The sequence below is a fragment of the Rossellomorea sp. YZS02 genome, from assembly GCF_033963925.1.
GTDB lineage: Bacteria > Bacillota > Bacilli > Bacillales > Bacillaceae_B > Rossellomorea.
Genome location: NZ_JAXBLY010000007.1, coordinates 115,343 through 173,013 on the forward strand (window position 1 = coordinate 115,343; position 57,671 = coordinate 173,013).

Below are 57,671 nucleotides of genomic sequence, written 5' to 3' on the forward strand. Positions count from 1 at the left end.
TGAATCAGGGGCATTGAATGAAGCGATCTCAGATATTTTTGGTACGTTGGTCGAATATGAGAATGGGTCTAATCCTGATTTCGAAATTGGGGAAGATATTTATACTCCAGGCACTTCCGGAGATGCTCTTCGCTCTATGAGCAACCCGGCGAAATATGGGGACCCTGATCATTATTCCAAACGTTACACAGGGACCTCAGACAACGGCGGGGTTCATACAAACAGCGGTATCATCAATAAGCAGGCATATTTATTGAGTGAAGGGGGTACTCATTATGGTGTGACCGTCCCGGGAATTGGACGTGAGAAACTTGGTGATATCTATTATCGCATGAATACGGTGTATCTGACTGCCTCCTCCACTTTCAGTCAAGCTAGAGCAGCAGCGGTACAATCAGCAGCGGATTTATATGGCGCCGCTTCTCCGGAAGTGAATGCTGTGAACCTTTCCTTTGACGCAGTCGGTATCAATTAAATATTTTCCAAGCAGAGATTCAATCAATAATGCTTCCATAAAAAAAGTCCTTGATCATTTTGATCAAGGACTTTACTGCTTTTATTTAGTGATTTGCTGCTTTATCCATTCCACCCGGCTTCTTGTGGACAGCCAGCTTATCAATTAATTTATTACTTTCAGTATTCAATCCTATTAGATTGACTTTCACACCATTCTGATGGTATTTGATCATAATTTTATCGATCGCGCCAACCGCTGAATCATCCCAGAGATGAGCATGAGTCAAATCTAATGTCACTTCTTTGATATCCTCTGTAAAATCAAAGCTTTCTACGAACTCGGTAACAGAAGCAAAGAATAATTGACCGGAAACCCGATATACCTTTTTGTGTGTTTCACCTGAAGCCATCGTCGTAATGTTGACTTTAGATATTTTAGAAGCAAAGAATACGGCACTTAAAATAATTCCTACCAGTACACCTTTGGACAAGTCATGTGTCATTAATACGGTTCCAACTGTTACTAACATAACGAGTGTATCGGTGAATGGGGTTTTGTGCAGGTTCTTTAAAGATGACCAATCAAATGTCCCGATCGATACCATGAACATGACACCAACCAGGGCAGCCATCGGAATCTGAACAAGGAAATCATTCAATACGAGTATCAGGACCATCAGGAATACCCCCGCGACTAGAGCGGAAAGTCTTCCTCTCCCCCCCGATTTCACGTTGATAACTGATTGTCCAATCATCGCACAGCCAGCCATCCCCCCAAAGAACCCGGAAACGATATTGGCAATCCCCTGGCCTCTTGCTTCTTTATTCTTATCACTTGTCGTATCCGTCATATCGTCTACGATAGAGGCAGTCAGAAGTGATTCTACCAAACCGACAATCGCGATCGATAATGAATAAGGGAAAATGATTTGCAAAGTTTCAAATGTGAAAGGAATGTCAGGGATCAGAAATAGTGGCAGAGTCTGGGTTAATTCACCCATATCCCCGACAGTCCGCACTCCACTCCCGGTCAGCACCGCGAAGACTGTCACGGCAATAATTGCAACCAGCGCAGAAGGCACAGCTTTGGTGAAGCGAGGCAAAATATAGATAATAGCAAGTGCCCCGGCAACCATGGCATACATCACCCAGGTTTCGCCAACGAAATGCGGTAATTGGGCAGAGAAAATCAGGATGGCTAAGGCGTTCACGAATCCTACCATGACAGAACGTGGCACAAATTTCATCAACCGCCCTAACTTGAGGACACCCATGATAATCTGGATCACACCTGTCAATATCGTTGCTGCAAGCAGATATTGTAACCCATGATCAGCCACAAGAGTCGTCATCAACAAAGCAGTTGCACCGGTTGCAGCAGAGATCATACCCGGACGTCCACCTACAAACGCAATGACTACAGCAATACAGAATGAAGCGTATAACCCGATCATCGGATCTACCCCTGCAATAATGGAAAAGGCAATGGCCTCAGGAATCAAAGCCATGGCAACGACCAACCCTGAAAGGATATCCCCTTTCACATTTCCAAACCATTCATATTTTATTTTTTCACTAATATTCATAATGCACCTCTTTCAATTATATTATGACTTTCAACTCTCATGAAAGTCGGGGCCGTTTAACACAAGGCACATTATATAATGGATGTTTGCATTTGTGAAACCTCAAAGAAAGCGCAAACATCAAATGTTTCCTTTCTATTACGTCAATTTACGCCTTATTTCTACCCTATTTCAATAACTTGTAAAAAATATCTTCAGTTCATTAGAGGAATATGGAGAATAAACTAGAACTAAATACTAAACGCTTTCATGAAATGAGGGAGATTGTAATGTTCAAAAATATTCTACTCGCAACAGACGGGTCCGAACATTCATTAAGGGCAGGAGAGAAGGCAATTGCTCTCGCTGCTTGCCATGAAGGCTCCAAGATCGATATCGTATATGTCATAGATGGGAAACAATCAAAAGAGGATGTTCTTAAGTCTTGGGGATTTGATGCAGGTGACAAGCGGAAGCAAAAGCTTCAAATTCTTGAACAAAAAGCGAAACATCAGGGGATACTCTATGAAATCATCTTCCTGCATGGGGAACCGGGACCGTCCATCGTTGAGTATGCGAATAAACATGAATTTGACGCAGTGGTCATTGGTAGCCGGGGATTGAACACCTTTCAGGAAATGGTACTTGGAAGTGTCAGCCATAAAGTGGCCAAAAGGGCAAAATGTCCCGTTATGATCGTAAAGTAGTAAAAAGACTTCCGTAAGGGAAGTCTTTTTTTAACCCTTGAACAAATAATCAAAGATCATCGGAACTCTTTCTCTCCATGCATTTTCGTTATGTACTGCCCCCTCAACAATTTCAAAACGGCAGTCCTGAACTTTATCCTTAAGTATTCTATAGACGTCCCTGCTTGAATCAATATAGGTCAAATCATCGATGCTTTCTGTATTTTCCTTTGTTCCAATATCCATGTAAAAACGTTCTACTGTTGATAGATCGCTTTCATTAATAAAGTCTTCGATTTCATTTTGATTGAACCAAAATGCAGTTGAAATAGAAGCGACTCTTCTGAAAATATGAGGGTATTTACATGCAGCATATGTAGTGATCAGTCCACCCATTGAACTACCTGCCATGCTGGTTTGTTCAGGATGGGTTCGATATTTTTCATCCATCATGGGCTTTAACTCATTTACAATGAATTCTATATATTCTTTACCCTCTCCACCAATCGACGTCCGATCGGTAGTAAATACATCCGTCATCGCCGTGCTTTTCCAGGGACCGTATTCATCCAGCCTGTTTAATCCTTCATTGCAGTCGATTCCCACCACGATGAGATCCAGCTTTTCTTTTTCAATATATTCACCAATTCTCCATGCCATCCCGTACCCTGCATCTTCATCAATGTAAAGATTTTGTCCATCATGCATATACAGTACCGGGTACCTTGCTGCCGTTTCATGATAATCTTCCGGTAAATAAACGCGAACGGTCCTTTTTCGATTCAAAGGGGTCATAGTGACTTCAAAATGCTCATACATCAGGTTGGTTCCTCCAAGGTTTTTTATGTTTAGTGTAGCATGAAAAGTGTTGGAAAGGCTTTAGTTGCTAGAGAAAATTTCATATATACTGAAGAGGTAAAAAGGTGCACATCCTTTAAGGAAATGCACCTTTACACTCAGCTTCATTCGCTTTCGCTTCTATTATAAGAACTCTCCGGCAGTGTATCCCAGAATGATGTATCCGCTTCTTCAATGGAACCATCAGCAATCGCCTTTGCCGTTGCGTCCAAACTTATCACTGCTTGCTTTATGAGATATCCATTGCTCTTTTGTCCAAGGACATAATCTTCTCTATAGTGATCGGCCATCCCCCTCATTTCAAATAGAAGTGTTGCAATCCCATATTCAACGGCAAGACCATTCCGGCTTATTGTAGGAGCTGAGCCGCCGATGTATTTTGACAGGGTACCGAATCCGCGGGCCTCAACTGTGTTGTACAGGACAGCACCAAGCTGCTTTGATTTTTCAACTACTTCCGGATCTACATTCTCATTGGTTGGGTATAAAATTGAACCTGAGACAAGTTCATCCGTATCACCAAGAGTGGTTTCTGCCCCTTGATGATGAAGATCAATCATATAGTCAGGCTTATATTTCTGAAGTACGTTTTCATGAAGGGCCTTCGTTTCTGGCTGATTTCGATCCACATGATCGCGATTCAAGTCCACTTCATTCGCATTGTATCTTGTATGAGTTCCTGCCACATAATCATCCAGTGAGAAATCAACGTCTCCTTCTGCGCCATCGACATTCAAGCGTGGAGCAACGAGTATGTTCACGTTCTCAAGCATTTCTTTCACTTCTTTAGAGTTCGAAGTAAGATGCTTGATGAATTGAAGTGCTCCTTCAGTCGTTAAGGCTTCATTCCCATGCTGCTGCGTCAAATAAAGAACAGTGGGGTTTTCTTCATTGTGTCCGAATTTCGCAAGATAAAGGTCTCTTCCTTTAACAGACTGACCGTAAACTTCTAAACTTAGAGCATCTGATTTCTGATCAAGATGTTGAAGCATGCTCACCATTTCTTCATAATTATGGAGACGCTCGTTCTTAATGGTCTCATTCCCCTTGTAATCCGGTCCATCTGCCAAAACGTTCACGCCTGGGGTCGAAAAGGCGATTCCTGAAGCTAAAAGAGCACTTGAAAGAGTTCCAATCATTAATTTCTTCTTCACTATGTATTCCTCCTCATATATTTCGTCTCCCTGATATACTTTGATGTAAAAGGTTTGAATCCCTTTTCAGTTCTTCAAAATGAAACATTCGAACTGACTTACGGAATAACGGGTGGATATTAATCCCTAGAATAAATCGAGAAATGCTGATTTTTGTCTAACTATTGAATCGAGACTATTTAATCAGGTGAATTCCTCAAAAAAAGAGAAGCCGTAATGATCAGCTCCTCATCAAACCTTATGTTCTCTTATTGACCAAAAACACGTCCTTTATCATTCACATAAACTGTCTTGACCAGTGTTCGATTGAATGTATTCTTCCCCTTTTTCCCTGTTATATCAATCGTCACATTATAGACGCCTTCTCCAAGTGACGGCAGTTTTAATAACCCTTTCTTTGGCTTAATTTTACTTTCTTTTATCTTACCATTCTTATAAAATTCAATTGTCATATCTTCTTGAATGCTCACATCACGATCCTTCTTCTTCAAACTGATTTGGCCCTGATCCATACTTACGCTCACAGCATCATTCATCATACTATCAAAAGAAACATTCAATAAATATTTATCCAGGCTTTGAGAGTCAGATTCAAGAGTCCATTCCCCCGGAGGCGGAGTTTTAATCGTAAGTGTATGATGATAGGCTCCGTTAAAATAATCACTTTCATCCTTACTTACATTAAAAGAAGAATAAATTTTATTCTCTGGATCTTTCAGAATCAAACGGGAGGAAGGATTGTTGCTCATCCAGTCAAAAGTGACCGAACTTGCACCCTCTTCCACTTGGATTTTCTCTTGAGTTTTCCCACTGTATTCCCCGCCCCTGAAATATGAGTCTGCCTCATTATTGAAGGATGCACGTTGAGTCAACGCTTTCGAGGAATTGATTGTTGTTTCGTTCAAGTAATCCTTAAATAAATTAAAGGTCGACGAACCTTCTTTAATGCTGTAGTGATTCCATCCCCCCACCTTCAATTCCGTTGCGTAAGGGAGTCTTGAGCTATTGACTGTAACCGCCCCATCATTACTTCCATATCCGGAGAGGTATAATCCCCCCCAATATAGGGAACTTCCAAAGCTTCCCCACTTCGTTCCACCAAACGTATAGAATGGAACCTTACTTACATTGGCATTCTGATCCGTTTCAGACCGAAAGTAGCTCATATATCCTGTTTGCAATGAGTAGGTGGCATCATTCTTGCTGCCAAGGATGCCGGCAAGCCAACCTGCCCAGCTGCTATATGCGAGATCTGCCAGCTGAGATCCGTAATGAGGCGTCGAGAGGGTGATGACCCTTGAAACGTACGGGTAGGCGCCATAGTGAACAAGGGCTGACTGAGTGTCGATGCCTCCTTTACTATGAGCCACGACCACCACTTTTTCTCCGTAATAATTGTATATGTCACGGATCTTCTGAGAGAGCAGTGCGCCGTTGTCCCACATATTCTTTGTTGGATACAAATCGATAAAAGCGGTTTCATAACCGTTTTGATAAGCGGTTTCATACATATTGTTTTCATTCCACCAAGTATTGGAAGAGCTGTTCAAACCGTGAACAAATAGAATCGGCTGCTTGGCTGGTGCCACATATGATGGACTCGTGCCAACATACCACTGACCCGGCACCCCTGAAGGGTCTTCAGTCCAGGAACCCGCCTGACTCCAGGATGGCAGTAATAGAAACAAAGCCAAAACGGTCATACTAATCTTTTTGATCATACCCTCTCTCCTTTTCCAATGTGATAAACATGTAAAGTATATCGGTGGGGATAAAAAGATATGACTCACATTTCTAAATTGTGTAAAAAGCACTAACAGGAGAAAAGTACATCACCCAACTTTCTCTTTCAATATAGAAGGAAACATGCTAAGTTCTATATACACAACCGATATCGAAAACCGATATTGATTTCCGATAAAAAAGGAGGGTCTTTATGGAAGAAAGAGTCTTGCGGAAATTATTCCTCGGATTCATTCAAATACACATTCTTCACCATGCGAAAGAAGAGCCTATATATGGCACATGGATGCTCGATGAACTGAAAGAACATGGGTACAGCATCAGTTCGGGTACATTATATCCCATCCTTCATTCGATGGAGCAGGATGGATTGCTACTGAAAGAAAACAAAAATGTCGAAGGTAAAATCAGAAAATATTATACAACCACTCCTAAAGGGAATGAGGTTTTGATTGAAGCCAGGAGCAAAGCATTTGAGCTTTTTAAAGAAATAAAATAAGTGGGTGAATGAGTATTGAACACAGCAAGTAGAATTAAAACATTAATAGAGATCCTTTTCATTTCAACGAAATTGGGTTTTACATCTTTTGGGGGGCCGGTTGCCCACCTTGGTTACTTCCATGAAGAGTATGTACGCAGGAGAAAGTGGATGGATGAAAAAAGCTATGCCGATCTCGTCGCATTATGTCAGTTTCTCCCGGGCCCTGCAAGCAGTCAGGTTGGGATGGGCATCGGTATTATGCGTGCCGGCATCCTTGGTGGAATGGTCTCCTTTTTGGGATTCACACTTCCCTCGGTCATTGCCCTGATCCTGTTTGCCATCCTTCTCGTCGGAAGTGACGTATCCAATATGGGATGGATACATGGTTTGAAGATTGTAGCAGTTGCAGTGGTGGCTCATGCGATTTTAGGGATGGCCGCTAAATTGACTCCGGACTTAAAGAGGAAGACCATCGCCCTCCTTGCTTTAGTGATTCTATTGATGTGGCAAACCGTCATTTCACAAGTTGTGGTGATTTGTCTATCTGCACTCATAGGGTTTCTACTATATAAGAACGAGTCAGCAGATGATGAAGTACGAATGGAGTTTCCGATTTCCCGAAAGACTGCGGTCATCTCCTTATCCGCCTTTTTATCATTACTGATCGTTCTTCCCTTTCTGAGAGAGATAAGTTCATTGGAATGGGTTGCGCTCTTCGATAGTTTCTATCGATCCGGAGCCTTGGTATTTGGCGGTGGCCATGTTGTTCTCCCTCTTCTTGAAAGGGAGTTTGTTCCGACAGGATGGTTAACAGAAGAACAGTTTCTTGCAGGCTATGGCGCAGCTCAGGCAGTCCCCGGCCCCTTATTTACATTCGCCGCCTATATTGGTGCGGTGATAAATGGCTGGAAAGGCGGATTACTGGCAACAGTCGCAATATTCCTTCCCGCCTTCCTTCTCATCACCGGTGCATTGCCCTTCTGGGACACCCTTAGACGGAATCCCAAGATCAAAGGGGCATTGATGGGAGTCAACGCTTCCGTGGTAGGAATTCTGATAGCCGCGTTTTACCATCCTATTTGGACTTCTTCCATCCTGGCACCGACTGATTTTGCTCTCGCAGCGATTTTATTCAGTATGTTGGTCTATTGGAAGCTTCCTCCATGGATTGTCGTCATTTCAGGTGCACTTGGCGGATTAATATTGGAGTTGATGTAACGTGCGCTGTGTTTCAATCATTTGGAATACACATGGTAGAGGCTAAAAGAAATAAAAGAACCGGGAACTTTCTCTAACGTGTTCGGTTTTGGAGTACAAAATAGTAATTAGAACACATTTTAGAGACACAATTCTCCATATGAATTGGTGTCTCTTTTTTTATTGGCCTTTAATTTATATTAGCACAATAATAGATCGTGAAATGATGTTCTTAAACTAACCAAGCAGGATAGTGAAAAAAGCAATAAGAGAAAAATTTGTAAAATGATATACTTTTAAACAGGGGGAGATAAAATGATTTTAGAAGATAAAAGGAGACCAGATATGGTTTTGGAGAAGGTTATAAAGAAGATCAATATTCAGAGTGAGTACAAGACTTTTGTAGAGGAGTATACAGCTAGCTTGCTTTCAGAGTTCAGTGGGAAGATTCACAGTATTTATATGTGTGGCTCAATTCCTAAAGGTACTGCTAAGCCATTTAAGTCTGATGCAGATTTTACAATAGTATGTGAAAGACCAGAAGATATAGATTATGATAGAGTATCTTGTCTGAAGGACCAGATTTTACAAAAATATCGATTCGTAACTAAGGTTGATACGGTTATTTGTTCACTTGATGATGTAAGAAGTAAGCCCAATGAATGGGGATTTTGGATCAAGATAATCTGTGTTTGTATACATGGTACTGATATTGGCGAAGAAGTACCGCCTATTCTTATTTCACCTGAGTTCATATTAGACTTGAATTCAGACACTCACGAGGCAGTGGATCGCGTTCGCGGTTTTCTATCTAATGCCAATGATGACACACTGAAATCTAGATATACCAAAGGTTACTCAAAGAAATTAATTCGTGCATTATACTCTTTGGTTTTAGAAGATACAGGGGTTTGGCAAGATGACATTACTAAGATGAAGAGTGCCATATCAGATTATTGCAATATTGATTCAGCTTTAGTTGACTATCTGTATTCGTGTTACTTGGATAGTAATGTAGATGTTGAAGAATTTCTGGTGATTGCAGAAGAAGCATATAGTTATATCGAGAAGGCTTTAACTGCATTGGCTGCTTTCAGAACTTCCTCCGCCTAACAGCGAATTGACGACATGAATTTAAATTTCTATGATGAATTGGATAAATTGACAGCCAAAACGTTATCCAATACCTTTACACAAGACAATTTAAACCAACACAATTTCTATTTTAACTTCAACATAAAATCCCATATATTAGAGAATATTTGTTAGTTAATATTTTTTAGTAATAGAAAAAACACAGTAAAATACTGTGCTTTTTCTGGTTTTAACTTACTTGTGTTTTGTGTTTTCTTTTATTTTGTATTATTTTTTGATAAAACGATAAGCCAAATAAGCTATATATAACGGGGTTGCGATGTAAATCAAATATGGGAATTCCTCGTACGTACCCTTAAAAATGACATATAGTAATGCTCCGATGAATATCGTCACGATTGTACCATACTTAGGCAACGGGACTTCCTTCAAACTCGGGATCCTGATTCTGCTTACCATTAAAAAACACATAGCCGTAAAAATGACCGTTGTTACGATATTCGGAATCCAGTCGCCGAATAATGTCAGAATGGCCAGGATTCCTCCCGCAGCTGTAATGGGGACGCCAACAAAGTAGTGCAGGGACGATTTTGGTGGGCTTGTATTGAATCTGGCAAGACGGTATGCCCCGAATAAAGGGAAAAGGCCGGCTACAATGAATCCTAATAATCCAAATTGAAAAAAGTATGTATAGTATACAAGAAATGATGGCGCAACACCAAAGGTCACAATATCAGCCAAAGAATCCAATTCCTTACCAAGAACGCTGTCTGCATGAAGCATTCTTGCAAGTCTTCCATCCATACTATCAAGCATCATGCCAATAATGATCAAGACCGCGGCATTTTTAAATTGTCCACTTGCTGCAAATCCAATGGATAAGAATCCACAGTATAAATTCCCCAGGGTTACCATATTGGGGATTTTTTTGGTTAGTTTCATTTTTCAGTCCTCACTCTGTCAAAGATTCTACTATTACTAGAATACCACTTTATTTATACTCATAAAGAAAATCGTGAAAAAAATCCAATGAATCCCCTAAAAAAGTACAATTCCAATTTACATTCGATTAAATTAGACATACTATAAACTAAGAAGACCATTACAAATGAGTACAAGAACAAAATTTCAACATATTTGGTGATTTGAACATGATTAGAAAAAAACTGCGGGAATTAAAGTGCCTCACATTAAAGTTACTTCGTCTAAAGGACAATGCACATAGTATCGCATTGGGATTCACAGTCGGTCTATTGATTAATTTTGTTCCATCCTTCGGCATCGGACCGGTCATCTCAACAGCATGCGCAAAAATATTCAAGGGTAACTCATTCGCTGGATTAGTTGGTGGTGTCTCTTTAATTTGGGCATTCCCCTTTTTCTTTTACCTGAACCTTGCAATGGGCCACCTCATCTTCCCATTGGATCCCACGAGTGATGTAGTAGGAGTGGGTCTGCAAATTGGGAAAGCCTTTTTTATCGGTATGCTAATCAATATCCCTATCTTCGGCACTCTGATCTACTTCATCATGAATTCTGCAGTGAAAAAATACAGGGTAACAATGCTTACATTTGTACAAAGGAAATGGAATGTGTGAAGATTTCTTTCTCCCTTTTAATTGAACATCAATTAAATAGTTGAAACCATTCCTCCCTCTTAACCGTATATTCTTATAGAAAACCTTTCGACAGATGACCATTTTTTCACTATTTCATCTTTCACTTTGTTATAATTTAACTACTATAAGTGGAGCATGAAATGAGAAAGAGGAGGATTGAAATGACTGGAACCATTGCAGTAATCATGATTTTTTCCATACCCATTCTCGGTATCATTACAGACCATTTCCAAAAACAATCTAAGTATAAACAGAAAATGATAGAAGATGAACTCGAGCTTGAAAAATTGAAACATGAGAACTTCATCATCGAGACTCAGAAAATGAGACTTGAATTAGAAAAAATGAACCTCGAAGATCCTAAAGAAAAAACCCATACTTCATTATAAAAACGCCACTATGGCGTTTTTATTTGTTATGGGTAAATCCAGGCTTTTTTTCAAATTCGTAAGTCATCCTATCAAATAACCGAAAATACTTCTTGACTTTAACGCTTAAAAGCGTTTAAGATATAAAGCATCGTAATCATACATATTTATTAAGCTACGATGGAATTGCAGTAGTGGACTCCTCCCTGTTATAGAGAGCTGGTGTTGCTGGAAGCTGGCACATAGGAGTTACATGAATTACGTTTCCGGAGCTTCCTGTTCCTCGTTTGAACAGGACGGTAATTGTCCGTTATCAATTTGAGTGGTAAGTATACAAGCTTACAATAAGGGTGGTACCGCGATTAATTTCGTCCCTGCTGAATTTTTCAGCAGGGATTTTTTGTATGATTTTACTTTTGTGCATAAAAGCGTTTAAGTGTTAAACAAATTTATTCTGAGGAGAAAATATTATGAAACAATCTATTCCAAGTCATTTACGTCCATTTGTTGCAAAACAGCATTACCATGCCTACACCCCAATCGACCATGCAGTATGGCGATATGTCATGCGACAGAATCATCACTTTCTTGAGGACACCGCCCATGAAGCATTTACGGAAGGATTAAAATCATCCGGAATCAATATAGAGGAAATCCCCAAGGTAAGTGACATGAACAGACATTTGGCCAAAATAGGCTGGGGTGCCGCAATTGTGGATGGATTAATTCCCGGTACAGCTTTCTTTGACTTCCAGGCACATGGAATTCTGCCGATTGCAACAGACATCCGTCAAAAATCAAATATCGAGTATACACCTGCCCCTGATATCTTGCATGAGGCGGCTGGCCATGCTCCGATCCTGTTCGATGAAACATACTCAACCTTTGTTAAACTGATTGGAAATATTGGAGCCAACGCTTTTGCAACGGAAGAAGAACATGAAGTATTTGAAGCAACCAGACATTTATCAATCGTGATGGAGGACCCCAATTCCGCAGACGAAGAGATCTGCGAGGCGAAAAGGTTGTTAGCAGAGAAGCAGGCTGCCGTAACCGGGCTCTCTGAAGCAGAGCAAGTTTCCCGCATCTTTTGGTGGACTGTCGAATTTGGTTTGATTGCTGGTTTGCATCAACCGAAGATTTTCGGCGCTGGTCTCCTTTCGTCAGTCGGTGAAAGCAAGCACTGTTTATCCGATTCCGTGTCCAAGCGTCCATTCTCCATCGAAGAAGCCATTCAAACAAGCTATGATGTCACCTCTATGCAAAAGCAATTATTTGTATGTGAAAGCTTCGAACAACTCATTAAAATGGTGGAGAAATTCGGAGAGACATTGGCTTTTCGCAAAGGTGGTACGAAAGCTATTGAGAAAGCCATTCGATCTAATCAAATCGCTCACATAGAATTCAATTCAGGGTTACAAGTAACAGGGGTCTTCAAAGAAGTGATGAAAGATGAGCTCGGTAAGGCAATTTACGTTAAGACAATCGGTCCAACCGCGCTTTCTGCCCAAAATGAGCAGCTGGTTCACCATGGAACGGATCGACATGCAGACGGATTCGGTGCTCCGATCGGAGTACTTCAAGGTGGAACCTCTCTTGAATATAAAACTGAAGCTGATTTAAAGAAGCTAGGGATAGAAGTAAATAAATTAATGCAAATCACCTTTGAAAGCGGTATTGAAGTTTCGGGACATGTGACGGACATGGTATTTCACCATGGACATATCATTCTCCTTACCATTGATGAGTGTTTGGTTACTTATAGGGATCGAGTTTTATTTCATCCTACATGGGGAGCATTTGATTTAGCCATCGGATCTGAAATCGTTTCTGCTCGACCATATGCCGCTGATTATGATGCTTTTTTCGACATTAAACCTTCGGGCGATGAAGATAAGGACAGAGAATCTCCATCTCTTACACCACTTGAGAATCTGTTTGCAGAAGTAAGAGAACTGAGGGAAGTCTCCTTCTCTATTGATCTCATTCATAGCGTAGTAGGTAAATTAAAAGTCGAATTTCCTGAAGAATGGCTTCTCAGACTTGAAATACTTGAACTTCTTGAAGAGTATGAACCGGAATCCCTTATAAAGCAGGAACTACTTAACGAATTGCTTGAATTAAAGAAACAAGATCGATTTGCACGTCTGATTGAAAACGGACTTGATGTGATCTACGATAGGAAAGGCGTCACGGCATGACGAAATTGAATGAGTCATACATTTCTCAAAAACTGAAGAACTTAGAAAAATGGCAGCTTAAAGAAGGAAAATGGATCGTAAGGAAATACCGTTTCAAGGAGTACCTTGAAGGGATAAGGTTTGTAAACCGATTGGCTGAACTAGCCGAGAAAGTGGATCATCATCCCTTTATTACAATTCAGTATAAGCTCATTATTGTAGAATTGACATCTTGGAATGAGAAGGGATTGACCGATGTAGATTTCGCTCTAGCAGAAAAGTATGATCAATTATTTGTTGAATTGAATTGAACATAAGATGCAGTCAATATGAAGACTGCATCTTCTTTATGAGCTAAACCAAATATTCTTCTGCCAGGGATGGATTTAAGTACCTTGCCATACCGGTCTTCAAATTTTTCAAACCGTGTTTTCTATAAAAAGCTTCATTCCCTGTAGTCGAGATCAGTTGAATACATGATATGTTTTTAAGTTGTTCCAATAAATCTCTCATAATATAACTTGCGATTCCCCTTCGCTGGTAATCACGATGGACGACTACATCATAAATCGTCGCATTGAAAACGCCATCCGTCAGTGCTCTTCCCACTCCGACAATGCGCCCATCGTAGACAGAGATGGAAACAACATCACTCCTTTGAAATATGATAGAAATCACTTCAATCGAATGTTTCATCCAACCTACTGATTCATACACATCTTTGATTTCATGGAGTTGACCCTCTTCGAATTGGTTAACGATTGTTACTTTCACCATTAAGTCTCTCCTCAATCTATATTCTCAATAGAGTATTTCATTTTCAAAAATTCATAAATGCTTCCGTTTGTTTGTTGCATGAACCTCCCTAAAGCTTGAAACCCGACTTTCGTATACACTTTAATCGCACGTTCATTAAAAGTCGCCACGGACAGACTAAAGGAACTTGCAGAATACTGAGTTCTTGCGAATTCCAAACCAGCTTCCGTAAATTCCTGTCCCTTCCCTTTTCCAGTGAAATCCGGTCTCATTCCCAGTCCGATATCTACAGTTTCATTCTTTAATACATGAAATGAATAAAAACCAATCATCTCACCATTTTGAAATACGGAATAAATCGAGTTTCCACGCTGTTTTTCATCTAAGAATTCAGCTAAGTCTTCTTCATCTGCCGCCATATCATAAAAAGCATATTCCCCCTCGTATTTCCATTTTTCTGCAATATGTTCAGCCTGCTCCTGTGACATGATTTGAAACGTATAACTCATAAAAATCTCCTTTTCATCGAAAAAGTTTTAACTTTTTTCTTCTAAATCCTATAATCCTCTCACCCTTACAATTTACAGTTTGGTCTCTTCATGATTAATCAAGGTTCCCCACTTCTTACCTGAGCAAATTCTTTTCATTGTTCCCACCTGCTCAAAGTTAAAGATGTGCACGGGCAGTTTATAGTCACGTGCTAACAGGAGAGCTGACTGATCCATGACCTTTATATTATTTTTGACGACGTCATCATAATTTAAATTATGATACATCTTCGCCTCTTTATTCCGTTTAGGATCAGAGGTGAATACACCATCCACCCCTTGCTTCGCTACCAGGATCGCATCACTATTCGTTTCTATTGCTCGTTGGACACTGGGATAATCCGTCGTAACGAACGGCTGCCCGTTCCCCCCTCCGAAAATGACGATGTATCCTTTATCCAGATGGTGGACGGCCCTGAGACGTATATACGGTTCTGCGACAGTTGAGACAGGGATTGACGTCATGACTCTTACTTCTTTATCTGTTTTGCTTTTGAGAACACCCCTTAACATCAAGCTGTTAATGATTGTCCCGAGCGTACCTATACTGTCAGCCTCTACCCGCTCGATTCCCCAAGCATCTGCCAAACTGCCCCGAAAGATATTGCCTCCTCCCACCACTAACGAAACTTCGATTCCCATGTCTACAATCGACATGATTTCGTTTGCAATATGTTCTAGCTCTGCTGTTCCAAAGTTATTCCCTTCGTTATCAGCCAATGCGCCACCGCTTAATTTAATTAACACTCTCTTATATCCCATTTACTTCCCTCCCTGACATAAAAAAAAGCTAAAAAGTAAAGAATTACTTTTTAGCTCTTGCATAGAAAAGAAGAAATACTGCTAGAGTCCCGGTGCAAAGTGCTCATTTCTTCTCCCCCATTCTTTCTATTCTGAATTTTCCTTCTGTTAGTTTATAGAAAATACAGGAAATGGTCAAGTGGAAATTAGTAACTTCTACCTTTTCAGCAAAAGAAAATTTCCCCTATTTATTCTGTTACATCATCTCGCCATTCAGTTTATGGATCACTTCTTTTACTTGAAGTACTCCCAGATTACCCTCCTTCCTTTTTCTGAGCGCAACCGATTGTTGCTGGATTTCTTTATCCCCTATAACCATCATATAAGGAACTTTCTGCATCTCGGCCTCCCTGATTTTCAATCCCATTTTCTCAACGCGATCGTCTAGTTCAACCCTAAATCCTTCCCTTTCTAATTGAGACTTCACTTCTTGTGCGTATGGAATATGCACTTCGGAAATTGGAAGAATCTTCACCTGATGTGGAGCTAACCAAAGGGGAAAATCCCCTCCGAAATGTTCAATGATGATGGCCATGAAACGTTCAATCGATCCATAGATAGCGCGATGGATCATTATCGGTCTTTGAACCTGATTATCATCACCAATATATTCACACTGGAATTTTTCAGGCATCTGGAAATCAAGTTGAACCGTTCCACACTGCCAACTCCTCCCCAGGCAATCCAGAATATGAAAGTCGATCTTAGGTCCGTAGAAGGCTCCATCTCCATGGTTGATATGATAGTCGACGCCTCTATCTTGCAATACGCCCTCAAGATCACCCTCTGCTTGATTCCATAGGGCAACTGATCCCATAAAATCCTCGGGGCGAGTCGAAAGCTCAACTTTATAATCGAAGCCGAATTTCCCATAGAATCGATCAATGAGATCGAGCACTTTATGCAACTCTGCCCGAATTTGATCTTCCCTTACGAAAAGATGAGCATCATCTTGAGTGAAGGAACGAACTCTCAATAACCCGCTTAATGATCCTGATAGCTCATGACGATGTACCAGTCCAAGCTCCCCATAACGGATAGGCAACTCCCGGTAGCTTCGTCTCTTGCTCTTATAAATCAACACGGCTCCTGGACAACTCATCGGTTTGATGGCATATTTCTGATCATCCACTTCAGAGAAATACATATTTTCATGATAATGATCCCAGTGACCTGACTTCTCCCACAATTCTTGTTTCATCATGATCGGCGTCCTGATTTCCTGATAACCTGCCTTCAGGTGCTCCTTCTTCCAAAAGTCCTCCAATTCATTTCGCAGCAACATTCCTTTCGGTAAGAAAAAGGGCATCCCAGGAGCCTCCTCCATTGAAATGAATAATTCAAGCTCCTGACCCAATTTCCTGTGATTTCTCTTTTCTACTTCTGATTGAATAGACATCTATTTTCCTCCTTATGATTTTTTATATAAAAAAAGCCGCATTCATCCCTAACCAAGGGACGAATGCGGTCGTGGTACCACCCTAATTCCGAAGTGCCAAAATAGCCCTTCGCTCAAAGTTGATAACGGTTTGCCCGATTATGGATACTGTAACTTCCCCATAATAGCTCCAAGGTGGTAAACCATTTTCCTTTCTTCAGGGCTTGCAGCCTGATGACCCTGTTCTCTGGTAAGAAAGCCAAAATGATTCATGTCCTCTTCTTCGCACTGTATTCAGTTCAATAAAAAAACCGCACTCATCCCTAACCAAGGGACGAGTGCGGTCGTGGTTCCACCCTAATTTCGAAGTGTAAAATATCATACTTCGCTTAAGTAAGATAACGGTTATCCCGATTATGGATACTAAAACTTCCCCATAATAGCTCCGAGGTGGTAAAACATTCACTTCTCTTCAGGGCTCTCAGCCGGTGACCCTGATCTCTGAACAAGAGATTTACGAATGAATCATGTCCTCTTCTTTGCTTTCGTATAGTATATTCGAATTCTGATAAAAGTGTTATTGAAATTATATGGGAGTATTTTCTAACTGTCAAGAGTCATATTAAACAAAAAACATCAAAATGATACCGACTAGAATAAGGCGGTAAATGGCAAATGGTAAAAGCTTGACTTTATTGATTACTTTTAGAAAGAAGCGGATCGAAATATAAGCAAAAAGGAAAGCACTTATAAATCCGACTATTAAGAACGGCATGAATTCCGCATTGAAATACATCCAGTTTTTCATAAGTGACAACCCACTTGCCCCCATCATAATCGGCACTGCCATGATGAAGGTGAAATCCGAAGCAGCCCGATAACTTAAGCCGAGTAATACACCTCCGGAAATCGTTGAACCGGATCTTGAGAAACCTGGCCATAATGAGAGACATTGAATCAGTCCAATCATCAAAGCCTTCTTATGGGTGATGCCATCAACGGTTTCCACCGTTTTTACTTTTGGCCTGAACAGATCCGCAGCGATCATGAGAAATGCGCCGATCACTAAGCCTGCAAGGACACTGTTGATAGAAAATAGATGCTCATCGATATAATCTTCAAATAATAAACCGAGGATGACCGCTGGTAGTAGCCCAACGAATATATGAGTTAGTCTTAATTTGGATGATCTCTGTTCGTTTCTTGTGTTCATTCCCAACAAGTCTTTGAATCTATCCCGAAACACGATGACCACGGCAAGGATGGACCCTAGCTGTATAACTACTTTGAACGTATTCGCAGGGTACTTCCCCAATACCTCTTTCGATTTGATCCAGAGGTCGTCCACTACGATCATATGCCCCGTGGAGGAAACGGGCGCAAACTCCGTCAGACCTTCTACCATCCCGAGAATAAATGCCTTGAGCAGTATAATATATTCCATGTTATTTCTCCTCTAAAATAGGTGATGTTTTTTTCATTTGGTTTGAGAAGGCTTTTTTAGCAAAGATTGTTGCTATTCATATAAAGACGAAGATTTGCGAATGCTCTGTCATATAGGGTGCGGTGCAGGAGGGTGAAGGGAACTGCTCCGCTTTCCACGGACGTTCGGCCGAGCCTCCTCAGCCAAAACCGCTTCCGGGGTCTCGGCACGCCCGTTTTCCGTAGGAGTCTACGCAGTTCCCTTCACCCTCTAACGTAGTAAGTAGTTGACAGAGCAAAATGGTTTGTGACCATCTGTTTAAAAAGAGTAAAGGACTATGAAATAATATCAGTCTCAGCAAAGAATAAAAGCAGTGGCATACGCAATCTCCACATTTCCTTTGTGATAGTAAAACATTTCTTCTGTATAGTTGATTGGAGCGGAAGGTGCTCGAATCCTGCGGGAAACGCTGGACAGGTGAGACCCCGCAGGCGCAGCCGAGGAGGCTCACCGCCAGCCCCGCGGAAAGCGAGCACCTGTAGTGGAAATCAACCGCCACTCGCTACATCCAAAAGCAACAATGTTTACGAAAACACCCCTTGAGAAAAAGAAGCTCTTCTCATTACAATCTAGAATATAGTACTACAACTCAATCCAGTGGACAATAAGAACTTATACACATAAAAAAACACAGAAACAGGTGCTAACCTATTTCTGTGCCAATAGGTAGTATGGTCAATGGATATCTTTCTTCTTGAACCTTCCCCCTCTTACCTCAGCTATATCGGCTATGGCAAGAAATGCGGAAGGATCATGCTCCGCCACGATGTCCTTCAACTTGGCCTCCTCAAGACGCGTGATGACACAGAATATGACTTTCTTGTCATCTCCTGAAAAAGCCCCTTCTCCCTTTAAATAAGTAACACCCCTGCCTAACCGGTGAAGAAGGGCATCCCCGATTTCCTCGTAATTTTCACTGATGATCCAAACGGACTTAGATTCATCCAACCCTTTTATCGTAATATCTATGATTTTAAACGCTACATAATAGGCAAGTAACGAATACATCGCTCTATCCCAACTAAAGACAAATCCTGCACTGGCTAAAATGAAAAGATTCACAAACATAATGATTTCACCGACTGAGAAAGGAAGCCTTTTACTGGATAAGATGGCGAGGATTTCAGTACCGTCGAGGGACCCGCCGTATCGAATGACCATGCCTACCCCAATACCAAGAACGATTCCTCCGAATAATGATGCCAATAGAATATCTTGAGTAAAGGCTGCAACTGGGTGGAGGAAGGTTGTAGAAATCGATAGAATGACAATGCCATAAAGCGTAGAGAATGCGAAGGTTTTCCCGATTTGTTTATAACCGATGAAGAAAAAGGGGATGTTCAAGATGAAGATAAAAAGTCCTAGCTTAATGCCCGTAATATGCGAAAGCATGATTGATACACCAACGATTCCTCCATCGATGACCTGGTTGGGGACAAGAAATATCTCAAGACCGACAGCCATGATCACAGCTCCGATCGTTATCAGAATCGTCCTTTTCACTACCTCTTTCAAAGGGATCTTCTTATGCATGACCTTCACTTGCCGGGGTTCATGTATGATCTCACCTTCCATCACCATTCCTCCTCTTTAAAGATACATTCACTCTACCTCAGCTGAAAAACGGAAATGTCTAAACCCTCAATCCAAATCACACCGACTATGTATGCTGCCTTCCTGACCAACCCCACATAAAAAGCTTGTATAATGTATATATTCCATCCTCCGAGCTAAAATTCCTTTAATTAGGGAGGGACGGACCTTGAATTTAGCACTCATCAAGCAGGAACGAGGTGCTTACATCCACCCCAATCGTGCTTTAACACTACATTTCTCCGTGGTGGGGTTCCAAAATAACAGTGATATTGGAGGTCCGTCCCTCATAAGGCAGTAGGATTTGACTAATACGGAAAAATGAAGTATTTTTAGTATTTGTATGTTCATGTTTCTATGAGCTTTGAGCAGCGATCTTAAGTTATGTAGTTTTTTGGAGGCTTTACTTTGATTACATTAATCAAATCATTACTGGTCAATATTACGATTTTATTTTCTTTCACTTATAACGCCAATGTTTTGTTTCCTTTTAAGGATACACAAAAATCCGCCTATAAACACAAGATCACTTATGGACTGGTTGCATCATTTGGCGCACTCTTATGTATGCTCTATCCAATTGAAACCCTTGGAGAGACTCACTTCGATCTGAGAATGATTGCGATATTGATTGTGACGATCTATGCCGGTTTACTATCCGGATCTATCGTCCTCTCTTGCGTCATCATATTCCGCTATATTATCGGTGGTCCTTACGTCGGCGTGGGGATTGCTGTTTCAGTGCTGGCATTTGTGATTGGTATCCTCTTCCGCAGCTTTCTATTGAAAACACAGTTTAAGTTAATAGTAAGTACGATAATCTTTATCATTCACGCCATTCTGTACATCATCATCATCAACATGTTCGTCCCGATATTGCATCTGCCATTTTATTTCATTTATTTTTCCGTTTTCTACTTTACATTTCTTGCGTTGGTATTCATTATTGAGCATTTGATCCGCACGAATAAACAAATAGAAGAGATGGTCTATATGGATAAACTGAATATGGTCGGACAGATGGCTGCATCGATAGCCCATGAGATACGCAACCCCCTTGCAACTGTGAGAGGATTTATACAGCATCTAAGCGAGGATTCAGAGGATGACCGATTAAAGAAATATTCTCCTCTCATCCTGAATGAACTGGATCGAACGAACAAAATCATTACAGATTATCTAAGTGTCGCAAAACCGAGCAGCTTTAAATTATCCAGGCTCAACCTTAATAATATTATTAGGGATTGTGTGGATTTGTTAAGGCCGTTTGCAGCGTATTCCAACACTTCGATCCATTTCGAAAAGGTCGGATCCCACTATATTAAGGGTGATGAGGATCATATGAAGCAAGCCATCATGAATGTGATTAAAAACGGTATTGAATCCATTGAAGACCGAGGCGAAATATCTATCAATCTCAAAGAAGATCCCTTTACACAATCCGTCATCATTATTATTTCAGATAATGGAAAAGGAATGACCGGAGATGAATTGAAGAAAATAGGTTTACCCTTTTATACTACTAAGACCAAAGGGACGGGACTCGGAAGTATGGTTACAAATAAGCTTATTCGTGAAATGGGTGGAATGATCGAATACGAAAGTGAATTAAATAGAGGAACAGTTGTCAAGATTCGACTGCCGGTTTAATCCCAAAAATAAACTTCTAAAGAGCAAGAGCCTCGGTTTTTCCCAGGCTCTTTTCTTATGGGCTGGTCTTCGCTTGATTCTACTGAACTATGATACACTTATATTATCAGGATTTTCCAATAATCTCATAGAAAGAAGGAATTATTTGGTGAGCAAAAGAGGCACGTTCCTATTTTTATTCTCTGTGATCATAGCATTCAGTATTTTCTCGATTCTAAACAAACCGACTGAAGAAGATTTTAAGAAGTGGCTCTATAATGAGCATCAAATCGACTGCAATGAAGACTGTTCCATCGTAGAATTGGAGAGTGTTCATGGGGACATAACCGAAAGAATAAAATATTCTGATGCAAGTGGGACATATTCTCCCGGTCTATTCACTCTCCGCATAAACAGACAGTATAAAAGTTTAAATGATCCTGAGCAAATGATCACGATCGATGTGATTGGATTTAATGGCAGATTCTATCCCCTGCATTCTGAGGAGGAGCTGTAAAAGGAAATCGACTAATTTACATAATCAAATTACAGTCAACCACACTCTCCACCTTTTCTATTTAAAACCAATAGGCCAGGACAAAAATGTTCAACCTAAATAAAAATCCGAACGAGGATTCGAATCCTGTTAAGGTTAACGAATCGTTCGGATTTTTATTGTATTAAAACCATATTGAGGGATTTTCCAGGTACCAGCAGTTGATAGGAGTGCAACGGAGACTTCTGGCTTGGGTATATAAAGTTATGCCCCGGCCTCATTAATTGCTCCTATTCCAGAAACCTTAATAAATCACCATACAAAATATCATCTGACATCCTTAATTCTTTACGTACCAATTCCTTAAATGGTTCGCATCTTGATTCACTGACTGATTTCTCGCTCTTCTTACTGTAACAAACATTGTCTTGAAAGATGTATTCCTTAGTAATGAAATCTCCATCTCTGAAAATGACTGGATGATTTTCATCACGGGTGAACAGACTGTGACCGAACGAAAGGGTATCCTTCGATCCAATTCCCAATAAATGAAGGACGGTGGCCCGAATATCAATCTCTCCTCCAATGGTTTCAATCGTTTTACCTTCTTGTCCGGGAACATGGATAATAAGGGGAACCTGCTGAAGCTTGGCATGATTCACTGGAGTATCCTTCTGACCTAGGAGCTCGAACACACCTTGTTCATATTTTTCGGAAATCCCGTAATGATCACCATAAAGGACCACAACCGTATCATCATACAACCCATTTGCTTTAAGATTCTCAAATAAAGCCTTAATCGCTTCATCCTCATATCGCACCGTTGTCACATACCGGTTCACAACATCTTCTCTCGTGTCCGCCTGTTCAATGAACTGATCTCCTTCTTCCAACAGAAAAGGGAAATGGTTTGTCAATGTGATAAGACGGGTATAGAATGGCTTGGGAATTTTCTCGAGAAGGGACGTCGTCTGTTCGAAAAAAGGAATGTCCTTTATACCGTAATTCACCGAATTTTCTTCCGTTACATTGTAATCTCTCTTGGAGAAATAACGATCGTACCCAAGAGCCTTATACATGTATTCACGGTTCCAGAATGTCCGGTCATTCCCGTGAAAAACCGCTGCAAAATAATCTTTCTTCTCTTTCAGGATATGAGGTAGGCTCCTGTATGTATTATCCGGTTTCCTTACAAAAGCTGATCCGCTTGATAAAGGGTATAATCCCGTATCAATCATAAATTCTGCATCTGATGTTTTCCCCTGTGCCGTCTGATCATAAATATTGCTGAAGTATAAACTGTCCTTTATCAATGAATTTAGAAACGGTGTAATTTCTTCTCCATTGACTTTTTGGTTGATAACAAAATTCTGAGTGGATTCCATACTGACTAAAATCAGGTTTTTCCCTTCAGCAACCCCAAATAAGTCAGAAGGTTTTTTCTTTGAGGATTTTGTGTATTGAATGGATGCCTCCGTGTCCGATTTACTTGCAAGAAGCTGTGACAATGGGTTCGTTGCTGCAATCCCGATATCGTAAAGGTGGTAATTAAATGGACCAACAGATTTCACCAGTTGCTCCCTGTCATATGACTCAGCAAATAAATATGGGGATTTTAGTAATCCAATTATTAAAGTAATCAATAATAAAAACATACTAAATCCTAAGTAGTTTAATTTCCATATTCGTGACAAATTGACGGATTCCGTCTTCTTTGTCTTGAGTATCCAGCCTGCTAATATGAGATCAGACAATAAGAGAACATCCCAGGGGCTCATCAATTCAAAGGTACTCGGGCCAATCCCCCCCACATTTTTAAACTGAAAAAGGATTGGGACTGTTATGAAATCCGAATAAAACCGGAAGTACAGAAGGTCCCCGTACAGGAGCCCGGTTGCAATCCCCATAATAAGAACAAGGAGAAATGGTTTCACCCTTTTAAAGAAGTAAAAGCTGAATCCGATCAGGAGCATTAACGATCCAACCGGATTGAAAACAATAAGTAATAAGTCCAGGAAAGATTCTATTTGAAGGTTAAAACCGATAAGCGATACAACGACGGTTTTTATCCATAGTGACAGTATTGCAACACCCAGCAATTGATTTTTTCTTAATCCAATAAGAAAATCTTTCACCCTACTCATTGCATTACCTTTGTATCAATCATTTTCTGAAATTCTTTGTTGATCATCGCCATTGCATTCAAAACCTTTCTTTCATTATGCGATCCCATTAGTGCTATCTGTACCCAATTTTTGTTGAGGAGATATCCACTTTCATAACTTAATAAGATACCATTCTTTTTACAGGCATCCCCGAATTGTCTACTACACTGTTCCCTATTTAGTTCAATCGTAATCACACCGGGTGAATACGATTCACCTTCTAGTATTGTTAACCCCCCTTCCTTTAATAACTGCCTAACTTTCTTTGATAGTTCGAGATTTTTTTCATAATCGACCACCCTCATCGCTTCCTTTAGAGCACTCAGAAGGTTGGATGAGTGAGTATATGGGACTCCTTTGTTCTCCGTATACATTCCCACATCCAGGTATCTTGGAATCGATTGATTTGGTTTCATTTCATCACGATGAAAAATAAGCGCCAGTCCGGGATAAGATCCGAGTGCCTTACCACTAACCGAGGTGGCAAGGTAAACATTTTTAAGATCAATCGGAACTGCCCCAACTGAACTGCACGCATCTATACAGAGCTCTACATTGTATTTATGGCAGAGTGAAAGCAGTTCCCCAATATCATATAAGTACCCTGTAGAAGTTTCACAATGAACCGTCCACAGCCATTTTATGCCCGGATCACATTGAAGGACAGCCTCTATTTCTTCTATTGTAATTATTTCATTCCATTCCTTTTCAATGGTTTGAAAAGATAAATCGAATCGTTTTCCGTGGTCCACCAACCTCGATCCAAATTCTCCATTCGCAAGAATCAGGCCGTTTCCAGCAGCACTTTTCAATTGGGCGGCCACCATGTCATTCGCAAGGGTACCGGTGCCCACTGCAACCTGTACATGATTCGCATGTGTCATTTCACATAAGTTCTTTCTTATTTCTTCCATTTCTTTCAGAAAAACGCTGCTCCTATGAGATAATGCGTCTGTCTTAAATGCATCTTCCACCTTTTTATGACGAGGTACGGGACCTGGGAGTAGTGAATATGGACGTTCTTCAAACGTCTTCCGAATCATTAAGCGCTGAAACGCTTTTGTCGAATTCTCAAAGCTTTCACGAGTCAGGTACATAGGCTGAAACCTCGCATGTTCATCACCAACAAGATTGGCAAACGGACGAAAGCCGATACGTTTATATAGTTTAAGTTGACGAACGGTACCTGAAATGAGTGCAGTCGTATATCCCATCTCTAAACAATATGATACCAGGCATTCACATAATTGATAAAATACCCTCGTACTTCTATACTCTTCTTTTACAGACAGTAGTCTGATTTCACATGGAACGGCATGTTGAGGTAAATACTTATCCAAGTCCTTCAGCTTTTGATCTAACGAGAAAGGGCGTTCTGACCGAACAGCGATCATTCCGACAACTTCAGTTTCAGCCTTTGCTATCACATATGTATTCTCATCATGAAACCTATCTTTAAGCTTGCGACTATCATTCTTTTGATGTTGAGGGATCTCCTCTACGAAAGTTTGATAATTTAAGGAATATATTTGTTGAAACTCATCTGGATCGCTAGCAATCTTATATTTAAGAGCCTGATTACTCATTATTGTACCTCCTATGTTTAAACTGAATGATGAAATGACCGATTGTGGAAAACAAGGACAGTCATGAATAGAAGCCCCAAGCCTGCTGATAATATGAATGAATCCTCAATCAGAAATGATGTGATCGGTATGGTCCCCATTGAAATGAAGCCCGCCATGGTGTACCTCCTGATGACTAGATATAAAACACCCATCATGATGGCGAAGATTCCGATACAGAGCGGGCAGAGAAATAAAGCTGAAGCCAAGTATGCTACAACCCCTTTTCCTCCATGAAATCCAAGTTGTACCGGAAACAAATGACCAATCAACACCAAAATCGAGCTTAAAACTAGATAGCCCTCTCCCTTTAGTAGGATGGAGGTGATAAGTAATGCCAGGATCACTTTACCTGCATCAATCAGGATTGTTAGTAAGAACCCCTTCTTACCTGTCACCCTTCCTGCATTAGTAGCTCCTACATTTCCGCTTCCAACCTCCCTGATATCTTTTCCACTGAGTATCCTCACTACATAATAAGCTCCTGTTATACTGCCCAGCATGTAAGAAATCACTAGGATCACACTTACTGTCAAGCTATGAATCATCTTCCATGCTCCCTGCTTTTTATATATGTTAATAGACGTTTGAATGAAGTGAAAAGTTTCATAAATTTACCTTTTTCCCTCTTCTTTTCTCCTTATTAAGAAAAAAGGGGCATAGAGAATGAGAAAAATAAAAAAGCTGATCGCTTCAAGAGAAATGAGGTACCATGGATATTCCCCCAAATAGTCGATCGGACTTGCATTGTTAGGTTTATGCATTAGAAACATGTAATTCGCGCCTACCAGTTTATTAACCGTATAAGCTACTATCGCAATTCCATTCAAAGCAAGGAATGCCCTGATCAAGGAACCGAATGTCAGACTGAATTTCTCTACCCAAACCATGTATAAACAAGCCAAACAAATCGTCAAATGTGCCAGGAAAAATTGAAAATACCTGAAGTGAGGAAATCCAAAAAACAACTCTGGAGTAAGAATGGCAATAAATGCACCTGACATACTTGCAAAGAAACTCACCTCAAAGATTCTATAGCTATTGGTTAATAACATGATCGTACAGAGATACAAGGATAGTGAACATAATTGGAAAGGAAGATTAATGGTAAAGTCCCAATGACCATTTATGAAATACCACGCCTGAAAAGAAACCTCACTCAAAATAAGTAAAACAACCAGCAACCACTTCAACAAACTTCCCTGAATTTGGTTTCTGCTTATGTATAACCCCATCATGCATCCCACAGAAACAACAATGGCCGCAATATGAGAAACCGAAAACAACTCAAACGGATACTCCCCATACCTGAAATTCAAAATCTCCCGAAACATACCCTCACCACCCCAACAAACTACCATCCATACTATATTCTCCCAACACCCCTTCATTTCCTTTAAGGGACGGACCTCATTTTCCAAGTTTCTATTCCTTATATACAGCCATTTTCCACCAATCTGACATGGACGGACCTCCCATCAGTGTCCTTCCATTAAATATTTTCATAAGAACACCTCCCAATAGAAAAGCAAAAAAAAATCCCATTCCAAAATTGAAATGGGATTCAAGACTATTGAACCTTCCGCAATGGGAGATTCTGATTTCTGTAGATGAAATCAAGGGCAAGCCGGTTGAATTCAGTCGGCCTTTCTACATTACAAACGTGCCCGCAATCTTCAAGATATACAATCACGGCAGAGGGATCCCCTTTTGTATCTTCATAAAGTGATTCAACGAAAAGATGATCTTCTTTCCCAGATATGTAGAGCTTTGGAATATGTGATGCCTTTTCCTGTACGGAGGCATAAGTTGCTTTAATATATGGTGTAAGTCTATACCACGCCAGAAAATCCTGCCGCTTCATTCTCTTCGCTTCCCGGATGAACAATTTCCTTGAAATACTATGATTGCTTCTTGGCATCATGACATAGGCAAATAATTTATATAACCACATGAACGGCATTATGTTCTTTACTGCATGACCAATCTGCAACAAGGTGTTTGAGAACAGTGTAAATCGAGTGATGCACCCTCCCAAAACAGCTGATTTAACACGATCGGAATTCTGCTGCATCAGATGGTGAATAACGACTGAGCCGAGGGATATCCCGATAAAATGGGCCCGTTCAATATTGATTTCATCTAGCACCTCCACGACTTCACGTACAATTAAATCAATCGTAAAAGGTTCATCAAAAGATTCAACCCCTGGTGATCTGCCATGACCAGGTAAGTGAATCGTCACTACATTGTAATTCTTCTTGAAGGTTTCCAATTGTTTGCAAAAGATCTTTGATGTTCCCCCTATTCCATGAAGGAATACCACATATTCTTTGCCGACTCCCTGATGTACGATGTATTCTAGCATCCATTTCTCCTTAAAAACAGCACAACCTACCAAAAGAATAGAATGAATCATGGAAATGAACCAAGGACCGTAGTATCGAAAATAACGGTTTTGACAAATCTGCACGATTCACCCAACACTTTTGAAGCCTTACCTTAATGTATCTTTATTCTATCCTACATAAAGGCTCTTTGTCATATAGAATCTATGGAAATTCTGAACTTTTTGTGATGTAAGGGAGTATATTAACAAAGTATTGGATTTCTTACATATTCAAAAGACTACCTTATAGTATAAAAAGCCGCTAAGCCCACAGAAAATTTATGTCTCACGAAGTTTTTCAATCTATTCTTCAAAACATCCACATTAAGCAACGTAAGGAGTGCTACTAAGAATACAAAAACCATTTTTGAATACATCATTCTCCTCCTTCTACTTTAATCATTTAGGCTGCCCCAACCATGCTCCTGGGGAGGTTTCTCCATCCAGCCCCTTTCCACTAATAATTTCAGACCATCCGAACCATATTTCATGATTTCAGTCACAAATAACGTGTAATGAACAGCCAGGTCCTTTCTAGTAGACATCGTAATCGCATGGCAGAGTGTCGAAAGGCCGACTGAATTTGACGAAGAGATAAAAAACAGCATCAATTTCTCTGAAAATGGAGCTATTGTGGAAGAAGTGATTTCCATTGAGACAGGATATGTTGGAAATGCATCGTCTTTCACAAGCACATTATTGAACGTCGTAATCTGCCTTTCACTCAGCTTCTTTCCTTTTTTTAAATATTCTTTGACTTCTTTGTCTTTAGATGTTTGTATAAATCCTCTTAAAAGGATGATTCCTATGCAATTACGTTCAATCACAAAGAATAGCTCACTCAGTTCGAGTGCATTGAGAGGCCTCCGTTCCCCCAACCAGCTTTCCATTAAAGAAGGCTGATGGGAAATATACTCAATGGATTGAGGATAATTCATTTTGGGTGGACGGTCATAGATCCCCTTTTCTAACATTAATTGAAGAGATTGTTTATACAGAGATAGAGATTTCTTTAGGCATATTTCAAAAAATTCGTATATATCATTACGGGCGACAGCTCCGACAATCGTTGTGAAGTGACTGCTCGTAACCTGGCCCCCCCTATATACAAAACTTAAAGCAAATAGGTCTGAATACAGAGGGGGGGCAGATATATCGACATCTTTTTCTGTGAAGCCGTCGGGAATCGGAAAGCCTTCAGATAAAAAGATACTCCTGATTTTTTCCATCGTTTCTAAATTGATTCTCAAATTTTCCTCTACCAAGGTTTTAATTCCCTCGTCTTTCAGGTATGTAAGAAAATGAGTATAGAAGCAATTTGTCGCCGAGCACTTAATATACGTCGTCCATAAACCGGAGATTTCTGCAGTAGTCATTCTGATGTCTTGGTCCCCAATCTTAAGACTCCTTTTCTTTTTTTTAGCTGTTTTCGCAAAGATTGTTGCTATTCGCATACAAACTAAGATTTACGATACTCTGTCATTTAAGTTGTGGTGCAGGAGGGTGAAGGGAACTGCTCCGCTTTCCACGGACGTTCGGCCGAGCCTCCTCAGCACAAATCGCTTCCGGGGTCTCGGCACGCCCGTTTTCCGTAGGAGTCTACGCAGTTCCCTTCACCCTCTAGAGTAGTATGTGTTGACAGAGCAAATGGTTTGTGACCATCAGTTTAAAAAGAGTAAGGGACTATGAAATAAAATCAGTCACTGCAACGAATGAAAGAGCAGTGGCATACGCGATCTCCACCTTTCCTTTGTGATCGTCAAACTTTTCGTCAGTTGATTGTAGCTGGACAGGTGAGACCCCGCATGGCGAAGCCCGAGGAGGCTCACCGCCAGCCCCGCGGAAAGCGAGCACCACTCGCTGCAATCAACCGCCACTCGCTACATCCAAAAGCAACAATGTTTACGAAAACAGCCTTTTCTTTAGTGTTTTCCTTATGTTGTAAATTATTCTGCATTCTTTTGACATGCGTCTATCGTCTCAGCTGTCATATTCCATTAATGAATTGTTCACAACAACTTTGCAAACATGAGGATTTCCTTTCACATTCATTTTATATCCTTGTTATGAGCTTATATCAGAAGGGAGAATGTAAAATGAATACACTCGTAAAAAAGGTTTGTTTAACCGCGGCCATAATAGGGGTAGGTGCCTCTTCCGTTCAGCCTGCACTTGCGGATACAAGGCATCCCTCTATGAATGACAACAAAATATTGAACATAGCGCATAGAGGAGGTTCGGGCTATGCTCCAGAGCATACTCTTCCATCGTATGAAATGGGTGAGGAAATGGGCGGAGACTACATAGAGCTAGACCTCCAAATGACAAAAGACGGTGAATTGATTGCGATGCATGATGAAACACTCGACCGTACAACGGATGGAACCGGACTGGTAAAAGATTATACCTTGAAGGAGATTAAAGAATTGGATGCCGGTTCCTGGTTCAATGACATATATCCTGAAAAAGCTAAGTCAGAATATGACGGGCTAAAGGTACAAACACTCGAAGAAATCATTCAACATTTCGGAAAAGACAAGCACTACTATATTGAAACAAAATCACCTGAAGTATATCCGGGTATGGAGGAAAAATTGCTGGAATTATTAGATGAGTACAACCTGACAAGGCAAAATGGCCCTTCAAGTAAAGTGATCATTCAGTCTTTCAGTGAGGCTAGCCTCCAAAAAATCCATGAAATGAATGAGGACATCCCCCTTGTTCAGTTAATTGATTATAAGACCAATGCTACCATCACAAACGCACAGCTAGACCATTATGAGGAATATGCAGTGGGGCTAGGAATGAGCTTCAAGAAAATCGATGAAGAATATGTAGATAAAGTCCGAGCTCATGACCTTATGATCCACCCTTATACTGTTTTAGAAAAAGAAGATATGAGAAGGTTGATTGAATGGGGTGTGACCGGAATGTTCACCAACTATCCCGATCGACTCCAGGAAGTATTAAAAGAAATGAAAAAGAAATAATTCCTATTGAAAAGAGCTGCCTTAAACGGCAGCTCTCTCTTTATGATCTTTGCTTATATTCATATTTAACGAAAAGCGGAAGAATAAGTGAGATGATAAACGCCATTAACACGAGAAGGCCGAATGTCACCGGTTTTGATAATCCCTGCTGTGGTGCAACCAGTAATCCAAATACCACGGCCGGTACCAAAATGAGAAAGGACACAATGAATTTTGAAACAAAATTGATGGTATGCCTTTTACCACATTGGCTGCATTCAATTGGCCTGTAAGACCTCCAAATCGAGAATAATAAGTCCTTCCACTCAAATTGATTGTTGCATATATTACACTTCTGCAAAGCACTTCCCCCTAGGTGTGAAGACTCTTTTTCTCTAGTTTATCATTTTCAGGATAAGACGAATAGATAAAATTAGAGGTCCGTCCCTCTAAATCTTAAAAAGATAAAATTTCTTGCAGGGATTTCCCGGGTTTTTCCGAATATTGTACTATAACACTTATACATAAGGGGTAACTTCATTGATACAATCATTTAAATTAACTGTTGAAACGTTAGGTCAAAAAATGCCCGTATATATTTTTCGAGTGGATGATGTTCTGGTGGATACTGGACCGTACAGTATGAGAAATGAAGTTCGCTCGATTGTAAAAGAGCTTCCAATCAACAGGGTCATTCATACACATCATCATGAGGACCATACGGGCAATAGTGCCTGGATTGAAAGATTTTATTCTTTGCCTCAATGGATTCATCCGTTAGGAGTGAAAAAATGCAATCAGAGGACCAATCTTCCATTCTATCGATCCTTATTCTGGCATAACCGTGCACCATTTCATCCGGAAGGAATACAACAAGATGTGATTGAGACCGAAAACCATTTCTTCCAAATTGTCCATACGCCCGGACACGCAGAAGATCATATTGTACTCATTGATGAAGAAAAAGGTATTTGCTTTTCGGGGGATTTGTATTTATTCCATTCACCGACTTCTAATTTTTCATTTGAATCCGTCCCGGAATTGATCCGATCCATCAACAAGACCCTGTCCTACTCTTTTCAAGAAGTATATTGCTCTCATCAAGGACACCTTAAACACGGTAGAAAATTGCTGGAGAAGAAAAGAGATTATCTTCTGGATCTTCAAGATTCCGTCACTAAAGCATACTTGGAAGGAAAATCAGCTAAGGAAATTCGAAAACAACTTTTCCCTAGAAACAAACTATTTCAGTACATCTCATTCTTTGAAAACTCCCCCGCACATACGATCAAGTCCATCATCAAAGAAATATCCTAAAAAAAGGTCCGCCCTTTGCATTTGAGGGACGGACCTTCCATTTAATAATTCCCAAGACGTGTAAGTCTTCCTTTAATATCAAGGTTGATCATGACGTCCACTATTCTTGTTGCGACATATTGACATGCAATGGCATATAAAATGATGGTAAAATCGATGATAAAACCAGTCAGAAGCAGGACACTTCCATTAATAATGAATAACATTTTCCCAGGGGCATACCCATTCAGCTTAGAAATGATAAGAGCTAATATGTCCATTCCACCAGAAGACGCCCCCATTCTGAAAAGAATCCCGACCCCGAACCCAAAAAGGATGCTTCCAATCAGAAGATCCACGAGTACAAAAGAAACAGTCCCTGTGATTAGTGAACCTGACACGTCAACTACCCCGGATGTGATGGTAACGCAATACATGGTCCACAGGGCACTTTGCTTCCCGAGCCATTTCACCGCTGCCCCCAATAAACATGCATTCAGCACCCACAGGGTAACGGCAAAAGGAATATGGAATACGTAATTAAATAAAACACTCAGACTTGCCGCCCCACCCGATGGGATGAAGTGAGGGAATAAAAACACAGCCATGGCCAATCCTTGTATACATGATGCCAATCCTAATATAGCAGCTTTTTTCAAAATCCCCATATGTATTTTGCACCCTATTCTGTAAAGGACTCTAATCAATAGTCTAGTAGCTATTGATAAAGTCCGCAACATCCATTACTCATAATACCCAAGTCCTTCTATTTATCCGGTAGACTCATTCTATCTGCCATCTTCCTTTCATGTTCAATCAACCATTTTTTCCTGGTGAGGCCTCCTGCATATCCTGCCAGATCCCCGTTCGCCCTTATTACTCTGTGGCAAGGAATGATGATGGCAAGCTGATTACAACCATTGGCCCTTGCCACTGCACGAACAGCAGATGGATGATTAATCTTTTTCGCCAATTCTGTATAAGACCATGTTTCACCAACTGGAATTTTCCTCAGTTGATCCCAAACGCCCTTTTGAAATGGTGAGCCTTGTATAAAGAGAGGGGTTTTAAATTCTGACAGATCACCATTGAAATAAGCTGTCAGCTCCTCTTCAATCAATTGAAGGGGCTCGGTGGTCCCGGGAATGATTGCCGCCTTACTTTTCTCCCTTAACCTCTCCACTTCCCGCTCAAGCCCCCGTCTGTCAACAAACTCTAATAAATATAGAGCTTTTTCATCAGAAACCCCAATCATCGGTCCCAGTTTTGTATCGATCCATGCTGCATGAAACACAGTGTGAGCCCTTGAAGAGGCTGGAGGTGTTCCCATTATCCTTGAAAAGGCATCCCGGAAGCCGCTTCCTGATTCATACCCTGTTGCAATCTGGGCATCAATGACCTGGGAACCTGACCTGATTTCCCTCATCGCAAGCCCCATTCTCCTTGCTCTGGCGTATTCAACAAATGTCATTCCAAACCTCTTCTTAAATTGACGGCGTGCGGTGGACGAATCTATGGATAACTCATTGAAATCCTTATCCTTCCAACGCTTCTCCGGATTACCCTCTACAGCCTCTACTAATATCTTCACCACTTCAGAAACACTATCCGGGTGGGATAAAGGTTTACACCTCTTGCAGGGGCGAAATGACGCAAGCATTGCTTGTTCTGCCGTCTCAAAGAATTCGCAGTTTTCGAACTTCGGTTTTCTGGCAGGACAAGCCGGTCTGCAAAAAACACCGGTCGTCTTTACTCCCACATAAAATACACCCTCATATTCCGTCTTTTTTTCCAACAATGCCTGATAGTACTCCTTTTTTACCTTTAACGATATCATCTTCATTCCCTCCTTATCCCTCTCATAATTTTATTATAATATACTCAATTAAAGATGCCGCCGAAAATCAGGCATCGTAATTTGAAAAGAGATGCCCCTGAATTTATCCTCGACATATTGAAGGAAATCCCCCCGAAAAACAGAAAATATATAAATAGAAACAAATTAAAAGCAAAAGGAGTTCTCCATATGACCCTCTCTACCCAGCAATGGAAAAATGCGAGAGCATATATTAAGCTTTACGCCAGACCTCTCGAACAAAAGTTATACTGCTTTTACTTCGAGGACGGAAGTATGGATGATGTCATCCAGGAGTTATCTTCCTTTCAAAATGAAGATGGAGGTTTCGGTCAAGCCATCGAACCTGACTTTCGGTTGAAAGGTTCCTCTCCACTCGCTACAACCATAGGTTTACAAATTGCGAAGAACTTAGCACTCCCTGCCAATCATCCCATGATCAAAAGGGCAATGGATTACCTAAATAACACTTATAGCGAGGAACTACAAGGATGGAATGCCGTTTCGGAAACGGTCAATACAGTGCCGCATGCTCCCTGGTGGCACTTCGATCATCATAAGGGACATTGCGGGGTACAAGCCACCTGGGCGAACCCCAATGCAGAAATCGTAGGCTATTTCCATAAGTATTTCCCACTGCATCCTCGCCTGACGGAATGGACGGATAAAGCCCTCCAGGAACTTAGTGATCTATCCATCCCCCTCGAAATGCATGATTTTCTCTGTTATCAGAGGCTATCACAAGAGCTGAGTGGGGAAAAGAAAAAAAATGTGCTGGCATTCCTCATATCCAACGTAAGGAATACAGTCTGCACCGATCCTTCAAAGTGGGATCAATATGTAGCAAAACCACTGCAGATTGCGGGCGACCCATCCTCTCCGTTTTATGAGTCACTTAAAGAAGAAATACAAATGCAGTTGAATTGGGAATCAGAAAACCAGTGTCCAGAAGGGTATTGGCAACCCAAATGGTCCTGGTTCGGGCAATATGAGGATGAATGGAAAGTTGCGGAAACTGAGTGGCGGGGAATTCTGACCCTTAACATGTTAAGGATATTCCGGGCATATCGGCTGATTCCCACTCCCTAAATGATCATAAATAAACTCCGGCGACATTTGTCACCGGAGTTTCAACCATCATTGAAAGTTTTCCTCAAACCATCGCTTCGCCTCTTCCACTTCCTCCCGACGAAGCTCATGGCCTCCATCTGTCCAAAACTCAGTAACAGATGAATGGGCATTCTTTAGATTCTTCACAAGTTCTTCAGTCTCGGCCATTGGTATAAGAGGATCACGCTTCCCTGCACCGATGAAGACGGGAACACCATTTAATTCAGGCAGATCTACACCCCTCCGTGGGACCATGGCATGAAACAGGATACCTCCCTTTAAAGATTTATTTATATGATACATCAAGCTGGCTGCGATGTTTGCACCATTCGAATACCCCAAAGCTACGACATTGTCACGATCAAATCCATAATCAACTGCGCTCTCATCAATGAATTCTTTCAATTCGCGCGTACGGAAGAGCAAATCTTCCTCATCGAATACACCTTCTCGTAAGCGGGCAAAAAAACGGGCCATGCCATTTTCATCCACGTTTCCTTTTACACTTAATACGGAAGCTTCAGGTGCTATCATTGCGGCAAGGGGAAGTAAATCACGTTCATCCCCACCTGTTCCATGAAGCAATAAGAGTGTAGGCAGTTTTTTGTTTCCCTGCTTGTATAGATGTTTCAAGTTCTTTCCCTCCTTATTCTTTCGTATCCAACGGCTTTAATTTCGCTTCAATAGATTCTCTTTGAGATTCGAAATATGGAGGAAGCGATAAATTTTCACCTAATGTATCGAACTCCTCATCCGTTTCAAAGCCGGGACCGTCTGTTGCAAGTTCAAAGAGGATTCCATTTGGTTCACGGAAGTAAAGGGAACGGAAATAGTAGCGCTCTACAAAACCTGAGTTCGGCAAACGGTTTTGAGTGATCCACTCCACCCATTTTTGAAGTTCACTTTCGTCTTCTACACGGAAAGCAACGTGATGGACACTTCCTCGACCAGGTCTTTCCCGTGGGATATCGCTTCTTTCTTGAAGATACACCTCTCCTCCAGTTCCACCTTCCCCTGTTTCGAATACGCGTATATCAGGCTGCCCTTTAATATCTGAAGGAAAGCTCCTTGTTTCTTTAAAGCCCAATACTTCAGTAAGCACAATTGCTGTATCATCTCCACGGGCAACCGTTAAAGTGACGGGCCCTAAACCGAGTACCCCGTGTTCAACAGGAACCGGACTCTTAACCCACGGTTTTCCTCCAGCCACCCCATCATTCATTTCGTCTGATACTAACATAAGTCGCTGTCCTTCAAAATCACGGAAGCTCAATGTAGCACGCCCGGTATGATGGGAAATATCGTCATGTTCTACACCAAACTCTTCAAAACGTTGTTTCCAATAAGCCAAGGAATCATCGTTATTCACCCTTAGTGCAGTCATTGAGATGCTGTTCGTACCCGTATATGTGTTTCCTGCATGTGGGATTTCAAAGAATGTAAGGTCCGTCCCCGGGTTCCCTCTCTCATCTGCATAGAAAAGGTGGTAGACAGAGGTATCGTCTTGGTTAATGGATTTTTTCACTAATCGTAAGCCAAGGGTCTTCGTATAAAATTCATAGTTTTTCTTTGCATTGGCGGTAATGGCAGAAACGTGATGCTGCCCCTTTAATGGTTTAAGGTTCATCATAAGTTCACTCCTTGAATAATAGTATTTCCTATTACCTATATCATACACGATAATTATCTTTAATTCAAGATATTTAATTTCAAGACTTATTAACAAATATATATTGTGGAAATTCCTTTTTAATCGCCTTGGTCATTTAGTCGGGGCAACTTGATCAAAAAAAAAGCATCCGTACATAAGGATGCTTTTCTAACTTACACGTCTTCATTTTGTTTAATGGTCAATGCCTGTGACAAAGTGGATGTAATGGTGAGATTTTCAAAATTCAATCCCAGTTGAACCGCAGTTTGTGCTATCTCGGGTCTCAGACCTGATAAGATCGGTTTTACTCCGATCAGCTGAAGTGCATCAATTAGTTGAAAAATTTGATGCGCTACCATCGTGTCAATTAACACGACTCCGGATAAATCAATAAATAGTTGGGAGACTTCCATTGCAACACATTGTTCCAAAGCATTCTCTAATATAAGCTCTGCTCTGGAAGGGTCAATATTTCCGACAAGAGGTAAAAGAGCTGTTTCGGAATTTAGTGAAATGATTGGTGAGCTTAGTTCATTGATGATTTCCTGCTGATTCAGTAGCTGCTGATCTACGACTTCAGACTGCAACTCTACAAATCGCAGCATTACTCGATCAAATGCTTCAATGAGCACCTTGCTCCACATATTCAACGAATCAACTATACCTTCATTTGTATGCTCTTCAGCATATTCCTTCAAGAAATCCAGGTATTGATTTCTAACCCTCATAAACTCCTTAAGAATATGGTGAGTGGGCGTCTCTAAATGTTCTTTATCACTGGCAATGGACAAAACCCATTCATCTAATTTTTTATGAAACGTTTCCATATCCTCAGCAAAAACATGACATAGGATGCCATGAAACTGAAAGTTTTGACTTTTTAATTTTTCTACCACTTTCGGATCTTTTGAAGAATAAACACCACTTGTCGCATTTTTATCCAGAGAGTCATACCACTCATCTGTCAATTGACGAGCCCTACTTAATAAAAAAGTATGTAATTCCTTGTTTCTATGCATGTATGATTCCTCCTACAATATCGAACAAAATGACTAACTTCTTATTCCCTATCTGACATTATGAGCAGTCTGGAAATCATACTCTTCAAGGAGCTAATCCCTAAAAAACATTGATACTACCTTTACTCCCCTTTATTATATACACAATCAGGGAACAAAGTCATTCAAGAGGGTAGAACACTGATAAAAATCAACTTCAAAACCCATTTTATTTGCCAGCGCTATATGTGCTTATCATAATAATAACCAATATACTATCAGAAGAATGTGTATTTTCCAAAAACATTACAACATTTTGTAATTTAACTCTACAATTCACAATATAAAGTGTATAATGATGATATTGATAGTGAAACAGACAGCAAGGGTATGTCTCGATATACTATTTTGATGTATAGGGATCTCCTATTAGAAACCAACCCCGAATCTTAATATGATGTCGTAAAGCTACTACTGAGTCATATGTCAAAATTGTTGGGAGCTGATGAGAGAATGAAGAAGAAACTGACTCGAAAGTGTATTGATACACTTGCTATCCGAAGTGCCTATCATTTTTGTTTGTCAATCGGAATCAAGCCGAGTTTACTTAATCTATCGATGGTCACCGGATTCTCAGAAGAAAGAATACTTGAAATAATTGAAACAACGTTCAGTAATCAAAGTGTTAAAACAGAAAATCACTCTTCTTAATCTCTGTTTCCCCTTTATTACTCTACAAGCCGATTATCCTTCATCCAATAACCCTTAACCTTAAGTTCTTACATTATCCAATTATCCATTTTTCTTATAACAAGGAATCCCTGGGGATTCTACCGGCAGTTTAATAAGAATTACTATTTAATCTAGCGACATCAATGAAAAAGGCAACTCCACTCTGAGAAGTTGCCTTTTTACTATGGTTTATAGTACATTGAAATATCTTGCTTCGGGGTGAGCAAAGACCATGGCGGTTACGGAAGCTTCCGGTTCCATCATACAGCCTTCTGTTAACTGAATCCCGATTCTTTCAGGTTGAATTAGCTTAAACAACTTTTTCTGATCTTCAAGCTCAGGACATGCAGGATATCCAAATGAAAAACGTTGCCCCTGGTAATGAGTCCTGAACCGGTCCTGCATTGTCAAGTCAACAGGGTCGGGGAATCCCCAACGGCTTCTCATCATTTCATGTACTCTTTCTGCGAGTCCTTCTGCTGTTTCTAAAGCGATAGCCTGGAGTGCGTGGCTTTCGAGGAACCTTCCTTTCTCTTTCAATTCCTTCGCCCACTGCCTGATTTTCACACCGGCTGTGACGGCAAAAAAACCGACATAATCCATTTCTCCACTTGCTACCGGCCTTAAGTAATCCGCTAAACACAGATGTTGGTTTCCGATTTGTCTTGGAAAATGAAATCTTTCTATTTCTGTGGAGGAATCATCCGGGTGATAGATAACAACATCATCACCTTCAGATTGAGCCGGAAAGAATTGATATCGAGCAGATGCCTGAATCATCCCTTCCTTTTTTGCTTTTTGGAACAATTCATCCGTCACTGCTTTAAGGCCGACCGTTCTTTCGTCTCCTTCTTCCAGTAATCTTGAAATTTTCCCTTTGATCCCTAAATGGTGCCCAAGAAGCATCTGCTGATTAATGTAGGGATGGATTTGATCAAGTGAAAATTCTTTAATGGTGTGGGGAATCAAGTCAGAAGGAACATGGACTTTTACATCTTTTGAAACAGTGGAACGTATTTTCACCGCAACAGAAGATGTATTTCGATTCGGAGATTCTTCAGTCGATACGACCTTTCTTAATTTTTCGCGACTCTCCTCTTCCAACCGCAGCCTCGTTTCTTCATGTTGAATCCCATTCATGATGCTAAGTCCATCCATTGCATCCTTCGCATAAAGAACCAGGCCATCGTATTCCCTGCCAATTTTATTTGTAGTGAATTTTCGGGTGAGGGCCGCACCTCCTACTACCAGAGGAACTGATATATCAGACTGTTTTAAGTCTTGGGCAGTAATGACCATCTGCTGTGCAGACTTCACAAGGAGTCCGGACAAACCTACGATATCGGGCTTTTCTTCCCGTATGACCCCGATCAGTTCCTGTGGTGTCACTTTAATGCCTAAATCAATTACTTCATATCCATTGTTACTGAGGATAATATCAACAAGATTCTTACCAATATCATGAACATCTCCCTTAACCGTAGCCAAGATCACCTTTCCCTTTGAAGAAGAATTTTCCGTTTGTTCCATATGCGTTTCCAGATGAGCTACGGATGCTTTCATTACCTCGGCACTTTGTAATACTTCCGCTACGATCAACTGGTTATCATTAAACAACCTTCCGACTTCACTCATTCCAGCCATAAGGGGCCCATTGATGATTTCAAGGGGTGCGTCATACTTTTCCAAGGCGATATTTAGATCGTCAATCAGTCCTTCCTTCGTCCCTTCCACCACATAATGTGCCAGCCTTTCTTCCAATGTCATCGTGTTGACTGGTACCTTTACTTCTTTCTTTTTACCCCTATAAAACGCAGTAAATTCTGCCAGTGTTTCATCGGTCGTCTCAAAAAGGAGTTTCTCGGCCATTCGAACCTCTTCTTCAGGAATGGAGGCAAAACGCTCTAATTTTTCCGTATTGACGATGGCATAATCAAGTCCCGCTTTCGTACAGTGGTAAAGATATACCGCATTTAGGACTTCCCTTCCGACAGGGGGCAGTCCAAATGATACGTTACTAACCCCTAAGATATGAGGGCACTCAGGAAAGAATTCTTTTATCTGTCTTATCCCTTCAACTGTAGCATTGGCTGAACCGATATATTGCTGATCTCCTGTTCCCACTGGGAATACAAGGGGGTCAAAGATGATGTCTTCTGAAGCTATTCCATATTTCTCAGTTAACAGTTTATGTGAGCGGATGGCAATGTCTACCTTTCGCTCTACAGACACTCCCATTCCCTTTTCATCAATTGTGCCTACCACAACCGCTGCTCCGTATTCCTTCATCAATTTTGTTATCTTCTCGAACCGTTCTTCCCCATCTTCCAGATTAATCGAGTTAATAATTACTTTTCCTTGAGAATACTTCAATGCGGTCTCAAGCACTTTCTCATCCGTCGAATCAATAACAAGTGGAACTTTTACTTTTTTCACCACTTCCTGGATAAATACATTCATATCTTCTACCTCTTCACGATCGGGATCCGCAAGGCAGATATCGATTACCTGAGCTCCATTTTTCACTTGCGCTCTCGCAATCTCTGAAGCTTCTTCTATCTTATTCTCTGCGATCAATCGTTTGAATTTTCGCGAACCGATGACATTCGTCCGTTCACCGACCAGAATCGGTCTTCTATCTGGATCTTCATAAACAAACGGTTCAATTCCTGACACTGCATGAGGATGAGATTCTTTAGGTTTACGAGGAGGGAATCCCTTCACCACTTCTGAAAGGGCACGGATGTGCTCCGGTGTGGTTCCACAGCACCCTCCAACAAGATTCAGCCAGCCTTTCTCAGCAAAACCCTTCATCTTTACACTGAGTGAATCAGCAGTCTCATTGTAATTTCCCTCTTCATCAGGTAATCCTGCATTCGGATAACAGCTGACATAAGTAGTTGCCAGACTTGATAAGGAACGAATATGATCCCTCATAAATTCAGGTCCGGTTGCACAGTTCAGACCAACGACCAAAGGGTTTAAATGTTCAAGAGATAAATAAAATGCTTCGATTGTCTGCCCCGCGAGTGTAGTGCCCATCGGCTCAATGGTTCCGGATAACAATATGGGAATCTCTTTCCCTTTGGAGTCAAAGGCAGTTCGAATGCCGAGGTTTGCCGCTTTTACATTTAAAGCATCCTGACTCGTTTCGAGAAGTAGTACATCAACGCCTCCATCGAGAAGACCTTCTGCTTGAACACGATAGTTTTCTACTAACGCATCAAAGCTTATTCCTCCTGTTACGGATAAGGTTTTGGTAGTGGGACCTAGAGATCCTGCAACAAACCTGGGCCACTCGGAGGTTGAGACATCTTCTACAGCTCTTTTGGCGATTTCAGCTGCTTTTTTATTAATTTCATATGCTTTTGAGCCTATCTCATATTCGTCCAGTACAATGGGGGTAGCACCAAAGGTGTTTGTTTCAATCACATCAGCTCCGGCTTTCAAATATTCCAGATGAATCTGATAAATGACCTCCGGCGCTGTCAATACCAGATTTTCATTACAGCCCTCAAGCTCTTCTCCACCAAAATCCTCCGGGGATAAATTCGCTTGTTGAAGCATCGTTCCCATTGCTCCATCGAGTACAAGTATTTTTTTCCTAAGCTGTTCTTCAAACAAAGTGATGGCCATAGGGAACCTCTCTTTCTGTGTTGGTTTTCTCTTGTATATGATGAATCAGTTCAATGCTCATATCGTACCTGACAAAAGGCGTGATAAGATAAATCCCATTAAAAAGTTCTATTGCTGTATCAAGTAAGTCTTTTGCTATCTCCATTCCAACTGTTCTTGCAGCGACAGGATCACTTCCTGCTTCCTTCATTCTTTGTCTTGTTTCTTCTGGAACGTTTATCCCAGGTACTTCATGATGGAGAAACTCTGCATTTCTTGAGCTGATCAGCGGCATGATCCCTATAAAAATGGGAACATCTAAATGCTTTGTAGCCACATGTACTTGAAACAGCTGCTCTTTCCCAAAGATCGGTTGAGAAATAAAATAGTCAGCACCTGCTTTCTTTTTCTTTTCAAGTCTTTTTACAGAAGCGTCTAAATGACGGAAATTCGGATTAAAAGCTGCACCTACTGAAAATTGAGTTCGTTCCCGGAGTGATTTACCGGAAAAGGATATACCCTCATTGTTCTGTTTAATCAATTCAATGAGTTCGAGGGAAGATAAATCATAAACGGATGCTGCCCCTGGAAAATCTCCAATCTTGGCAGGGTCACCCGTTATCGCTAATATATTGTGTATCTCTAACGTGTGTAAGCCCATTAAATGGGACTGAAGTCCAATCAGGTTTCGATCCCGGCAAGTGATGTGGACCAAAGGTGTAAGGTCAAACTTGGATTTGACCAGGCTTCCAATGGCATCATTACTTATTCGAGGCGACGCTAACGGATTGTCAGCAAGCGTTAGTGCATCAATTCCAGCTTCCTTTAATGCCTCAGCACCTTGGAAGAATAGCTTCGTGTCAAGGTGTTTAGGTGGATCTAGTTCAACAATGATCGTTTTATTTTCTCTTACCTGCTCATGCAGCAAGTTTGCCTTGATAGAAGGTGACGATAACTGAACAACTTTTTTCTTTTTAACCTTTTTTTCTTTCACGGGCTCCCGGCTTTTTAACCTTGCAGCTACAGAACGAATGTGATCAGGTGTGGTTCCGCAGCAGCCACCAATGATTCTTGCACCTTGCAGTCTCAATTCGTTGCTTATATCACCAAAGTAATCAGGTTCAGCAGAGTAATAGAATCGACCTTCTTCATAGTTCGGCAGACTGGCATTCGGATAGACGGATAGAAACGCCCTTTTTGGTAGTGGTACCCCCTCCAGGGAATTCACCATATGAAATGGCCCCATGCGGCAATTGATGCCGACAACATCGGCTCCCAGTAATTCTAATTGTAGAAGGGCGTCTTTTATTTCCATTCCATTTTGAAGAACTCCGGTTTCATGAAGGGAAACTTGAGCAATAACAGGAATGTCTGCTTCACGTTTAGTAATGTTTAATACAGTGGTTAATTCTTCAAAATCATAAAAGGTTTCAAGCAGTATGCCATCTACACCCTCTAATAATAAACAGTATAGCTGTTCACGAAAGCTTCTTTTGATTTCTTCGAGGGACACATTTTGTTTAATGCCCCTGATTCCCCCGATCGTGCCCAGAATATAGGTGTTCTCTCCCGCAGCTTTTCTTGCCAGACGCACTGCAGCTGTATTAATTTCTTTAACCGATTCCTCCAATCCGTATCTGGAAAGCTTTTGATAATTGGCTCCATACGTATTGGTCTGTATGATATCTGCTCCTGCATCAATATACTCTTTATGGACTTTCAACACTTCATTTGGGTGAGAAAGATTCAGCTCTTCAAAGCATCTGTCCACTCCATATGAATACAACAACGTTCCAATCGCACCATCTGCAAGTAAGATTCTCTCTTTCAGTGCTTCCAGCAACGGCTTCATGACATCCCCTCCTTTTACTATAAATTTATTACGTTGTCTCGATTGATTTCTTGTATACTATCCAAACCCTTTTTAAGATCGGAAATTAATTCATCCACGTTTTCAAGTCCTACTGACAATCGTAATAAACCATCAGTAATCCCTCTCCGCTCTCGTTCCTCTTTGGGCATGGAAGCATGTGACATTCTTGATGGATAGGATAAAATGGACTCTACTGCTCCCAGACTGACGGCAAATACGGGAATATTTATATTTTGTATGAGTTGCTTTACTTCATCTTCCCCTTTTAATCGGAAGGAAAGAACCGCCCCAGGACCCTCAGCTTGTCGAACTTGTATTTCACGACCGGGATGATAGCTCAAGCCAGGGTAGTACACTTCTTCTACTTCCTTTCTGTTTTCCAGGAAGGTAGCAATCTTATATGCGGATTCTGAAGATTCCTTCAATCTTACATGCAGAGTTTTGAGTCCCCTCAAGAGAAGCCAGCAATCTTGTACCCCGAGTACCGCTCCGAACGAATTCTGAAGGAAAGCAAGCTTCGAGGCAATCTCTTCATCACCCGTTACCGCAAGCCCCGCTAAGACATCACTATGCCCGGCAAGAAACTTCGTGGCACTGTGGAGGACAACATCTACACCCAGACTGATCGGTCTTTGAAGCAGTGGAGTCATGAATGTATTATCAAGAAACGTTAAACATCCATTTGCCTTGGCAAGCTTCACGACTCCCTCAATATCCGTGATGTTCAGGAGTGGATTCGATGGTGTCTCCATATAGATCACTTTTGTATTGTGTTTTATTGAACAAGCCACTTCATGCAGGTCCTTCATGTTCACAAAGGAGTATTCAATATCAAACTTAGTGAGGACTTCCGTGATCATCCTGTAGGTCCCACCGTACACTTCTTCTGATACGAGAACATGATCCCCGCTCGACAATAATAAAAAGCTTGTGGAGATTGCCGCCATTCCCGATGAAAAGGCAAAGCCCCTTATCCCTCCTTCGAGCTCAGCTATCGTTTCCTCGACGGTTTCCCTCGTTGGATTTCCCGATCGGCTGTAGTCATAGGTTCCGTACTGATCGAAATCCTGTTGATGAAAAGTTGTTGCATGATGGATTGGCGTAGAGACCGCTCCTGTTTCTTTATCAAATCCGTGAGAATGAATGAGTGACGTCTGAAGTGAAAATGGTTTTTTACTCATACGTAAGCACCTCTTTTTCCAATTGTTGAAAAACATTCTCCAGATCTTCAATCAGGTCATCAATATATTCAATTCCTACAGAGAACCGTAGAAGTCTGTTGCAGATACCTAACCTGTTTCGCTCTTCTTCAGGAATGTCTGCATGTGTTTGAGTGGCGGGATAAGTGATAAAGCTTTCAACCCCCCCTAAACTTTCGGCAAACGTAATAATGTTTAGTTTTTGAAGAAAGGGAGCAACCCATTCTTCCTTTGCTATACGAAAGGAAAGCATGCCTCCTTTACCCGGATACAAAACGTCTGTTACATATTCATGCGAATCAAGAAACTGTGTGACTTCTTTAGCATTTTTTTCGTGTTGAGCCATTCTGAGACTAAGTGTTTTCATTCCTCTTAATAAGAGCCAACAATCGAATGGTGATAGAACTGCACCGATAGAATTTTGAACGGTGTAGATTTTTTCCCCCAGTTCCTCTGTCTTTACAATCACAACACCTGCCAAAACGTCATTATGCCCCCCTAAGTATTTTGTCGCACTGTGGATTACAATGTCTGCTCCTTCACTAAGTGGCTTCTGCAGGATCGGTGTATAGAAGGTATTATCAACAATTAATATCAAACCGTTACGTTTAGCAAGTCGGGAAACCTCAGAAATACTTGCTTCATTCATTAATGGATTGGTCGGTGTTTCGAGAAAAATGGCCTTGGTTCTGTTAGTGATTTGTTCTTCAATGGAGACAGGATCACTTGTATCGACGAAATGAAATTTGATACTGTATTGTCTTTCATACTGTATGAATAAACGATAGCTTCCGCCGTATAAGTCTTTTGAAACAATCAATTCATCCCCACTATTAAATAAGCTAAGAATGGCCTGAATCGCTGCCATACCCGAACTAAAGGCAAATGCCTTATGCCCCTCCTCCAAGCGCGCAAGGGTATCCTCTAAAGTAGCACGTGTTGGATTTCCAGTTCTTGTGTAATCATAACCTGTCGATTGTCCAATCCCTTTATGTTCATAGGCAGTCGACAAATGAATGGGCAGGCTCACAGCACCCGTTGCAGGATCTTTCCGATTTCCTGCCTGGACAAGCATTGTATCAATATGATTTTTCAACATTCTTCTCTCCTTTTCTATCTTGAATACGAAAAGGGAAAAAACAAAAAACCTTCTTACTGAAAATAAGAAGGTTTTGTACATTCGTTCTCCCTCTTATCGTCCAAGTTGACATCAACTTGCTGGAATTAGCACCATACCTAAACTCACGGCTGGTTGCTGAGGTGTCTTCGGGCCAGTCCCTCTACCTCTCTTGATAAGAAACTATATGATTTTGTGAAAAATAACTTTCCCATAACTTATAACAAAGAAGCACGAAAGTCAATGATAATTATGAATTATCCGAAAATAATACAAATGTACCTATTCATCCGAAGGCGTTTTCTTCAGACTGAATAACCAAACAACAAATGCGTTTAGGCGTGAATCTCAATGAAAGATCCCTATCTTTGTTTTTATCTCTGTCATAAAGGGAATCGCCTTTTTTCTTGCCTTGACAGCACCTTCTTGTAGAATGGCATCCAATTTTTCAGGGCTGGCCATTAGTGCCTCATACTGTGCTCGCGGTTCTTCAATAAATGAATTCATGACTTCAAAAAGTTCTTTCTTCGCTTGCCCCCAGCCTATTCCTCTTTGATACCTTTTTCTCATTTCTTCTACTTGTTCGGGTGTTGCAAATTCTCTGTATAAAGAAAATATGATGGACGATTCTGGATTTTTAGGTTCTTCAGGAGGAGAAGAATCTGTTTTAATTTTGTTGATTAATTTTTGAAGCTTTTTTGGCTCTTCGAATAAGGGAATCGTATTGTTATAACTTTTACTCATTTTTCTTCCATCCAGTCCTGGCAGTACAGCCGTTTCTTCCTCTATAATGTAATCGGGAAGTACAAAGGTTTCTCCATATTGCTTGTTAAAATTTTCTGCAAGGTCCCTTGCGATTTCAACATGCTGAATTTGATCCTTTCCTACAGGGACGATCTCCGTTTGGAATAACAGGATATCTGCCGCCATTAGTATGGGATAAGTGAATACACCCATATTGACCCCGGCATCCGCTTCCCTGCCCATCTTATGATTTTCTTCAGCAATTGATTTATATGCATGTGCTCGATTCAATAATCCTTTAGGTGCAAAGCATGCTAGAATCCAGCTTAATTCAAAAATCTCAGGTATATCAGACTGACGATAAAAGATTGCCCGGTCTGGATCGAGTCCTAATGCTAACCAAGCTGCCGCAACTCCATAAGTCAGTTCTTTCATTTCAGCCTGATTATGAATTTTCGTAAGACCATGGTAATCCGCTACAAAATAGGCTGTGTTGTAAAAATCATTTTCTGCTAATTTCAAAGCAGGTTTTATTGCACCGATATAATTACCTAAATGAATCCTTCCTGTAGGTTTAATTCCGGTCAGAACTTGTCTTTTCAACCCTATTCCCCTCACTTTTCATTCTAAAATAACACAAAAAGGGCTTCCCATCCCTATAAAAAGGACGGGAAACCCGTGGTGCCACCTTCATTCGCCTACTGTTCCAGTAAACGCACTCGCATGTACAGAAGTTGCCTTCGATACATCGTCTCTTTTATCGGTGAGACTATCCGCCGTAGCCTACTTTATTTCAGCCTGGATGCTCAAAAGCCCATTCAACGAATTCAACATACTGATTCTCACCAACCATCAGCTCTCTAATATGTTTCAAACGCCTACTCTTCTTTCTCATCGCATTAAACTATTTTCCATTATTTTAATTGATCGGTAAATAATGGTCAAGAGAATGAGAAAGAATTTAGAATTCTTTCGATGAGAGAGGAAGGAAAAGTTTAATACCTCTCTTATTAAAAGGAAGGTATTTCATATCCGCTATCAGATGACTGATATATCCGATTACACAGGCTTCAAAGACTCCCTCGATCATCAAGGAAGATTCGAGGAAGTGTGCAATCACGCCAAAATATACTACACCAAGAATGGAGTGAGTATAACTCCGGTGTGAAACCCATGAGGCAATGATAATATAGACACCCAATAACCATAACCACGTCTCATTCAACTGCCAACCACATGCCGTGACCCCAATGCCGGTGATCATGAGCATCCTCCTCTGGGTAATGAAACCTGTGAGTACAATCATTCCTGCCCCATATCCGACCCCTAACCACCGTTCGCTTCCTGCACCTTCCAGATAGCTATAGACCATCATTAGAAATCCGATGATTTGCGCAACTGCTCGGATCATTTTAGGTGATAGGGTAACCTTGTTACTCAGCTTTCCGTCAATATCCATATCGGGCATCAGTCCAGATACCCCGCCTATTGCTACGAGTGCTACAGTAATCCCTGGGCTTGTTCCAAACGAGTTGGCCACAATATATCCTGATGCTGCTCCAATGGTCATATGTGCTGTACCGTTCAATTGTGTCCTCCTGCTATGCTTTCTTATGTATATATTAGATTTCTATAATAGTCTTTATTAATCTATATGACTATGGGAAAGATGCCTTACTTTTTATAAATGTGCAGAGATTCGGTTGATAATTTCCAGAAGATATGACCTTTTATGAGGGACAAAATGACTATAACCCGCATTATAACGTTTATATTCTCTTTCTCCATCGTTCTTCAGCACGAATCCCTCTAATTCTATTTCTGTTGTTTCACCTTGAATAAGTGATTTGAAATCGACAAGGGCGGTCCGAAATATACCTGCCACTTCTAAAGGATCCGGCTGGAATTCCTCATAGGATATTGGCACAGAATAGAGGAATACATGGGATAGCTCCCGGTCTACCAGTCCCTCCTGAACAAGCTCTCCCTTCACCATTCCCATGGGTTGTAAATGTTCAAACGGCACCATGAGCCCAAGCTCTTCATGGACTTCTCGCACACCGTCTTCAATCTTCTCATGAGATAGAATATGACCTGCAGCTGTTATATCCAGAAGACCTGGAAAATCCTTTTTTCACGACTTCTTAATTGAAAATAGATAAAGGAATCCAGCTTGATGACATCATAATAGGCAAGCCAGCAGTGAAAGGTTTCATGCCAATACCCCTTCTTATGTACCTCTGATCGGCGAGCAACACCAAGCCTCTCACCATTTTCATTCAATATGGCCAGTCGTTCGCTCTCCATAGGACCCCTCCTGTTCCCCTTCAATTTATTTAACTTTCTCTAAGTAGGTTTTGATCTCCATCAAATCCTCCACCACTATGTCAGCTTCAAGCAACTCTTGTTCTTCTGAAAACCCAAAGGCACAGCCGATTGAAAGAAAATGATTCTCCTCGGCACCCTTAAAATCCTGTATTCTATCTCCAATCACCACTCCGTGTGTGAGATCATGATCCTCTTTTACTCTTCTTATTGCGTCACCTTTGTTGTTCGTTTCCATATCCTGCAGGCTGTAAATGGACGAAACCCACCGATCCAGCGAATAATGTTCCACGATTGTTTGTATGTATTGAGTGGAACTGTTACTTATTACAATGATTAGGGATCCCATGTCTGCCAAATAAGTTAATAGTTCCTCTGCATGGGTAAATAAGTCTCCCTTTCCATTTAGAGCATTTTGTTGAAGTTTTGCTTGAAACCGTTCATTCACTTTGTTCTGCATCACTTTGTCGTCAGGTAGCAGGTGTGCACACATAGACGCGAAGGATCCAGCCATGAGTTCCCTGTATGAAAAGACGGGTACTTCACCCGTCCATATCCCTTCATCTCTAAGGGATAGGAAAGCATCATGAAGCGCATCTTCAAGTATAAGATGTGTTTGAAACAACGTTCCATCCAAGTCAAATATCATTGCAGCTTTCATCTATATTCTCCTTTATTGTCTTAAGCACAATCATCTTTGGTGTTAAGTCATGACCCGGTCACTGAAATAGAACCAGCTCTTATCATATCAAATATACGTCCATTTGAGAGTCCCCGATGTTTATTTCCGTGACAGATCAAGTCATCGGTCAATCATTCACCAGGAATAGCACAAAAAAAAGACACTCGAGACCCCTCTCTTGTGTCCTTTGCTTTCAATGGTTTTCCATGTACTTCAGGATGCGTTGGGCAGGTAATAAAGGACCGTCAACATCATGCCGATCACAGAGAAGATGACAATCGTGACTGCCAGCGACCTGTGATACTTGGAAACATGCTTCTTCTTCGACACGTTAAAAAACGTAAATGCCATTAACGAAAGAACAAACAAAGCTATAAACAAGAGCTCGCTCATGGACAATCCCTTTCTTCAGTAAGGTGTGTTTATCTTTACTATATGTGAACACTTTACCATATTTTCTTATTCAACAAAAATTTTATTAGCTTGACTGCATTAAAAATAATAATAGAGCCACTGTGGTGTTTTCTGTAAAGCTTTTTCCCATGATGGTAACTCATCAAAGGCTTTCCTTGTCAATTTCTCACTATCCTTTATATCCATATTGATAAGGGATTCCAACTTCACCGCAACTCCTTCATCTCTAATGATACAATTGCTTTCGTCGTTTAAATGAAAGCTGCGGGGATCCCAATTGGCTGTCCCTACGTCGGCCCATTTGTGGTCGATCACCATGACCTTCCCATGGAAAAAACCTTTCTGGTACAAATATAGATTCACTCCAACCTTTAAGAGGTTTTTTTCTATTCGATAGCTCGGAGGCTTAGTGAACCAGGCATCAGTATCGTCCGGGACGAGAATATTGACCACAACACCTCTTTTTGCGGCTTTTTCTAACGCTTCAACCAGCTTATTATTCGGAATGAAGTAGGGAGTTGTAATCGTTACGCTCTCATTTGCACCGTCGATCCATTCAATGGTTCTCTCAATCAGCGGAGTACCTGTTGAAAAAATGAAATGAACATTTCCCTCTCGGTTATCAGTCGATGGAAAATCAGATTGATCACTCTTCACAATGCCCCCCCCATCCTCCATCCAATCCCTTTTGAACTGTTGATACACCTCTTTCACAGAAGAACCTTTCAACCGGAGATGGTAATCCCTCCAGTATCCAAGCTTGGGATCTTCGCCTAGATATTCAACGCCCATATTGAACCCTCCTATATAAGCAATATCTTCGTCTATGGAAATGAGCCTGCGATGATTACGATGATGAAGGGAATAAAACAAATTCTTAAAGGAAAGGGGCCGGCTTTTCAGGACTTTGACACCCCCGTTTTTCAATTGCTTGATTGTATCATTTTTTATATCCGAACCCAAATAGTCGACCGATAAACGAACATCCACTCCACTATTAGCCTTATCAATCAATGCATCGAAGAAATCATTGGAAACCCGGTCATCCCGAATGATAAAGAAGTGGATCCAAATATGGTGATTTGCGCTTTCAATATCTTTAAAAAGACTATTATAGAAACTGTTGCCGGTATTTAAAATATCTATAGATGCGTTCCCAGAAAGGGTTTCTGTCATCGGGTGGTTTTTCGTGTAGTTTTTGACACCATGTCTTACGTCCCAATGCATGATAAGGAATAATGTCACGAGGGTTCCACCAATGACCACGAGACCTTGCAACCATTTTTTAATCATGGACCTTCCCCTTTCCTACTTTCTGTTAGCTTTTGTTTACGGGAAAGGACTATGCATACCTTATGAAAGTTTGTGAATCACGCAGACAAAATATAAGCGCCGACTTCGTGTCGACGCTTCACCTGATTACCTTATTGATTTTCAACAAATGATACAAATATCGGACGAGGGCAAAGAGTATGCCTCCAATTCCCGCTCCAAGTGTATTCATGATCCAGTCATCAATATCCGTCGCTCTTCCCAATGGAAGGTAAAATTGGGCAAGTTCAATACCAAATGAAAATATTCCTCCTAAAAAAGTGACCATAATGATCAGTTGTTTAGAGTGTCTCATCCACCATGCGAGGAAAAATGAAAAGGGAATAAACAATAAAATATTGGCCAGGAGATTCCTGATTGGCACATCAAGATGGTTACGATAGATTAAGTTCAATTTCAGATTGGAGAAGGGATCAAAATTCACAGATCCTTCAGACACACTGCCACCGGTAAGCGGAGTTAGAGTGATCAAACAGATGCCTCCTATAGAAATACACGTAAATAAAACCGGCAGCAGATTCATCCATCGCCCTTTTCCCTTTCTTTTCTTACAGAAGGAGATCGCAAAGAAAAGGGTAATCGTCACAATGAACATGATTGGAAGAACCCATCCGAATGCGCTCCATAATTCTTTCATAGTCCTTTAGCCTTCTTTCCTCTATAATGCAAACTTCTCAGCAACAATTTTCACTTTAAATTTCTTTTCCAACTTTATGAACATTGCTCACCCATTTACGTTTCCCCTCCATGCGAATCGTCAAGCCTTCTTTATCCAGCTTTTCTAAAAACGGAATCATGTACTTTCTGGATACACCCAACACTTCCTTCGCTTCTCCAATATGAAATGTATCATTGGTATGGTGCTTCAATCTCGTAATGGCTTCGCTATAGACTTTGGATGAATATGCTTTGCGGTCATCCAAAGGTACTATTTTCTTTTCCTGTACAAAATAATGATAAAAGTCCGAACGCCAATTTTCCGGTATCCCTGCTTGTTCGAAATACTCTTCCATATCTCTCACTTTATTTCCATCAGTCTCCAGTAACGCGATAAGTTGTCCGCATCTTGTCTCCCATTCAGGGGGAATTTGAGGTGAGAACCCCTCTAAATAAACACGGCCACTTTCTTGAATGTACGTTCCTTTCTCCAATGCATAATCAATTAATGATCCAGGGTATTCCTTCAAGGACTGTTTTAATTCTCCTGAATTGATTCCCCTGTACAACGGGAAATCTTTGTGATACTTCGAAACAACCTGATCAATCATTTCCCTGCATTCTTCTGTGATTTTACAATGGGTAACCGTGGAATCAGAAAGCTCGATCCATTCATGTCCTTGGAGTAGTTTTTCCATTCTCTCTTCTGGCAGAGAAGTTTCTCTCAATAGAAATCCCCTATTTGCAGATTTATATCGATCAAGGACTTTCAAAATCCGGTCCTTTGGAGTACCCTCTGTTTCTGCTTGAAGGAGTTCAATCGTACCTTCTCCATACCGATATTTCCCGCCGTTCGGTTGAATGACCCATCCTCCTCCAATGGTTTCAACCGGGGATGGCCTTCTCACAATAAACCTGTCTCCTCTCTTAGCCATGATTGGTTCGCTAAGTTGGATTTGACAGAGTATATTGCCTGTACCGCTTTTCGCACTATTCCGATCAAAGAATACGAGCCTCCCGAGGACTTCAGAAGTCCCAGTATGAACCATGACCGGCATTCTCTGCTTGATATCATATTTGACATTCGTTAAAACATCAAGGCAAACATCAATGGTATCAGACACATAAAGATGGGGTGAGGAAACCAGTACATTACCCCGTTTAAGTTTTTTATAGTCCACTCCTGATAGATTGACAGCAACACGTTGACCAGCATATCCCGTTCCCTTTTTATCACTGTGGACTTGAATTTGTTTCGCCTTCGTATGTATTCCCTGTGGGAGGATCATCAAATCCTGACCCGTTTCCAAACAGCCTTCATAAACGGTGCCTCTTACCACTGTTCCTTGTCCCTTTATGGTAAAGACCTGATCGACAGGCAATCGTAATTCACCTGACATACTCCTCGAAGGCAGACAGTTCAAGGAATGGATGATGGCTTCTTTCAGTTCATTCACTCCTTCTCCCGAAAGGCTATCAACTAATAAAAACGGAGATCCTTCAAAAACAGTACCTTTCAATTCCTCCATAATTTCTTCAAGTGCCAGATCCACCATTTCCCTTTCTACTTTTGAAATTTTCGTCAATACGACAATGGTCTGCTTAATATCTAAAAGGGACAGGATATCAAGATGCTCCCGGGTTTGAGGCATCACTCCTTCATCCGCAGCAACAACCAGTACAACCAGGTCGATCCCTGCCACACCTGCAATCATTTGTCTGATGAAGCGCTCATGGCCAGGAACGTCAACGACAGAGATTTCAATATGATCATCATTATACAGTGGAGCATATCCAGGCTCTATAGATATATTACGCTCCTTTTCTTCCTTGAGACGATCGGTATCAACAGATGTAAGGGCTTTTGTAAGAGTGGTTTTTCCATGATCAATATGTCCAGCCATTCCGATCGTGTAGTATCTCTTTTCCATCCCCGCACCACTTTCCTATTCCTTCTTTTTAAACCTGAATATCAGGATGCCTGCCATGACGGCAAAGCAAACAGCAAATAGCGTCCCCTTCCACACTTCACCATCCCAAAAAGATTTAACGACCCAAATGGAAATGAAAAGTGTTATCAAAACATCAAAAATGAGAATACCTCTGGAATATCGAATGTGTTTTCACCTGCTGTCCTTGTATTTAATACTGTATTTCCTTCACTTTATCATATTCCATCTTCACTGCTCCACCCTGACGGAATCTTGCCATGCAATACTCACCTGCGTAACGCCCATTCTGAACGATAGAGCCATGTTTGAACCCCTCATTCTCAAACCCTAATCTTTCATACAGAGCTTTTGCTTTAGCGTTGCTGTCGATGACTGTCAATTCGATCCTTTCGATCATCAGCCAATTATCTGCCAGATCGATTGCATTCTGAATAAGACCGGTTCCGATTCCTTTTCCATGGTACTCTTCATCTATAAAAACAAATAGACTTCCCGTATGTGAACGCCTTCCGATTCCCTGGTTCAACCCGCATAGTCCCACTACCTTGCCATCCACTTCTGCCACGAAGTCATGCTGACTTGGAGAGGGACTCTTTAATCTTTCCTCAAACTTACCCGTCCTTAAACTTGGTAAAGCGATAATATTAGGTAAAACCGTCTTTTGGCGCATGATTTCCACTATTCTTTCAGCATCCTTCACTTCTATCGGCCGAATTTTCATTATCTCCATTCCCCCTACCCTTTTCATTATTATAAGCGCTAACATCCTGATATTGGAATGGGAAACTACAAAAAAGGGAGAATCACCCGCCTTTCTGTGATTCTCCCTTAAGGACAATTATTATGATCCTTCTTTTATTAATGTTTTCATATCCTGGACGATTTCATCATAAGGAACATCGCTATTACCGCTATAGGTTTTCACAACGGTTCCTTCCTGGTTCACCAGATAGAAGCTTGTACCATGAATCATTTGGTCCGAATTTGGGTCGTCGGCTACAATTGATCGGAAGGAATGCTCCGCGAGATTTTTCACTTCTTCGAATTCATAACCTGTCAAAAGTTCCCATTTACTTGTGTCTGCTTCAAAGTTTGATATGTACTCTTTTAATGCATCTGGTGTATCCTTTTCCGGATCCACGCTGAATGATACTACCCTATAATCTTCTACACCCTCGTCTTTGAGCTTCTTCTGTAACTTGGTTAAATTGAACGTCATTGGAGGGCAAACTGTTTCGCAGCTGGTGAAGATGAAATCTGCAATCCAGACCTGGCCTTTTAAATCTTGTAAACTGACTGGTTGATTATTCTGATTCGTATAGGAAAAATCCTTCACTTCATAATCTGTTTCTGCTTGAAAGTCACTATTGCTGCAACCTGCAAGGAGAATCCCGATGATTGTCATCACCACAATGAATGTTTTGGTTTTTGACATCTATATCTCCTCCGACTTTTATCTTTCTCTTCCATTCTATGTTAGTAAAAAGAGGATGAAAAAACAATTCCTACAGGTAAGATTCATTGTCTATTTTGTGAAACCTTTTCTATTCTCGTTCTCCCAATGATTCTTTATTCCCGCTCCTGCATCTTCTTTTTTGAAAATAAATAATGCAACGTGAACCCATGAATGACCATAATCGTAAGGAAGGCAAGAAAATAATAGAATACCCCTATCAACCCGTCCGAGAGGTCCTCTGTTATGAGCCACCAAACAGATGCAAATAGAAGGAAAAGAAATTGGAGTGCGACCCCTTCTAAAAATGGTTTCTTATAGGTGTTAAAGTCCAATAATCTCTTCCAGCTCCAACCGATTGCAACGACAGCAGATACTAATAATAACAATATATAAATGCTTATTTTCATAGTGATTGCTCCCCTTTCTATCGACCTACCTACATGTTATGCAAACTCATTGGAAAATGAAAGAGAAAAAGGAAAATAACAGTATACTTTCCTTCTTCTCTTTCATCATTATCTCGTTTCTTTAATATATCGATAAGCATTGAAATGTTTAATATCCACTTTCACCTTTACTTGTTTTAATGACTCTTCAGTAAGGTAAAACCTGTCCGCACTATTATCCAACTCGTTAAACTTTCCGGGATGGGTACGATACCAACCTTCACCGACATCAAGAAGATCCATTTTTTTCTCGATTCCTTTTTCATAAACATTTGTTATTTTTTTTTCTAACGATTTTTGAAGCTTAGCCTGTAATTCTTTAAAGGGCATATCCTCTATCTTTTCTAATAATTCAGCTTCCACGCTTACTTCCAATGAAAATTTCGGGAAGTTCGCGTGATCTTTATTGTATTTCACTTTAGGTTCATCTGCTGTTAATTTAAATGTTGACAGGACCTCACCCTCTTCATACAAGGCATAATCGAGGGAGTTTTTTTTATTCTGGAGCCAATCCACAGTCATGGAGTCATTTGCCGAAATATCTCCTTTTAACGTTCCATCTTGAAAAACGCTATATCCATCCAGATAAAGAGATGGTACTTTCTCACCTTCACGCCATGAATCATGGTCGATTTTGATATTTGGTATTAATGCAGTCCCCATCGGTTCGTAATATTCCCTTAAAAAATGCATTAAGCTCGTTGAATCGATGTCATTTTGGATCCCTTCTGATTTTTCTTCGGTCAGGAGAACCGTGTAAACAGGCGGATAGTCAAATAATCCCTTGGCACTAAAAATATCTTCAATATCCGTTTCCGTAATAAACAATTCAAGGCTTGGCCGCAGGGACCGGTTCCTGCCAACATCCTCTAAGACTTCTTTGAATTTATACTTCAATAGGTTCTTGGACAGGACAAGCGTTTTGGTGTGACCAAAGAACAAGGGGGGTCTCGATACTTTATATAAGTTACTGACTGCCATGT

At 40.9% G+C, this 57,671-nt stretch carries 57 protein-coding genes, 1 riboswitch and 2 other annotated features (2 of these 60 running past the window's edge); of the genes, 16 read left to right on the forward strand and 41 right to left on the reverse strand.

Going from position 1 to position 57,671, the window contains the following annotated elements:
- A protein-coding gene (locus SLH55_RS09025; protein ID WP_320323255.1) for a M4 family metallopeptidase crosses the window boundary here: on the forward strand, positions 1–475 show its final stretch. The gene continues 1,157 nt to the left of window position 1, outside the view; the window shows 475 of its 1,632 coding nt (coding positions 1,158–1,632); its start codon lies beyond the left edge, outside the window; its stop codon occupies positions 473–475.
- A gap of 85 nt (positions 476–560) precedes the next feature.
- Here SLH55_RS09025 and SLH55_RS09030 read toward each other — a convergent pair whose 3' ends face one another.
- Entirely contained in the window at positions 561–2,042 is a 1,482-nt protein-coding gene (locus SLH55_RS09030; protein WP_219168717.1) for a SulP family inorganic anion transporter, read from the reverse strand.
- 269 nt (positions 2,043–2,311) lie between these two features.
- On the opposite strand from SLH55_RS09030, the gene SLH55_RS09035 reads away from it, so the two are divergent.
- Positions 2,312–2,728, forward strand: a complete 417-nt coding sequence (locus SLH55_RS09035) for a universal stress protein (protein WP_219168718.1) — start codon at positions 2,312–2,314, stop codon at positions 2,726–2,728.
- Between the two features lie 30 nt (positions 2,729–2,758).
- Here SLH55_RS09035 and SLH55_RS09040 read toward each other — a convergent pair whose 3' ends face one another.
- The 3 genes from SLH55_RS09040 to SLH55_RS09050 form a co-directional block, all read right to left on the reverse strand.
- Positions 2,759–3,526, reverse strand: coding sequence for an alpha/beta hydrolase (locus tag SLH55_RS09040; protein WP_320323256.1), 768 nt, complete (start codon positions 3,524–3,526; stop codon positions 2,759–2,761).
- Positions 3,527–3,669: 143 nt separating this feature from the next.
- Complete coding sequence (locus SLH55_RS09045) at positions 3,670–4,719, reverse strand: M14 family metallopeptidase (RefSeq protein WP_320323257.1); 1,050 nt, start codon at positions 4,717–4,719, stop codon at positions 3,670–3,672.
- Between the two features lie 248 nt (positions 4,720–4,967).
- Positions 4,968–6,440, reverse strand: a complete 1,473-nt coding sequence (locus tag SLH55_RS09050) for a hypothetical protein (protein ID WP_320323258.1) — start codon at positions 6,438–6,440, stop codon at positions 4,968–4,970.
- A 215-nt stretch (positions 6,441–6,655) separates the two neighbouring features.
- Between SLH55_RS09050 and SLH55_RS09055 the strand changes: the two genes are divergently transcribed.
- The 3 genes from SLH55_RS09055 (at position 6,656) to SLH55_RS09065 (ending at position 9,253) form a co-directional block, all read left to right on the forward strand.
- A complete protein-coding gene (locus SLH55_RS09055; RefSeq protein ID WP_320323259.1) occupies positions 6,656–6,961 on the forward strand; it encodes a PadR family transcriptional regulator in 306 nt (101 codons plus the stop codon).
- A gap of 15 nt (positions 6,962–6,976) precedes the next feature.
- Positions 6,977–8,161 (forward strand): chromate transporter, encoded by a 1,185-nt coding sequence (locus tag SLH55_RS09060; RefSeq protein WP_219168722.1) that lies wholly within the window; start codon positions 6,977–6,979, stop codon positions 8,159–8,161.
- Positions 8,162–8,485: 324 nt separating this feature from the next.
- Positions 8,486–9,253 carry a nucleotidyltransferase domain-containing protein gene (locus tag SLH55_RS09065; RefSeq protein ID WP_320323296.1) on the forward strand — a complete coding sequence of 256 codons (768 nt, stop codon included), beginning with the start codon at positions 8,486–8,488 and terminating at the stop codon, positions 9,251–9,253.
- A 249-nt stretch (positions 9,254–9,502) separates the two neighbouring features.
- Here the strand turns inward: SLH55_RS09065 and pssA are convergent, their stop codons facing one another.
- A complete protein-coding gene (pssA, locus tag SLH55_RS09070; protein ID WP_219168723.1) occupies positions 9,503–10,177 on the reverse strand; it encodes a CDP-diacylglycerol--serine O-phosphatidyltransferase in 675 nt (224 codons plus the stop codon).
- Positions 10,178–10,386: 209 nt separating this feature from the next.
- Here pssA and SLH55_RS09075 point away from each other — a divergent pair, with 209 nt between their 5' ends.
- From SLH55_RS09075 to SLH55_RS09090, 4 genes are all read left to right on the forward strand, one after another.
- A complete protein-coding gene (locus SLH55_RS09075; RefSeq protein ID WP_219168724.1) occupies positions 10,387–10,833 on the forward strand; it encodes a DUF2062 domain-containing protein in 447 nt (148 codons plus the stop codon).
- A gap of 182 nt (positions 10,834–11,015) precedes the next feature.
- Entirely contained in the window at positions 11,016–11,243 is a 228-nt protein-coding gene (locus SLH55_RS09080; RefSeq protein ID WP_219168725.1) for a hypothetical protein, read from the forward strand.
- Positions 11,244–11,390: 147 nt separating this feature from the next.
- Positions 11,391–11,601 (forward strand) — a binding site (T-box leader).
- A 91-nt stretch (positions 11,602–11,692) separates the two neighbouring features.
- Complete coding sequence (locus tag SLH55_RS09085; RefSeq protein WP_320323260.1) at positions 11,693–13,423, forward strand: aromatic amino acid hydroxylase; 1,731 nt, start codon at positions 11,693–11,695, stop codon at positions 13,421–13,423.
- Positions 13,420–13,713 (forward strand): 4a-hydroxytetrahydrobiopterin dehydratase, encoded by a 294-nt coding sequence (locus SLH55_RS09090; protein WP_219168727.1) that lies wholly within the window; start codon positions 13,420–13,422, stop codon positions 13,711–13,713. Before SLH55_RS09085 ends, SLH55_RS09090 begins: the two co-directional genes overlap by 4 nt.
- 43 nt (positions 13,714–13,756) lie before the next feature.
- On the opposite strand, the gene SLH55_RS09095 is transcribed toward SLH55_RS09090, so the two are convergent.
- The 6 genes from SLH55_RS09095 to SLH55_RS09120 form a co-directional block, all read right to left on the reverse strand.
- The gene (locus SLH55_RS09095) at positions 13,757–14,176 is read right to left on the reverse strand and encodes a GNAT family N-acetyltransferase (protein ID WP_374939779.1); all 420 of its coding nucleotides are present in this window, start codon (positions 14,174–14,176) and stop codon (positions 13,757–13,759) included.
- A gap of 14 nt (positions 14,177–14,190) precedes the next feature.
- Positions 14,191–14,667, reverse strand: coding sequence for a GNAT family N-acetyltransferase (locus SLH55_RS09100; RefSeq protein WP_219168729.1), 477 nt, complete (start codon positions 14,665–14,667; stop codon positions 14,191–14,193).
- A gap of 72 nt (positions 14,668–14,739) precedes the next feature.
- Positions 14,740–15,468 carry a UMP kinase gene (pyrH, locus tag SLH55_RS09105; RefSeq protein ID WP_219168730.1) on the reverse strand — a complete coding sequence of 243 codons (729 nt, stop codon included), beginning with the start codon at positions 15,466–15,468 and terminating at the stop codon, positions 14,740–14,742.
- A 235-nt stretch (positions 15,469–15,703) separates the two neighbouring features.
- On the reverse strand, positions 15,704–16,906 hold the full coding sequence (gene thrS, locus SLH55_RS09110) for a threonine--tRNA ligase (RefSeq protein ID WP_219168731.1): 1,203 nt from the start codon (positions 16,904–16,906) through the stop codon (positions 15,704–15,706).
- A 601-nt stretch (positions 16,907–17,507) separates the two neighbouring features.
- Entirely contained in the window at positions 17,508–18,329 is an 822-nt protein-coding gene (locus SLH55_RS09115; protein ID WP_320323261.1) for an undecaprenyl-diphosphate phosphatase, read from the reverse strand.
- A 714-nt stretch (positions 18,330–19,043) separates the two neighbouring features.
- Positions 19,044–19,901, reverse strand: a complete 858-nt coding sequence (locus SLH55_RS09120) for a YitT family protein (protein WP_374939780.1) — start codon at positions 19,899–19,901, stop codon at positions 19,044–19,046.
- A 229-nt stretch (positions 19,902–20,130) separates the two neighbouring features.
- Here SLH55_RS09120 and SLH55_RS09125 point away from each other — a divergent pair, with 229 nt between their 5' ends.
- From SLH55_RS09125 to SLH55_RS09135, 3 genes are all read left to right on the forward strand, one after another.
- Positions 20,131–20,262 carry a hypothetical protein gene (locus tag SLH55_RS09125; RefSeq protein ID WP_257475116.1) on the forward strand — a complete coding sequence of 44 codons (132 nt, stop codon included), beginning with the start codon at positions 20,131–20,133 and terminating at the stop codon, positions 20,260–20,262.
- A 107-nt stretch (positions 20,263–20,369) separates the two neighbouring features.
- Positions 20,370–21,611, forward strand: coding sequence for an ATP-binding protein (locus SLH55_RS09130; RefSeq protein WP_219168734.1), 1,242 nt, complete (start codon positions 20,370–20,372; stop codon positions 21,609–21,611).
- A gap of 148 nt (positions 21,612–21,759) precedes the next feature.
- Positions 21,760–22,107 (forward strand): hypothetical protein, encoded by a 348-nt coding sequence (locus SLH55_RS09135; RefSeq protein ID WP_219168735.1) that lies wholly within the window; start codon positions 21,760–21,762, stop codon positions 22,105–22,107.
- A gap of 269 nt (positions 22,108–22,376) precedes the next feature.
- Here SLH55_RS09135 and SLH55_RS09140 read toward each other — a convergent pair whose 3' ends face one another.
- The 7 genes from SLH55_RS09140 to SLH55_RS09170 form a co-directional block, all read right to left on the reverse strand.
- A complete protein-coding gene (locus SLH55_RS09140) occupies positions 22,377–24,230 on the reverse strand; it encodes an LTA synthase family protein (protein ID WP_219168736.1) in 1,854 nt (617 codons plus the stop codon).
- Positions 24,227–25,837: an aminotransferase class V-fold PLP-dependent enzyme gene (locus SLH55_RS09145; protein ID WP_219168737.1), complete on the reverse strand. Its 1,611-nt coding sequence runs from the start codon at positions 25,835–25,837 to the stop codon at positions 24,227–24,229. Before SLH55_RS09145 ends, SLH55_RS09140 begins: the two co-directional genes overlap by 4 nt.
- 17 nt (positions 25,838–25,854) lie before the next feature.
- On the reverse strand, positions 25,855–26,424 hold the full coding sequence (locus tag SLH55_RS09150) for a glycerol-3-phosphate acyltransferase (RefSeq protein WP_320323262.1): 570 nt from the start codon (positions 26,422–26,424) through the stop codon (positions 25,855–25,857).
- 66 nt (positions 26,425–26,490) lie between these two features.
- Positions 26,491–27,210 carry a TIGR02206 family membrane protein gene (locus SLH55_RS09155; RefSeq protein ID WP_320323263.1) on the reverse strand — a complete coding sequence of 240 codons (720 nt, stop codon included), beginning with the start codon at positions 27,208–27,210 and terminating at the stop codon, positions 26,491–26,493.
- A 236-nt stretch (positions 27,211–27,446) separates the two neighbouring features.
- Positions 27,447–28,244, reverse strand: coding sequence for an alpha/beta hydrolase (locus tag SLH55_RS09160; protein ID WP_320323264.1), 798 nt, complete (start codon positions 28,242–28,244; stop codon positions 27,447–27,449).
- A gap of 416 nt (positions 28,245–28,660) precedes the next feature.
- Positions 28,661–29,719, reverse strand: a complete 1,059-nt coding sequence (locus SLH55_RS09165; protein ID WP_320323265.1) for a DUF3231 family protein — start codon at positions 29,717–29,719, stop codon at positions 28,661–28,663.
- A gap of 229 nt (positions 29,720–29,948) precedes the next feature.
- Positions 29,949–30,131 carry a hypothetical protein gene (locus SLH55_RS09170; protein WP_320323266.1) on the reverse strand — a complete coding sequence of 61 codons (183 nt, stop codon included), beginning with the start codon at positions 30,129–30,131 and terminating at the stop codon, positions 29,949–29,951.
- Between the two features lie 230 nt (positions 30,132–30,361).
- Here SLH55_RS09170 and SLH55_RS09175 point away from each other — a divergent pair, with 230 nt between their 5' ends.
- Complete coding sequence (locus SLH55_RS09175; RefSeq protein WP_320323267.1) at positions 30,362–31,255, forward strand: glycerophosphodiester phosphodiesterase; 894 nt, start codon at positions 30,362–30,364, stop codon at positions 31,253–31,255.
- Positions 31,256–31,295: 40 nt separating this feature from the next.
- On the opposite strand, the gene SLH55_RS09180 is transcribed toward SLH55_RS09175, so the two are convergent.
- Positions 31,296–31,595, reverse strand: coding sequence for a TIGR04104 family putative zinc finger protein (locus tag SLH55_RS09180; protein WP_219165631.1), 300 nt, complete (start codon positions 31,593–31,595; stop codon positions 31,296–31,298).
- Between the two features lie 179 nt (positions 31,596–31,774).
- Between SLH55_RS09180 and SLH55_RS09185 the strand changes: the two genes are divergently transcribed.
- Positions 31,775–32,551 carry an MBL fold metallo-hydrolase gene (locus SLH55_RS09185; RefSeq protein ID WP_320323268.1) on the forward strand — a complete coding sequence of 259 codons (777 nt, stop codon included), beginning with the start codon at positions 31,775–31,777 and terminating at the stop codon, positions 32,549–32,551.
- Between the two features lie 41 nt (positions 32,552–32,592).
- Here SLH55_RS09185 and SLH55_RS09190 read toward each other — a convergent pair whose 3' ends face one another.
- Together SLH55_RS09190 and SLH55_RS09195 are read right to left on the reverse strand one after the other, a co-directional pair.
- The gene (locus SLH55_RS09190; RefSeq protein ID WP_320323269.1) at positions 32,593–33,198 is read right to left on the reverse strand and encodes a YitT family protein; all 606 of its coding nucleotides are present in this window, start codon (positions 33,196–33,198) and stop codon (positions 32,593–32,595) included.
- A 98-nt stretch (positions 33,199–33,296) separates the two neighbouring features.
- Positions 33,297–34,367 carry a trifunctional transcriptional activator/DNA repair protein Ada/methylated-DNA--[protein]-cysteine S-methyltransferase gene (locus SLH55_RS09195; protein ID WP_320323270.1) on the reverse strand — a complete coding sequence of 357 codons (1,071 nt, stop codon included), beginning with the start codon at positions 34,365–34,367 and terminating at the stop codon, positions 33,297–33,299.
- A gap of 189 nt (positions 34,368–34,556) precedes the next feature.
- On the opposite strand from SLH55_RS09195, the gene SLH55_RS09200 reads away from it, so the two are divergent.
- Positions 34,557–35,474, forward strand: a complete 918-nt coding sequence (locus tag SLH55_RS09200; RefSeq protein ID WP_320323271.1) for a hypothetical protein — start codon at positions 34,557–34,559, stop codon at positions 35,472–35,474.
- A 48-nt stretch (positions 35,475–35,522) separates the two neighbouring features.
- On the opposite strand, the gene SLH55_RS09205 is transcribed toward SLH55_RS09200, so the two are convergent.
- The 3 genes from SLH55_RS09205 to SLH55_RS09215 form a co-directional block, all read right to left on the reverse strand.
- Positions 35,523–36,128, reverse strand: coding sequence for an alpha/beta hydrolase (locus SLH55_RS09205; protein WP_219165636.1), 606 nt, complete (start codon positions 36,126–36,128; stop codon positions 35,523–35,525).
- 13 nt (positions 36,129–36,141) lie between these two features.
- On the reverse strand, positions 36,142–37,122 hold the full coding sequence (locus SLH55_RS09210; RefSeq protein ID WP_320323297.1) for a ring-cleaving dioxygenase: 981 nt from the start codon (positions 37,120–37,122) through the stop codon (positions 36,142–36,144).
- A 197-nt stretch (positions 37,123–37,319) separates the two neighbouring features.
- The gene (locus tag SLH55_RS09215) at positions 37,320–38,165 is read right to left on the reverse strand and encodes an STAS domain-containing protein (RefSeq protein ID WP_219165637.1); all 846 of its coding nucleotides are present in this window, start codon (positions 38,163–38,165) and stop codon (positions 37,320–37,322) included.
- Positions 38,166–38,657: 492 nt separating this feature from the next.
- On the opposite strand from SLH55_RS09215, the gene SLH55_RS09220 reads away from it, so the two are divergent.
- Positions 38,658–38,855, forward strand: a complete 198-nt coding sequence (locus tag SLH55_RS09220; protein ID WP_320323272.1) for a hypothetical protein — start codon at positions 38,658–38,660, stop codon at positions 38,853–38,855.
- A 210-nt stretch (positions 38,856–39,065) separates the two neighbouring features.
- Here the strand turns inward: SLH55_RS09220 and metH are convergent, their stop codons facing one another.
- The 17 genes from metH to SLH55_RS09305 form a co-directional block, all read right to left on the reverse strand.
- The gene (metH, locus tag SLH55_RS09225) at positions 39,066–42,512 is read right to left on the reverse strand and encodes a methionine synthase (protein WP_320323273.1); all 3,447 of its coding nucleotides are present in this window, start codon (positions 42,510–42,512) and stop codon (positions 39,066–39,068) included.
- The gene (locus SLH55_RS09230; protein ID WP_320323274.1) at positions 42,493–44,343 is read right to left on the reverse strand and encodes a bifunctional homocysteine S-methyltransferase/methylenetetrahydrofolate reductase; all 1,851 of its coding nucleotides are present in this window, start codon (positions 44,341–44,343) and stop codon (positions 42,493–42,495) included. Before SLH55_RS09230 ends, metH begins: the two co-directional genes overlap by 20 nt.
- A 17-nt stretch (positions 44,344–44,360) precedes the next feature.
- Entirely contained in the window at positions 44,361–45,545 is a 1,185-nt protein-coding gene (gene metC, locus SLH55_RS09235) for a cystathionine beta-lyase (RefSeq protein WP_219165640.1), read from the reverse strand.
- Positions 45,538–46,662 carry a methionine biosynthesis PLP-dependent protein gene (locus SLH55_RS09240; RefSeq protein WP_320323275.1) on the reverse strand — a complete coding sequence of 375 codons (1,125 nt, stop codon included), beginning with the start codon at positions 46,660–46,662 and terminating at the stop codon, positions 45,538–45,540. The genes metC and SLH55_RS09240 overlap by 8 nt, the downstream gene beginning before the upstream one ends.
- A 90-nt stretch (positions 46,663–46,752) precedes the next feature.
- Positions 46,753–46,862, reverse strand: a riboswitch (SAM riboswitch).
- A gap of 166 nt (positions 46,863–47,028) precedes the next feature.
- Positions 47,029–48,027 (reverse strand): tryptophan--tRNA ligase, encoded by a 999-nt coding sequence (locus SLH55_RS09245; RefSeq protein WP_320323276.1) that lies wholly within the window; start codon positions 48,025–48,027, stop codon positions 47,029–47,031.
- 57 nt (positions 48,028–48,084) lie between these two features.
- Positions 48,085–48,328, reverse strand: a binding site (T-box leader).
- Between the two features lie 57 nt (positions 48,329–48,385).
- Positions 48,386–49,012 carry a metal-dependent hydrolase gene (locus SLH55_RS09250; RefSeq protein WP_320323277.1) on the reverse strand — a complete coding sequence of 209 codons (627 nt, stop codon included), beginning with the start codon at positions 49,010–49,012 and terminating at the stop codon, positions 48,386–48,388.
- A 93-nt stretch (positions 49,013–49,105) separates the two neighbouring features.
- The gene (locus tag SLH55_RS09255; protein ID WP_413787087.1) at positions 49,106–49,537 is read right to left on the reverse strand and encodes a hypothetical protein; all 432 of its coding nucleotides are present in this window, start codon (positions 49,535–49,537) and stop codon (positions 49,106–49,108) included.
- A complete protein-coding gene (locus tag SLH55_RS09260) occupies positions 49,528–49,731 on the reverse strand; it encodes a hypothetical protein (RefSeq protein WP_320323279.1) in 204 nt (67 codons plus the stop codon). The genes SLH55_RS09255 and SLH55_RS09260 overlap by 10 nt, the downstream gene beginning before the upstream one ends.
- 25 nt (positions 49,732–49,756) lie before the next feature.
- Positions 49,757–50,410 (reverse strand): HAD hydrolase-like protein, encoded by a 654-nt coding sequence (locus SLH55_RS09265; RefSeq protein WP_320323280.1) that lies wholly within the window; start codon positions 50,408–50,410, stop codon positions 49,757–49,759.
- Between the two features lie 234 nt (positions 50,411–50,644).
- Positions 50,645–50,824, reverse strand: a complete 180-nt coding sequence (locus SLH55_RS09270) for a hypothetical protein (protein ID WP_219165646.1) — start codon at positions 50,822–50,824, stop codon at positions 50,645–50,647.
- A 99-nt stretch (positions 50,825–50,923) separates the two neighbouring features.
- Complete coding sequence (locus SLH55_RS09275; RefSeq protein WP_320323281.1) at positions 50,924–52,138, reverse strand: phospholipase D-like domain-containing protein; 1,215 nt, start codon at positions 52,136–52,138, stop codon at positions 50,924–50,926.
- A gap of 118 nt (positions 52,139–52,256) precedes the next feature.
- Positions 52,257–52,814, reverse strand: coding sequence for a VanZ family protein (locus tag SLH55_RS09280; protein ID WP_320323282.1), 558 nt, complete (start codon positions 52,812–52,814; stop codon positions 52,257–52,259).
- A 55-nt stretch (positions 52,815–52,869) separates the two neighbouring features.
- Positions 52,870–54,765, reverse strand: coding sequence for a selenocysteine-specific translation elongation factor (gene selB, locus SLH55_RS09285; protein ID WP_320323283.1), 1,896 nt, complete (start codon positions 54,763–54,765; stop codon positions 52,870–52,872).
- 211 nt (positions 54,766–54,976) lie between these two features.
- Positions 54,977–55,507, reverse strand: coding sequence for a GNAT family N-acetyltransferase (locus SLH55_RS09290; RefSeq protein ID WP_413787086.1), 531 nt, complete (start codon positions 55,505–55,507; stop codon positions 54,977–54,979).
- 120 nt (positions 55,508–55,627) lie between these two features.
- Positions 55,628–56,221 carry an SCO family protein gene (locus SLH55_RS09295; protein WP_219165651.1) on the reverse strand — a complete coding sequence of 198 codons (594 nt, stop codon included), beginning with the start codon at positions 56,219–56,221 and terminating at the stop codon, positions 55,628–55,630.
- A 134-nt stretch (positions 56,222–56,355) separates the two neighbouring features.
- Positions 56,356–56,649, reverse strand: coding sequence for a hypothetical protein (locus SLH55_RS09300; RefSeq protein WP_226674011.1), 294 nt, complete (start codon positions 56,647–56,649; stop codon positions 56,356–56,358).
- A gap of 108 nt (positions 56,650–56,757) precedes the next feature.
- Positions 56,758–57,671, reverse strand: the 3' portion of a protein-coding gene (locus tag SLH55_RS09305; protein ID WP_320323285.1) for a Ger(x)C family spore germination protein. The gene runs 247 nt beyond the window's last position; 914 of the gene's 1,161 nt are visible here — the last part of the coding sequence; its start codon lies beyond the right edge, outside the window — the gene reads right to left on this strand; it ends in the stop codon at positions 56,758–56,760.

Coding starts and splice junctions, on each gene's coding strand:
- SLH55_RS09035 (WP_219168718.1), top strand. CDS start 2,312: ATGTTCAAAAATATTCTACTCGCAACAGACGGGTCCGAACATTCATTA.
- SLH55_RS09295 (WP_219165651.1), bottom strand. CDS start 56,221: ATGTCAAAAACCAAAACATTCATTGTGGTGATGACAATCATCGGGATT.
- metC (WP_219165640.1), bottom strand. CDS start 45,545: ATGAGTAAAAAACCATTTTCACTTCAGACGTCACTCATTCATTCTCAC.
- SLH55_RS09100 (WP_219168729.1), bottom strand. CDS start 14,667: ATGAGTTATACGTTTCAAATCATGTCACAGGAGCAGGCTGAACATATT.
- SLH55_RS09270 (WP_219165646.1), bottom strand. CDS start 50,824: ATGAGCGAGCTCTTGTTTATAGCTTTGTTTGTTCTTTCGTTAATGGCA.
- selB (WP_320323283.1), bottom strand. CDS start 54,765: ATGGAAAAGAGATACTACACGATCGGAATGGCTGGACATATTGATCAT.
- SLH55_RS09265 (WP_320323280.1), bottom strand. CDS start 50,410: ATGAAAGCTGCAATGATATTTGACTTGGATGGAACGTTGTTTCAAACA.
- SLH55_RS09195 (WP_320323270.1), bottom strand. CDS start 34,367: ATGATATCGTTAAAGGTAAAAAAGGAGTACTATCAGGCATTGTTGGAA.
- SLH55_RS09075 (WP_219168724.1), top strand. CDS start 10,387: ATGATTAGAAAAAAACTGCGGGAATTAAAGTGCCTCACATTAAAGTTA.
- pssA (WP_219168723.1), bottom strand. CDS start 10,177: ATGAAACTAACCAAAAAAATCCCCAATATGGTAACCCTGGGGAATTTA.
- SLH55_RS09160 (WP_320323264.1), bottom strand. CDS start 28,244: ATGCTAGAATACATCGTACATCAGGGAGTCGGCAAAGAATATGTGGTA.
- SLH55_RS09275 (WP_320323281.1), bottom strand. CDS start 52,138: ATGATTAAAAAATGGTTGCAAGGTCTCGTGGTCATTGGTGGAACCCTC.
- SLH55_RS09280 (WP_320323282.1), bottom strand. CDS start 52,814: ATGAAAGAATTATGGAGCGCATTCGGATGGGTTCTTCCAATCATGTTC.
- SLH55_RS09055 (WP_320323259.1), top strand. CDS start 6,656: ATGGAAGAAAGAGTCTTGCGGAAATTATTCCTCGGATTCATTCAAATA.
- SLH55_RS09040 (WP_320323256.1), bottom strand. CDS start 3,526: ATGTATGAGCATTTTGAAGTCACTATGACCCCTTTGAATCGAAAAAGG.
- thrS (WP_219168731.1), bottom strand. CDS start 16,906: ATGTCTATTCAATCAGAAGTAGAAAAGAGAAATCACAGGAAATTGGGT.
- SLH55_RS09215 (WP_219165637.1), bottom strand. CDS start 38,165: ATGCATAGAAACAAGGAATTACATACTTTTTTATTAAGTAGGGCTCGT.
- SLH55_RS09175 (WP_320323267.1), top strand. CDS start 30,362: ATGAATACACTCGTAAAAAAGGTTTGTTTAACCGCGGCCATAATAGGG.
- SLH55_RS09300 (WP_226674011.1), bottom strand. CDS start 56,649: ATGAAAATAAGCATTTATATATTGTTATTATTAGTATCTGCTGTCGTT.
- SLH55_RS09165 (WP_320323265.1), bottom strand. CDS start 29,719: ATGCGAATAGCAACAATCTTTGCGAAAACAGCTAAAAAAAAGAAAAGG.
- SLH55_RS09030 (WP_219168717.1), bottom strand. CDS start 2,042: ATGAATATTAGTGAAAAAATAAAATATGAATGGTTTGGAAATGTGAAA.
- metH (WP_320323273.1), bottom strand. CDS start 42,512: ATGGCCATCACTTTGTTTGAAGAACAGCTTAGGAAAAAAATACTTGTA.
- pyrH (WP_219168730.1), bottom strand. CDS start 15,468: ATGGGATATAAGAGAGTGTTAATTAAATTAAGCGGTGGCGCATTGGCT.
- SLH55_RS09080 (WP_219168725.1), top strand. CDS start 11,016: ATGACTGGAACCATTGCAGTAATCATGATTTTTTCCATACCCATTCTC.
- SLH55_RS09140 (WP_219168736.1), bottom strand. CDS start 24,230: ATGAGTAGGGTGAAAGATTTTCTTATTGGATTAAGAAAAAATCAATTG.
- SLH55_RS09290 (WP_413787086.1), bottom strand. CDS start 55,507: ATGAAAATTCGGCCGATAGAAGTGAAGGATGCTGAAAGAATAGTGGAA.
- SLH55_RS09065 (WP_320323296.1), top strand. CDS start 8,486: ATGGTTTTGGAGAAGGTTATAAAGAAGATCAATATTCAGAGTGAGTAC.
- SLH55_RS09090 (WP_219168727.1), top strand. CDS start 13,420: ATGACGAAATTGAATGAGTCATACATTTCTCAAAAACTGAAGAACTTA.
- SLH55_RS09190 (WP_320323269.1), bottom strand. CDS start 33,198: ATGGGGATTTTGAAAAAAGCTGCTATATTAGGATTGGCATCATGTATA.
- SLH55_RS09210 (WP_320323297.1), bottom strand. CDS start 37,122: ATGAACCTTAAACCATTAAAGGGGCAGCATCACGTTTCTGCCATTACC.
- SLH55_RS09120 (WP_374939780.1), bottom strand. CDS start 19,901: ATGCATAAGAAGATCCCTTTGAAAGAGGTAGTGAAAAGGACGATTCTG.
- SLH55_RS09085 (WP_320323260.1), top strand. CDS start 11,693: ATGAAACAATCTATTCCAAGTCATTTACGTCCATTTGTTGCAAAACAG.
- SLH55_RS09150 (WP_320323262.1), bottom strand. CDS start 26,424: ATGATTCATAGCTTGACAGTAAGTGTGATCCTAGTGATTTCTTACATG.
- SLH55_RS09115 (WP_320323261.1), bottom strand. CDS start 18,329: ATGGAATATATTATACTGCTCAAGGCATTTATTCTCGGGATGGTAGAA.
- SLH55_RS09145 (WP_219168737.1), bottom strand. CDS start 25,837: ATGAGTAATCAGGCTCTTAAATATAAGATTGCTAGCGATCCAGATGAG.
- SLH55_RS09240 (WP_320323275.1), bottom strand. CDS start 46,662: ATGTTGAAAAATCATATTGATACAATGCTTGTCCAGGCAGGAAATCGG.
- SLH55_RS09200 (WP_320323271.1), top strand. CDS start 34,557: ATGACCCTCTCTACCCAGCAATGGAAAAATGCGAGAGCATATATTAAG.
- SLH55_RS09050 (WP_320323258.1), bottom strand. CDS start 6,440: ATGATCAAAAAGATTAGTATGACCGTTTTGGCTTTGTTTCTATTACTG.
- SLH55_RS09220 (WP_320323272.1), top strand. CDS start 38,658: ATGAAGAAGAAACTGACTCGAAAGTGTATTGATACACTTGCTATCCGA.
- SLH55_RS09155 (WP_320323263.1), bottom strand. CDS start 27,210: ATGTTTCGGGAGATTTTGAATTTCAGGTATGGGGAGTATCCGTTTGAG.
- SLH55_RS09230 (WP_320323274.1), bottom strand. CDS start 44,343: ATGAAGCCGTTGCTGGAAGCACTGAAAGAGAGAATCTTACTTGCAGAT.
- SLH55_RS09260 (WP_320323279.1), bottom strand. CDS start 49,731: ATGGAGAGCGAACGACTGGCCATATTGAATGAAAATGGTGAGAGGCTT.